Annotated in this window: 52 protein-coding genes, 1 tRNA gene and 1 pseudogene (2 of these 54 running past the window's edge); 26 read left to right on the plus strand and 28 right to left on the minus strand. The window is 72.0% G+C overall.

Going from position 1 to position 55510, the window contains the following annotated elements:
• The 13 genes from DLJ49_RS10700 to DLJ49_RS10760 form a co-directional block, all read right to left on the minus strand.
• Positions 1 to 648, minus strand: partial view of a cysteate racemase gene (locus DLJ49_RS10700; protein ID WP_199533350.1) — the 5' portion only. The gene continues 54 nt to the left of window position 1, outside the view; only the first 648 of its 702 coding nucleotides appear in the window; the start codon lies at positions 646 to 648; its stop codon lies off the left edge, out of view.
• Complete coding sequence (locus DLJ49_RS10705) at positions 648 to 1673, minus strand: D-cysteate sulfo-lyase (protein ID WP_115393547.1); 1026 nt, start codon at positions 1671 to 1673, stop codon at positions 648 to 650. The genes DLJ49_RS10700 and DLJ49_RS10705 overlap by 1 nt, the downstream gene beginning before the upstream one ends.
• 86 nt (positions 1674 to 1759) lie before the next feature.
• The gene (locus tag DLJ49_RS10710) at positions 1760 to 3394 is read right to left on the minus strand and encodes an ABC transporter ATP-binding protein (RefSeq protein WP_115393548.1); all 1635 of its coding nucleotides are present in this window, start codon (positions 3392 to 3394) and stop codon (positions 1760 to 1762) included.
• Between the two features lies 1 nt (position 3395).
• Positions 3396 to 4538 (minus strand): ABC transporter permease, encoded by a 1143-nt coding sequence (locus tag DLJ49_RS10715; RefSeq protein ID WP_115393549.1) that lies wholly within the window; start codon positions 4536 to 4538, stop codon positions 3396 to 3398.
• Positions 4531 to 5448: an ABC transporter permease subunit gene (locus tag DLJ49_RS10720; protein WP_115393550.1), complete on the minus strand. Its 918-nt coding sequence runs from the start codon at positions 5446 to 5448 to the stop codon at positions 4531 to 4533. Before DLJ49_RS10720 ends, DLJ49_RS10715 begins: the two co-directional genes overlap by 8 nt.
• Before the next feature lie 116 nt (positions 5449 to 5564).
• Positions 5565 to 7145, minus strand: coding sequence for a peptide ABC transporter substrate-binding protein (locus DLJ49_RS10725; protein ID WP_115393551.1), 1581 nt, complete (start codon positions 7143 to 7145; stop codon positions 5565 to 5567).
• A gap of 789 nt (positions 7146 to 7934) precedes the next feature.
• A tRNA-Glu gene (locus DLJ49_RS10730) sits at positions 7935 to 8009 on the minus strand.
• Positions 8010 to 8101: 92 nt separating this feature from the next.
• Entirely contained in the window at positions 8102 to 8662 is a 561-nt protein-coding gene (locus tag DLJ49_RS10735; RefSeq protein ID WP_115393552.1) for a P-loop nucleotide/nucleoside kinase family protein, read from the minus strand.
• Between the two features lie 3 nt (positions 8663 to 8665).
• Positions 8666 to 10450 carry a single-stranded-DNA-specific exonuclease RecJ gene (recJ, locus tag DLJ49_RS10740; protein WP_233488949.1) on the minus strand — a complete coding sequence of 595 codons (1785 nt, stop codon included), beginning with the start codon at positions 10448 to 10450 and terminating at the stop codon, positions 8666 to 8668.
• A 73-nt stretch (positions 10451 to 10523) separates the two neighbouring features.
• Complete coding sequence (locus DLJ49_RS10745) at positions 10524 to 11738, minus strand: cation:proton antiporter (RefSeq protein WP_115393554.1); 1215 nt, start codon at positions 11736 to 11738, stop codon at positions 10524 to 10526.
• Positions 11739 to 11750: 12 nt separating this feature from the next.
• Positions 11751 to 12533: a LamB/YcsF family protein gene (locus DLJ49_RS10750; protein WP_115393555.1), complete on the minus strand. Its 783-nt coding sequence runs from the start codon at positions 12531 to 12533 to the stop codon at positions 11751 to 11753.
• Entirely contained in the window at positions 12530 to 13630 is a 1101-nt protein-coding gene (locus DLJ49_RS10755; RefSeq protein ID WP_115393556.1) for a 5-oxoprolinase subunit C family protein, read from the minus strand. Before DLJ49_RS10755 ends, DLJ49_RS10750 begins: the two co-directional genes overlap by 4 nt.
• 115 nt (positions 13631 to 13745) lie before the next feature.
• The gene (locus tag DLJ49_RS10760; RefSeq protein WP_115393629.1) at positions 13746 to 14489 is read right to left on the minus strand and encodes a 5-oxoprolinase subunit B family protein; all 744 of its coding nucleotides are present in this window, start codon (positions 14487 to 14489) and stop codon (positions 13746 to 13748) included.
• A gap of 155 nt (positions 14490 to 14644) precedes the next feature.
• Between DLJ49_RS10760 and rpe the strand changes: the two genes are divergently transcribed.
• The 6 genes from rpe (at position 14645) to DLJ49_RS10790 (ending at position 20028) form a co-directional block, all read left to right on the plus strand.
• Entirely contained in the window at positions 14645 to 15334 is a 690-nt protein-coding gene (gene rpe / locus DLJ49_RS10765; RefSeq protein ID WP_115393557.1) for a ribulose-phosphate 3-epimerase, read from the plus strand.
• Positions 15331 to 16011, plus strand: a complete 681-nt coding sequence (gene gph / locus DLJ49_RS10770; protein ID WP_115393558.1) for a phosphoglycolate phosphatase — start codon at positions 15331 to 15333, stop codon at positions 16009 to 16011. The genes rpe and gph overlap by 4 nt, the downstream gene beginning before the upstream one ends.
• A gap of 130 nt (positions 16012 to 16141) precedes the next feature.
• Positions 16142 to 17461 carry an NAD(P)/FAD-dependent oxidoreductase gene (locus DLJ49_RS10775; protein ID WP_115393559.1) on the plus strand — a complete coding sequence of 440 codons (1320 nt, stop codon included), beginning with the start codon at positions 16142 to 16144 and terminating at the stop codon, positions 17459 to 17461.
• Between the two features lie 15 nt (positions 17462 to 17476).
• Complete coding sequence (locus DLJ49_RS10780; protein ID WP_115393560.1) at positions 17477 to 17845, plus strand: DUF5368 domain-containing protein; 369 nt, start codon at positions 17477 to 17479, stop codon at positions 17843 to 17845.
• A gap of 4 nt (positions 17846 to 17849) precedes the next feature.
• Positions 17850 to 18845 (plus strand): SLAC1 anion channel family protein, encoded by a 996-nt coding sequence (locus tag DLJ49_RS10785; protein ID WP_115393561.1) that lies wholly within the window; start codon positions 17850 to 17852, stop codon positions 18843 to 18845.
• Positions 18846 to 19278: 433 nt separating this feature from the next.
• Positions 19279 to 20028, plus strand: a complete 750-nt coding sequence (locus tag DLJ49_RS10790; protein ID WP_115393562.1) for a hydroxypyruvate isomerase family protein — start codon at positions 19279 to 19281, stop codon at positions 20026 to 20028.
• A gap of 171 nt (positions 20029 to 20199) precedes the next feature.
• Here DLJ49_RS10790 and DLJ49_RS10795 read toward each other — a convergent pair whose 3' ends face one another.
• On the minus strand, positions 20200 to 20865 hold the full coding sequence (locus DLJ49_RS10795) for an SOS response-associated peptidase (protein ID WP_115393563.1): 666 nt from the start codon (positions 20863 to 20865) through the stop codon (positions 20200 to 20202).
• A gap of 239 nt (positions 20866 to 21104) precedes the next feature.
• On the opposite strand from DLJ49_RS10795, the gene DLJ49_RS10800 reads away from it, so the two are divergent.
• From DLJ49_RS10800 to DLJ49_RS10825, 6 genes are all read left to right on the plus strand, one after another.
• Positions 21105 to 21500: a cytidine deaminase gene (locus tag DLJ49_RS10800; RefSeq protein ID WP_199533351.1), complete on the plus strand. Its 396-nt coding sequence runs from the start codon at positions 21105 to 21107 to the stop codon at positions 21498 to 21500.
• An 8-nt stretch (positions 21501 to 21508) separates the two neighbouring features.
• A complete protein-coding gene (locus tag DLJ49_RS10805; protein ID WP_115393565.1) occupies positions 21509 to 22819 on the plus strand; it encodes a thymidine phosphorylase in 1311 nt (436 codons plus the stop codon).
• Positions 22816 to 24030, plus strand: coding sequence for a phosphopentomutase (locus tag DLJ49_RS10810; protein WP_115393566.1), 1215 nt, complete (start codon positions 22816 to 22818; stop codon positions 24028 to 24030). The genes DLJ49_RS10805 and DLJ49_RS10810 overlap by 4 nt, the downstream gene beginning before the upstream one ends.
• Entirely contained in the window at positions 24027 to 25007 is a 981-nt protein-coding gene (locus tag DLJ49_RS10815; protein WP_115393567.1) for an adenosine deaminase, read from the plus strand. Before DLJ49_RS10810 ends, DLJ49_RS10815 begins: the two co-directional genes overlap by 4 nt.
• Complete coding sequence (gene upp, locus DLJ49_RS10820; RefSeq protein WP_115393568.1) at positions 25004 to 25645, plus strand: uracil phosphoribosyltransferase; 642 nt, start codon at positions 25004 to 25006, stop codon at positions 25643 to 25645. Before DLJ49_RS10815 ends, upp begins: the two co-directional genes overlap by 4 nt.
• Positions 25646 to 25724: 79 nt before the next feature.
• Positions 25725 to 26174, plus strand: a complete 450-nt coding sequence (locus tag DLJ49_RS10825) for a hypothetical protein (RefSeq protein WP_115393569.1) — start codon at positions 25725 to 25727, stop codon at positions 26172 to 26174.
• 31 nt (positions 26175 to 26205) lie between these two features.
• Here DLJ49_RS10825 and DLJ49_RS10830 read toward each other — a convergent pair whose 3' ends face one another.
• Together DLJ49_RS10830 and DLJ49_RS10835 are read right to left on the minus strand one after the other, a co-directional pair.
• Positions 26206 to 27234 carry a M48 family metalloprotease gene (locus DLJ49_RS10830; RefSeq protein ID WP_115393630.1) on the minus strand — a complete coding sequence of 343 codons (1029 nt, stop codon included), beginning with the start codon at positions 27232 to 27234 and terminating at the stop codon, positions 26206 to 26208.
• 235 nt (positions 27235 to 27469) lie between these two features.
• Positions 27470 to 29107, minus strand: coding sequence for an AMP-binding protein (locus DLJ49_RS10835; RefSeq protein WP_115393570.1), 1638 nt, complete (start codon positions 29105 to 29107; stop codon positions 27470 to 27472).
• Positions 29108 to 29187: 80 nt separating this feature from the next.
• Between DLJ49_RS10835 and DLJ49_RS10840 the strand changes: the two genes are divergently transcribed.
• The gene (locus tag DLJ49_RS10840) at positions 29188 to 29841 is read left to right on the plus strand and encodes a sulfotransferase family 2 domain-containing protein (RefSeq protein ID WP_115393571.1); all 654 of its coding nucleotides are present in this window, start codon (positions 29188 to 29190) and stop codon (positions 29839 to 29841) included.
• Between the two features lie 164 nt (positions 29842 to 30005).
• The gene (locus tag DLJ49_RS10845) at positions 30006 to 30620 is read left to right on the plus strand and encodes a Hint domain-containing protein (RefSeq protein ID WP_115393572.1); all 615 of its coding nucleotides are present in this window, start codon (positions 30006 to 30008) and stop codon (positions 30618 to 30620) included.
• A gap of 101 nt (positions 30621 to 30721) precedes the next feature.
• Here DLJ49_RS10845 and DLJ49_RS10850 read toward each other — a convergent pair whose 3' ends face one another.
• The 6 genes and pseudogenes from DLJ49_RS10850 to DLJ49_RS10875 form a co-directional block, all read right to left on the minus strand.
• Positions 30722 to 32920 (minus strand): 3-hydroxyacyl-CoA dehydrogenase NAD-binding domain-containing protein, encoded by a 2199-nt coding sequence (locus tag DLJ49_RS10850; RefSeq protein ID WP_115393573.1) that lies wholly within the window; start codon positions 32918 to 32920, stop codon positions 30722 to 30724.
• A gap of 11 nt (positions 32921 to 32931) precedes the next feature.
• On the minus strand, positions 32932 to 34143 hold the full coding sequence (locus DLJ49_RS10855) for an acetyl-CoA C-acetyltransferase (RefSeq protein ID WP_115393574.1): 1212 nt from the start codon (positions 34141 to 34143) through the stop codon (positions 32932 to 32934).
• Positions 34144 to 34247: 104 nt separating this feature from the next.
• A pseudogene (locus tag DLJ49_RS10860) lies at positions 34248 to 34883 on the minus strand (glutathione S-transferase family protein); the annotation flags it as partial.
• A gap of 380 nt (positions 34884 to 35263) precedes the next feature.
• Positions 35264 to 37042: an acyl-CoA dehydrogenase C-terminal domain-containing protein gene (locus tag DLJ49_RS10865; protein WP_115393576.1), complete on the minus strand. Its 1779-nt coding sequence runs from the start codon at positions 37040 to 37042 to the stop codon at positions 35264 to 35266.
• A 48-nt stretch (positions 37043 to 37090) separates the two neighbouring features.
• Positions 37091 to 37489: a MerR family transcriptional regulator gene (locus DLJ49_RS10870; RefSeq protein WP_115393577.1), complete on the minus strand. Its 399-nt coding sequence runs from the start codon at positions 37487 to 37489 to the stop codon at positions 37091 to 37093.
• A 217-nt stretch (positions 37490 to 37706) separates the two neighbouring features.
• On the minus strand, positions 37707 to 38075 hold the full coding sequence (locus DLJ49_RS10875; protein ID WP_115393578.1) for a MerR family transcriptional regulator: 369 nt from the start codon (positions 38073 to 38075) through the stop codon (positions 37707 to 37709).
• 137 nt (positions 38076 to 38212) lie between these two features.
• Between DLJ49_RS10875 and DLJ49_RS10880 the strand changes: the two genes are divergently transcribed.
• Genes DLJ49_RS10880 through DLJ49_RS10890 form a run of 3 tightly spaced genes read left to right on the plus strand, consistent with a single transcriptional unit; the run spans position 38213 to position 40547 of the window.
• Complete coding sequence (locus tag DLJ49_RS10880) at positions 38213 to 38662, plus strand: PaaI family thioesterase (RefSeq protein WP_115393579.1); 450 nt, start codon at positions 38213 to 38215, stop codon at positions 38660 to 38662.
• Positions 38659 to 39222 carry a PaaI family thioesterase gene (locus DLJ49_RS10885; protein WP_115393580.1) on the plus strand — a complete coding sequence of 188 codons (564 nt, stop codon included), beginning with the start codon at positions 38659 to 38661 and terminating at the stop codon, positions 39220 to 39222. The genes DLJ49_RS10880 and DLJ49_RS10885 overlap by 4 nt, the downstream gene beginning before the upstream one ends.
• A complete protein-coding gene (locus tag DLJ49_RS10890; RefSeq protein WP_115393581.1) occupies positions 39219 to 40547 on the plus strand; it encodes an MATE family efflux transporter in 1329 nt (442 codons plus the stop codon). Before DLJ49_RS10885 ends, DLJ49_RS10890 begins: the two co-directional genes overlap by 4 nt.
• Positions 40548 to 40551: 4 nt before the next feature.
• Here DLJ49_RS10890 and DLJ49_RS10895 read toward each other — a convergent pair whose 3' ends face one another.
• The 4 genes from DLJ49_RS10895 to DLJ49_RS21765 form a co-directional block, all read right to left on the minus strand.
• Positions 40552 to 41397, minus strand: coding sequence for a bestrophin-like domain (locus tag DLJ49_RS10895; RefSeq protein WP_115393582.1), 846 nt, complete (start codon positions 41395 to 41397; stop codon positions 40552 to 40554).
• 109 nt (positions 41398 to 41506) lie between these two features.
• On the minus strand, positions 41507 to 42880 hold the full coding sequence (locus DLJ49_RS10900; protein ID WP_115393583.1) for an L-serine ammonia-lyase: 1374 nt from the start codon (positions 42878 to 42880) through the stop codon (positions 41507 to 41509).
• Between the two features lie 129 nt (positions 42881 to 43009).
• Positions 43010 to 43372 carry a NirD/YgiW/YdeI family stress tolerance protein gene (locus DLJ49_RS10905; protein WP_115393584.1) on the minus strand — a complete coding sequence of 121 codons (363 nt, stop codon included), beginning with the start codon at positions 43370 to 43372 and terminating at the stop codon, positions 43010 to 43012.
• A gap of 10 nt (positions 43373 to 43382) precedes the next feature.
• Positions 43383 to 43559: a hypothetical protein gene (locus DLJ49_RS21765; RefSeq protein WP_158547447.1), complete on the minus strand. Its 177-nt coding sequence runs from the start codon at positions 43557 to 43559 to the stop codon at positions 43383 to 43385.
• Between the two features lie 206 nt (positions 43560 to 43765).
• Here DLJ49_RS21765 and rpiA point away from each other — a divergent pair, with 206 nt between their 5' ends.
• The 7 genes from rpiA (at position 43766) to DLJ49_RS10940 (ending at position 51167) form a co-directional block, all read left to right on the plus strand.
• Positions 43766 to 44536 (plus strand): ribose-5-phosphate isomerase RpiA, encoded by a 771-nt coding sequence (gene rpiA / locus DLJ49_RS10910; protein WP_115393585.1) that lies wholly within the window; start codon positions 43766 to 43768, stop codon positions 44534 to 44536.
• A 34-nt stretch (positions 44537 to 44570) separates the two neighbouring features.
• The gene (gorA, locus tag DLJ49_RS10915) at positions 44571 to 45935 is read left to right on the plus strand and encodes a glutathione-disulfide reductase (RefSeq protein ID WP_115393586.1); all 1365 of its coding nucleotides are present in this window, start codon (positions 44571 to 44573) and stop codon (positions 45933 to 45935) included.
• An 89-nt stretch (positions 45936 to 46024) separates the two neighbouring features.
• The gene (gene hflK, locus DLJ49_RS10920; protein WP_115393587.1) at positions 46025 to 47185 is read left to right on the plus strand and encodes an FtsH protease activity modulator HflK; all 1161 of its coding nucleotides are present in this window, start codon (positions 46025 to 46027) and stop codon (positions 47183 to 47185) included.
• Between the two features lie 17 nt (positions 47186 to 47202).
• Entirely contained in the window at positions 47203 to 48168 is a 966-nt protein-coding gene (hflC, locus tag DLJ49_RS10925) for a protease modulator HflC (RefSeq protein ID WP_115393588.1), read from the plus strand.
• Entirely contained in the window at positions 48165 to 48359 is a 195-nt protein-coding gene (locus tag DLJ49_RS10930) for a DUF2065 family protein (RefSeq protein ID WP_115393589.1), read from the plus strand. Before hflC ends, DLJ49_RS10930 begins: the two co-directional genes overlap by 4 nt.
• A gap of 123 nt (positions 48360 to 48482) precedes the next feature.
• Positions 48483 to 49076 (plus strand): NAD(P)H:quinone oxidoreductase, encoded by a 594-nt coding sequence (gene wrbA / locus DLJ49_RS10935; protein WP_115393590.1) that lies wholly within the window; start codon positions 48483 to 48485, stop codon positions 49074 to 49076.
• A gap of 624 nt (positions 49077 to 49700) precedes the next feature.
• A complete protein-coding gene (locus DLJ49_RS10940) occupies positions 49701 to 51167 on the plus strand; it encodes a DegQ family serine endoprotease (protein WP_115393591.1) in 1467 nt (488 codons plus the stop codon).
• 263 nt (positions 51168 to 51430) lie between these two features.
• Here the strand turns inward: DLJ49_RS10940 and DLJ49_RS10945 are convergent, their stop codons facing one another.
• Together DLJ49_RS10945 and xseA are read right to left on the minus strand one after the other, a co-directional pair.
• On the minus strand, positions 51431 to 51967 hold the full coding sequence (locus DLJ49_RS10945) for a peptidoglycan-binding protein (protein WP_115393592.1): 537 nt from the start codon (positions 51965 to 51967) through the stop codon (positions 51431 to 51433).
• A gap of 83 nt (positions 51968 to 52050) precedes the next feature.
• On the minus strand, positions 52051 to 53553 hold the full coding sequence (xseA, locus tag DLJ49_RS10950) for an exodeoxyribonuclease VII large subunit (RefSeq protein ID WP_115393593.1): 1503 nt from the start codon (positions 53551 to 53553) through the stop codon (positions 52051 to 52053).
• Between the two features lie 151 nt (positions 53554 to 53704).
• Between xseA and purD the strand changes: the two genes are divergently transcribed.
• Positions 53705 to 54988 (plus strand): phosphoribosylamine--glycine ligase, encoded by a 1284-nt coding sequence (gene purD / locus DLJ49_RS10955; RefSeq protein ID WP_115393594.1) that lies wholly within the window; start codon positions 53705 to 53707, stop codon positions 54986 to 54988.
• A 328-nt stretch (positions 54989 to 55316) separates the two neighbouring features.
• Positions 55317 to 55510: the 5' portion of a hypothetical protein gene (locus DLJ49_RS10960; protein ID WP_115393595.1), read on the plus strand. 226 nt of this gene lie beyond the right edge of the window; 194 of the gene's 420 nt are visible here — the first part of the coding sequence; its start codon is at positions 55317 to 55319; its stop codon lies off the right edge, out of view.

Raw genomic sequence — 55510 nt, forward strand, 5'->3', positions numbered from 1 at the left:
GAGCGCGTCGAGCGTGTCGCGCGCATCGACATTCCCGGGCAGCAGGTGCATCGCCAGCGAGAACTCGGTACAGGCGACGAGCTGGACCCGCGCACCCGCCTCGGCCAGCCGCTCGGAGGCCGCACGCAGCCCCGCGGCCGCGGCCTCGCTCGCGCCGCCGGCCTTTATCGCGCGGATCGAGGCGAGCACGCCCGCCTCGTCGTCGGGCCAGACCGCCTCGAGCCCATGCGCGGCGAAGGCCCGCTCGAACAGCGCGGTGCGGCGCACGGCAGGCGAGGCGAGCATGCCGATCCGTCCGCCCTCGGCGCCGGCGCAGGCGGCGGCCGACAGCGCCACCATGTCGAGGAAGGGGATGCGCGCCGCGCCCCGGATCGCGCCGGTGTAGTGATGGGCGGTGTTGCAGGGCATCGCCAGCGCCGTCGCGCCCATCGCCTCGAGCCGCGCGGCCATCGCGGCGAGCACGGGCGCGGGGCTCTCGCCCGTCCCCTCGATCAGGTGCGCGATGCGCGAGGGCACCTGCGGGTTCATGTCGATCATGAGCGGGAGGTGGTCGGCATCGTCGCGCGCCGGCACCGCCTCGATCAGCTTGCGTTGCAGCAGGATCGTCGCCTCGGGCCCCATCCCCCCGAGGATGCCGACAGGCCGCATCACCCCGCCGCGGCCGGCGCCGCGCTCTGCCCGCCCGAAAAGGCGAAGTCGTAGCCGAACAGGCCCGCCGCGCCCCCGGTGTGCAGGAACACGATCCGCTCGTCGCGGCCGATCTCGCCCTTGTGGATCAGGTCGATCATGCCGGCCGCGCCCTTGGCCGAATAGACCGGATCGAGCAGCAGGCCCTCGAGCTCGGCGAACATGCGGATCGCGGCGAGGCCCTCGGGTGTGGGCAGGCCATAGCCCTCGCCCACGTAGTCGGTATTCGCCACCACCATGTCGCGCGTCACGACGCCGGGGCAGCCCAGCCGCTCGGCCGTGCGCATGGCGAGGTCGAAGACCATCTGCTCCTGCTTCTCGCGCGGCGCGCGCGTGCCGATGCCCAGCACCGGGATCCCCGCGTGGATCGCGGCGAGCCCCGTGACCAGCCCCGCCTGGGTGCCAGACGAGCCGGTGGCATGCACGATCCGGTCGATGGCCAGCCCCGCGTCGTTGGCCTGCGCCACCAGTTCCATCGCGCAGTTGACGTAGCCGAGCGCGCCCGTGGGATTCGAGCCGCCGCCGGGGATGGTGTAGACGCGCAACCCCTCGTCGCGCCTCGCCTCGGCCACCCGCTCCATCGCGGCGGCCATGTCGGTGCCGCCGGGATGCACCTCTGTCGTGGCACCGTGCAGATGGTCGAGCAGCACGTTGCCGTTGGTGGTGTAGTTGGGCTCGGTGTAGCCCGTCCTGTCTTCCAAGAGGATATGGCAGCGCATGCCCAGCTTCGCGGCGAAGGCGGCGGTCTGTCGGGCGTGGTTCGACTGGGTCGCGCCCTGTGTCATCACGATGTCGGCGCCCATCGCCTCTGCCTCGGCCATCAGGAACTCGAGCTTGCGGGTCTTGTTTCCGCCTGTCGACAGGCCCGTGCAGTCGTCGCGCTTGATCCAGATCTCGCGGCGCAGCGCCCTCGACAGGCGGGGCAGTGGCTCGAGCGGCGTCGGCAGGTGCGCGGCGCGGAGGCGGGGGAAACGGGCGAGGTGCATGGGCGGTCTCCTTGGGGTCTGCCGGGTATGCGCCGCCACGCCCCCCGATGGCAAGCATCCCGCCGGGCGGGCTCAGGCACCCCCGGTCACGCCGCCTTGTCGGCCAGAAGGCCCCGCAGGTCGAAGGCGGCCCGCATCAATGCGCGCGTGTAGTCTGTCTCGGGCCGGTCGAAGAGCTCTCCGGTCGGCCCTTCCTCGACCACCGCGCCGTCCTTCATCACCATGACGTAATCCGACAGCGCCCGCACCACGGCGAGGTCGTGGGAGATGAAGATGTAGGTCAGGTCGTTCTCGCGCTGGAGGCGGCGCAGGAGCTCGATCACCTGCTTCTGCACCGAGCGGTCGAGCGCCGAGGTCGGCTCGTCGAGCACGATCAGCTTCGGCCGCAGGATCAGCGCGCGGGCGATGGCGATGCGCTGGCGCTGCCCTCCCGAGAACTCGTGCGGGAAGCGGTTGCGCATCGCCGGGTCGAGGCCGACGTCGGCCATCGCCTCCGACACCCGCTCCGTGCGCGCCTTGGAGTCGAGGCCCGGTTCGTGCACCAGCAGGCCCTCGGCCACGATCTCGCCGCAGGTCAGCCGGGGCGAGAGCGAGCCGTAGGGGTCCTGGAACACCATCTGGAGGCCCTTGCGATAGGGCCGCATCCCCTCGGTGCCAAGGCCCTCGATCCGGTCGCCCAGCCAGACGACCTGCCCCTCCGAAGGGATCATCTGCAACAGAGCCCGGCCCAGCGTCGACTTGCCCGAGCCGGATTCGCCCACGATGCCCAGCGTCTGGCCCTGGCGGAGCGTCACGTCGATGCCGCGCACCGCCTCGAGCCGCGTGTCGCGGCGGAACAGGCCCGGCCCGCGCCCGAACGTCACGCGCATCTCGCGCGCCTCCATCAGCGCGGGCGCGTTCGCGGGCAGGGGCGCCTTCGTCCCCTCGGGCTCGGCCGCGAGCAGCATTTTCGTGTAATCCGTGCGCGGCGCGGAAAACAGGCGGGCGGTCGGCCCCTCCTCCTCCACGCGGCCCTTGTTCATCACGTACGTACGGTCGGCGAACGCCTCGACGATGCCGAGATCGTGCGTGATGAACAGGATCGACATGCCGATCCGGCTCTGAAGCTCGGCGAGCAGTTGCAGGATCTCGGCCTGGATCGTGACGTCGAGCGCGGTGGTCGGCTCGTCGGCGATCAGCAGCTCGGGGTCGTTCGCCAGCGCCATCGCGATCATCACCCGCTGCCGCTGCCCGCCCGACAATTCGTGGGGGTAGGATCGCATCCGCTCGGCGGCGTTGGGGATCTGCACGAGGTTCAACAGCTCCAGTATGCGCGCCCGCGCCGCCTGCCGGCTCATCCCGCCATGCACGCGCAATGGCTCCGACAGCTGGTCCTCGATGGTGTAGAGCGGGTCGAGCGAGGTCATCGGCTCCTGGAAGATCATGGTGATCTTCCGCCCCCGCAGCCGGTTCAGCTCTGCCACCGACACGTTCAGGATGTCCCGCCCGCGATAGCGCACCGCCCCCGCGGCCCTGCCGTTGTTCGCCAGAAGGCCCATGGCCGCCATCATGATCTGGCTCTTGCCCGAGCCGCTCTCGCCCACCACCGCCACGGTCTCGCCCCGGCCGACATGCATCGACACGCCGCGCACCGCCTCGACCGCGCCGTCGGCCGTGTCGAAGGTCACGCGGATGTCGTCCACCTCGAAGATGCGCCCCGCCTTATCCGGATGCTCGGCCATGTCAGCGGTCCTTCGGGTCGAGGGCGTCGCGCAAGCCGTCGCCGAGGAAGTTGAGCGCGAAGAGCAGCACGGTCATCGTGGCCGCCGGCCAGAACAGCATGAAGGGCGCGTTGCGCATGTTCTTGGCCCCTTCCGCGATCAGCACGCCGAGCGAGGTCAGCGGCTCCTGCACCCCCAGCCCGAGGAACGACAGGAACGACTCGAGCAGGATCACCTTGGGAATCATCAGCGTCATGTAGATGATCACCGTGCCCAGCGTGTTCGGGATGATGTGGCGCCGCACGATGTCGCGCGAGCGCACCCCGAGCGACTCGGCCGCCTGCACGAACTCGCGCCGGCGGAGCGAGAGCGTCTGCCCCCGCACGATGCGCGCCATGTCGAGCCATTCCACCGCGCCCACGGCGATGAACATCAGCACCACGTTCCGCCCGAAGAACACCACGAGCAGAATCACGAAGAACACGAAGGGCAGCGAGTAGAGGATGTCGACCACCCGCATCATCACGTTGTCGAGCCGCCCGCCGACAAAGCCTGCGGTCGCGCCGTAGAGCACCCCGATGACCAGCGCCACGCCGGTGGCCAGCGCCCCGATCATCAGCGAGATGCGCAAGCTGATCAGGATGCGCGAGAACAGGTCGCGCCCGTTCGCATCGGTCCCCGCGATGAAGTAGAGCTCCCGCACGTCGGCCCGCATCGTGGCTGACAGACCATCGCCCGAAACCTCCACCATCTCGCTGCCCGAGAACACGTCGGAGCGGTCGAGGTAGCGGGTGATCCGCGGGTCGATCTCGCGGCTCTCGGACGTCACCATGATCGTCACGCCGCCGCCGCCCACCTCGATGCTCGCGATCTCGACCCGGGCGCGCGCCAGCGCCTCCTCGGCCGCCGGCACGATCTGGTCCTGCTGCGGGTAGGGGGCCAGGCTGGGCGGCACCTTCACGAACTCCGGGTACACCTCGGAATAGTCGTGCGGCGCGACCATCGGCCCGAAGATGCCCGCCAGCGCCATCAGGACCAGCACGACGAGCGAGGCCATGGCGGCGCGGTTGCGCCTGAGCCGCATCATCGCCACGGCCCAGAGCGAGCGGCCCGCCGTGCCCTCTCCGGCGGCGATCTCGGGGGCGGGGTTGGCGAGGTCAGTCATAGCGCACCCTCGGGTCGAGCAGGGCGTAGAGCAGATCGACGATCAGGTTGAACACCACCACGAAGACGGCGACGATCACCACCGTACCCATGACAAGCGTATAGTCGCGGTTGAGCGCGCCCTGCACGAAATAGCGCCCGATCCCCGGCAGGTTGAACACCTGTTCCACCACGATCGAGCCGGTCAGCAGCGCCGCCGCCGCGGGCCCGAGATAGGACACCGCCGGCAGGATCGCCGCGCGCAGCGCGTGCTTGAGCACCACCATCCGCGCCGGCAGGCCATAGGCCCGCGCCGTGCGCACATGGTCCGACCGGAGCGCCTCGATCATCGCGCCGCGCACCAGTCGCGCGACGATGGCCACCTGCGGCAGGGCCAGTGCGATCACGGGCAGCACCATCTGCCGCGCCTCGCCCCAGCCCTGCGCCGGCAGCCAGCTGAGCATCACGGCGAATACGAGCGAGAGCACCGGCGCCACCACGAAGTTCGGCACCGTGATCCCGAAGGTCGCCACCGCGATCACCGCGTAATCGGTCGACGAGTTCTGCCGCAGCGCGGCCAGCGTGCCCAGCAGCGCCCCGACCGCCAAGGCCAGCACCAGCGCCGTCAGCCCCAGCTGGACAGAGACGGGCAGCCCCTCGCCCAGGATCTCCTGCACGCGCATGTCGCGGTAGATGAACGAGGGCCCCATGTCGCCGCGCAGCAGGTTGCCCAGATACATCCCGTATTGCTGCCACAGCGGCCGGTCGAGCCCGAAGGTGGCGTTGAGATTCTCCATCACCGTGGCCTCGAGCGTCCGCTCCTGGTCGAACGGGCCGCCGGGCGCGATCCGCATCATGAAGAACGCGGCGGTGATGATGATGAAGATCGTCGGGATCGCGCCAAGCAGGCGGCGCAGGGCGTAGGAGAGCATCGCGGGGCTCCGGGGCGGCGGGGCGACTGGGCCCCCGGGGGCGCGTCCGTGAACGGCACATCGCGGCGCGGATCAAGCCCGCGCCGCGACGTCATGCATCGGTTACGCTGCGTTCCTCACGAGCCGGCGAGGCTGAGGAACCGCGAGGGGTGCACGTTCTGGATGTTGTCGTTCCAGCCCTGCAGGTCGGGCGACACCAGCGACCGCGAGGAATAGTAGAGCAGCGGGATGAACGGCAGATCCTCCATGAACATGGCCTCGGCCTGCTGCAGGATGTCGGCCCGCGCCTCGAGGTCGGTCGTCGCTGCCGCCTTGTCCATCAGCGCGTCGTACTCCGCGTTGTCGTAGTTGGCGTAGTTGAAGCCGTCGTTGTCGGACTCGACCATGAACAGGAAGTTCTGCGGGTCGGAATAGTCGCCGATCCAGCCCGCGCGAGCCACGTCGAAATCGCCCTTGTCGCGCAGATGCGCGTAATGGGCCGAGGCGTCGCGCACGTTGTATTCGACGCTCACCCCGAGGATCGACCACATGTCGGCGATGGCCGTCGCGGCGTTCTTGTGGTTTTCCGACGTGTTGTAGGCGAGCTCGAGCGTGACGGGGTTGTCGGGGCCGTAGCCCGCCTCCTCCATCAGGGCGATGGCCTCGTCCTCGCGGTCGAGCATCGAGGCGTCGAAATACGCGACCTCCGGCGAGCCGCCGTAATTGCCGATGCCCGGCGGCACGAAGCTTTCCGCCGGCACCATCGTGCCCTGGAAGATCTCGGAGGCGAGGAACTCGCGGTCGATCACCATCGACAGGGCCTGCCGCACGCGCGGGTCGCTCAGCACCTCGTCATCGTGGTTCAGCGCGTAATAGTAGGTGCCCAGATAGGGCGCGATGCGCACCGCCTCGCCGTGCTCGGCCTGCAGCCGCTCGATGTCTTCCGCCGGCAGGTCGGAGCAGGAATGCACCTCGCCCGCCTCCCAGGCGCGCACGCAGGTCGCACGATCCTCGAAGGGCAGGTAGTTGACCTGCGCGAGCGAGACGTTCGCCGCGTCGTGGAAATTCTCGTTCTTCCGCAGCACGATGCGGTCGTTGAGGATGTTCTCTTCCAGCGTGAAGGCGCCGTTCGACACCATGTTGCCGGGGCGCACGAAGTCGGACCCGTGTTCCTCGACCGAGGCGGGGTGCACCGGCAGGCCGGTCTGGTGGGTCAGCAACTCGAGAAAGTAGGGCGTGGGCTGGGCCAGCGTGATCTCGAGCGTGCGGTCGTCGACGGCGCGCACGCCCATCTCGGTGGGCTCCATCTCGCCCTTGTTGATCGCCTCGGCATTGGCGATCGGGTAGAGGATGTTGGCGTATTTGGCGCCCGTCTCGGGCGTCATGATGCGGCGGAACGAGTAGACGAAATCGCCCGCCGTCACCGGGTCGCCGTTCGACCAGCGCGCATCATCGCGCAGGGTGAACGTGTAGGTCGTGCCGTCCTCCGACACCTCCCAGCTTTCGGCGACGCCGGGGATCACCTCGGCATTGCGGTCGTAGACGACGAGCCCCTCGTAGAGGTCGCGCAGAATGTTGGCCTCGGCGACGGTCGAGGTCTTGTGCTGGTCGAGCGTCTCGGGGTTGGCATCGTTGCCGCGAAGATAGGTCTGCGCGGATGCGGACGTGGCTCCGAGGACAAGGGCCAGTGCCGTGGCGGTCAGCAGGTGGCGGGTCATGGACGGTCTCCCTCTTAGAGATCCCGAAGCCTACGGAGGCTCGACCTGGGGATGCAAGATGCGCGGGCGGGTCACATGACGTCACGCGCGCGACACCCTGCCGAAGCGCGGCCGCGCTTCGGCGGGCCCGCGCCCGGATGCCACCGGGCAGGGGTTTGCCTGCGGTCGTCGCGCAAGCCGCGCCCGGGCCAGGGGGGCACGTGCGGCTCGGCGCTGCGCCTGCCCCGGCCGGCGGCGCGCCCTTCGCACGCCGCTGCCGGGTCGACGGCGGCGCTGCGGGCGCCTCGCGCCAAGGTCGGGCCGCCCGGCCCGGCCGCTCGGGCGGCGCCTTGCCCTGTTTCCCTGCGCGATGAGCGACTGCAGGATGCTCGGGCGCAGGCGATGCGGGTATGGCTGTAAGGCTGGCTGCCTTGGATGGCTTCCCGTGCCGGGCCGCCCGCATCGCCGACCTCGCCCGCACGCGCGATCAACGGCCCATCGTGCTGGACGACGAGGTCGCCGTCGCGCTGCGGCCGAAGGTGACGCGACGCCGTGACCTCGTGCAGCACCAGACCTGTCGCCTGGCGTGCCTGCGCCGCGGCATCCACCGGGCACCCGCGGGCGCTCGACGTCACCTGAAAGGGGCCGATGACGCTGCTGGCGCGCCACGTCACGCCGTCCGAGATCCGGCGCCGCACTTCCGCTTCGGCGCCGAGGCTGCGCGCGCGGGCCGATCGTGGACCACGGTGCACGCCGCGTGGTCCATCTCAGGATGGAAAACCAACGAAATCAAGCCGAAGAGAGGCAATTTGGCAGCCCGTAGGGGAATCGAACCCCTCTTTCCAGGTTGAAAACCTGGCGTCCTAACCGATAGACGAACGGGCCACTTGCGCCGGTGCCGCGGTTCCTAGGAAAAACCGGATCGCAGGGCAAGGGGATTTTTTCGGCCTTTCCCGGGCCGCCCCCGCCTCGGTGCATCACGCGAGGCCGAGCGCGGCGCAGAGGGGAGCGAGGGCCGCGTCAGGGGGGCGACCGGCCGTGTCGAGGCGCGGGACGGGGCGTCGCCACGGCCGCCAGTCGCGCGCCTCGACCGCCGCCCAGTCGGGGCCCTCGCCGGCAGCGTGGCGCGCCTCGATGCGGGCCCGGTGCTCGGCGACGTCGGAGCAGGTGATCTCCAGCTCCGTCAGTCTCGCGCCCGTCGCGGGGGCGAGCGCCGCCCACTGATCGCGCGTGAGGGGCCAGGGGTTCACGCAGTCGGCGACCACCGAAACGCCGAGGGCGAGCGCGTCGCGCGCCACGCCCTGCGCCGCGAGGTAGCCCGCGTCCTCGGCCCGCGCGATTCGCAGCACGGAGGCCGCGAGGGCGTGCTCGATCGTGTCGATCCTGAGCCAGAGCGCAGGGCGGCCGGCGGCGAGCAACCGTTGCGCGAGGCCGCGCGCGAGCGTCGACTTGCCGCTGCCCGGCAAGCCGCTGAACACGACCAGGTCGGGGGTGGCGGCGGTGCCGGGACTGGGGCCGGGGCCTGCTGCGGGGGGCATCGCTCAGCCGGCGGGCGCTGCGTCCTCGAGGCGGAGTTGCGCACGCGTCCGCCCGTTCCAGACGTTGAGTTCGAGCGCCCCGGCGAGGTGGAAGCGGGCACCGTCGTGGCGCATCAGGGCGGCCCCCAGCGGCCCGTCCATCGCCCCGAAGGCGATGCAGTCCAGCCGGGCGCCCGCGCCGTCTCCGACGGTGAGCTTGAGGTGGCCGGAGCCGACCTCGCGGACATGGATCACCTGCATCGAGGCGAGCGCGAAGCGGGGGCTGGGCGCGGCGGCGCCGTAGGGGCCGGCGCGCTCGAGCATCTCCACCAGCTCCACCGTCGCGGCGCCCGGCATCAGCAGGCCCTCGAGCGACAGTGCCCGGGGGCCATCGGCGCCCGCCCCTTGCCGGGCAAGCAGCGCGCCGAGCCTCTCCATCGCCCCGTCGAGCCGGTCCGCCTCCACCGTCAGCCCGGCCGCCATCCTGTGGCCGCCCCCCTTGACGAGCCAGCCTTCGGCGGCAAGCCGGTGCACCGCGGCGCCGAGGTCGATGCCGGCCACCGAGCGGGCGGAGCCGGTTCCGGTGCCGCGGGCCGGATCGAGCCCGATCACCACGGCAGGGCGGCCTGTCGCCTCCTTCAGCCGCGCCGCGACGATGCCGACGATGCCGGGGTGCCAGCCTTCGCCCGCCGCCCAGGCGAGCGGGCCGCCGGATCCCCGTGCCTCGGCCTGCGCCAGCGCTTCCTCGACCACCGATTCCTGGATCTCGCGCCGCTCGCGGTTCAGCCGGTCGAGTTCGGCGGCGAGGTGCGCGGCCTCGCCCTCGTCGCGGGTCGAGAGCAGGCGCGCGCCGAGATCGGCTCGCCCGATCCGGCCGCCGGCATTGATCCGCGGGCCCAGCAGATAGCCCAGGTGATGCGCCCGGGGCGGCTCGGCCAGCCCCGCCGCGTCGGCCAGGGCGCGCAGGCCGGGCCGGGCGCGCCGCGCCATGACCCTGAGGCCGGTGGCGACGAAGGCGCGGTTGACGCCGGTGAGCGGCGCCACGTCGGCCACGGTGGCGAGTGCCACGAGGTCGGTTGCGCCCATGAGGTCGGGCGCCGGGCCGCCCCCGGCGCGGGCCTGCCGATTGGCTTCGACGAGCGTCAGGAACACCACGGCGGCGGCGCAGAGATGGCCCAGCTCGCCCGGCTCGTCGGGCCGGTTGGGGTTGACCACCGCGTCGGCGGGCGGCAGCGCCTCCTCGCCCATGTGGTGGTCGAGCACGATCACGCGGGCGCTGTCGGCCGCCGCGATGGCCTCGTGCGAAACGGTGCCGCAATCGACGCAGACGATCAGGTCGTGATCGGCGGCGAGCGCCGCCATCGCGGGGGCGTTGGGGCCGAAGCCCTCGTCGATCCTGTCGGGCACGTAGAGGGTGGGGCGCAGGCCACGGGCGCCCAGCCAGTCCGACAGGAGCGCGGCCGAGCACGCCCCGTCGACGTCGTAATCGGCGAAGACGGCGATGCGGGCGCGGGCGGCGGCGGCCTCGTTGAGGAGCGCCGCGGCGCGGCTGCAATCGGCGAGCCGTGCGGGATCGGGCAGCAGGTCGCGCAGGGTGGGGGCGAGGTAGGACTCGGCCGCCTCGGGCGCCACGCCCATCCGCGCGAGCACGCGGGCCAGCGGGTCGGGCAGGGCCGTGGCCTGCACCAGCGCCTCCGCCCTGCGCTCGGCCTCGAGCGTCGGCCCCTGCCAGCGCCGCCCCGTCAGCGACGCCGAGACACCGAGGAACGCGGCCCTGTCGGCGGAAGGCGGGCGCCCGTCCTCCGGCATGTCTGCCCCCATATGTTGTGGTTCTGCCTGCTCGCCACGCTACCGGACGGGGCGCCCACGGTCAATGCGCCGTTCACGGGCGGCTCGCCCCGTCGCCCTGCCGTGCATCGGCGCGGGCGAGCGCCGCCTGGGTGGCGAATGGCCCGGCGACCTCGAACAGCACGGTCGAGGCGACGGCCACCGCGAGCAGCGCCTCGGCTTGGTGGGGCAGTCGCTCGGCCGCGACCAGCGCCATCCCGATGGCCACCCCCGCCTGCGGCATCAGCGCGAGCCCGGTGAGCGCGCCCGTGCGCGCGCCGAGGCCCACGGCGAGCCCCGCCGCGACCCCGCCCACAAGGCGCCCCGCGGTTCGCAGGGCGACATATCCCGCGCCGAGCGCGCCGGCGGCGGCGAGCGCGTCGAGTTCGAGCGAGGCGCCCGCCATGACGAAGAAGAGCAGCATGAAGGGCCATTCGATACGCTCGATCTCGTGGAAGGGCCGCTCGTGGTGGCGGGCGCGGTTGGCGATCGTCACGCCGCAGGCCATGCCGGCCAGCAGGAAAGAGACCTCCAGCGCCATGGCGAAGCCCGCGGTCAGGAACACCACGCCGAGCGCCTCGACCAGCGTCGGCTCGCCGGGCTTGAGCCGGCCGGTGAGGCGTGCGGCCGGAAGGCCCACGGCGACGCCCAGGGCGAGCGCGCCGAGCACCTCCCACGCGCCGAGCGCCAGCGCCTCGACCGCCGGCATTCCGGTCAGCAGGCTCGCCGCCGCCATGACCATGGAAAAGGCGATCAGTCCCCATGCGTCGTCGACCGCGACGATCCCGAGCAGGCGGCGGGAGAACGGGCCATGCACGCCCGCCTCGCGCACCACGTCGGCCGTGGCGGCGGGGTCGGTCGCGCCGGCGAGGCCTCCGAAGGCCAGGGCAAGCGCCGCAGGAACGCCGGCGAGCCAGAGGCCGCCGCCCACGATCAGCACCGCCGCCGCGACGACCACCGCGGAGATCGCCATCAGCCGGATGCCCTCGTCGCGCAGGAGCGAACGGGTCAGACCGCCGCCGAGCAGGAAGGCGATCATCGTCAGCGCCACGTCGGCATAGGGGCCGTCCGCCCCGGCGAGCGGGGGCGGCAGCAGCCCCAGACCCGCCGGCCCCGTCGCCACGCCGAGCAGGATCAGGAGCGACACGCGCGGCACGTGGACCCGCCGACCCAGCGTGTCGAGCGCAAGACCTCCGAGAAACAGCGCCCCGATGGTGGCGACGAGCGCCGCGTAGCCCGGCAGGGCGACCTGGGCGAGGATCTCGGGCATGCGCCCCCTCCCTCAGTTCTCTGGCGCGGCGGCGGCCCGGGGCGCGGCCAGGCGGATGCCGGCCTCCTGCAGCGCGGCGCGCACGGCGCCGGCGATGGCCAGCGCCTGCGGCCCGTCGCCGTGCAGGCAGATCGTGTCGATCGCGGTCTCGATGGGCGCGCCCTCCTCGGGCAGGATCGCGCCGCGCCTGATCATCTCGATCATGCGGCGCGCGGCGATCGCGGGGTCGTGCACCATCGCGTGGGGCCGCGACCGGTCGACGAGCCGCGCGTCGGCCTCGTAGGCACGATCGGCGAAGATCTCGGCGGCGAAGGGGGCGCCGATCTGCTCCGCCGCGCCCTGCTGCGCGGTGCGCGCAATCACGAAGAGCGTCAGGTCGGGCTCGACCGCCAGCGCCGCCTCGTAGGCCGCGCGGGCGAGGCCGGTATCCTCGGCGGCCATGTTGGCCAGCGCGCCGTGGAGTTTCAGGTGCGCGAGCCGCACTCCCTCGGCCCGGGCGATGCCGGCGAGCGCGCCGACCTGGTACTGGACGAGGTGCGCGATCTCGCCGTGGGGCAGGGTCATCCGGCGACGGCCGAAGCCCTGAAGGTCGGAAAAGCCCGGATGCGCGCCGATCGAGACGCCGCGTGCGGCGGCCGCGGCAACGGTGCGCGCCATCACCTGCGGATCGCCGGCGTGAAGCCCGCAGGCGATGTTGGCCGAGGTGACGATGTCGAGCAGGGCCTCGTCGTCGCCCATCACCCAGGTGCCGAAGCTCTCGCCCATGTCTGCGTTGAGATCGATGCTGTGGGTCATGTCGGGCCTCCATCGTCTGGGTCTGGGTCTGGGTCTGGGTCTGGGTCCTGGTCCTGGTCGGGATCGGCGGCTGGGTCGGGGTCGTGGCCCGAGGTTACCCCGTCGATCAGCCGGTAGCCCAGAAGATCGGGGATGTCGGCGGGGTCGCGGACCAGCGGCCGAATCGCGCGGCTGAGCGCGCCGTGATCGCGGGCGGCGCGGCGGGCCGCGAGCGCCTCCGCCAGCGTGACGAAGCGCAGGCGAAAGGCGGCGCCGGGCGGAGCCTGCGCCACGCGCGGCAGGTCGGCCGAGATCACGGTGGCGATGCGCGGGTAGCCGCCCGTCGTCTGGCACTCGGCGAGCAGCACGAAGGGCTGGCCGTCTGCGCCGCCGCCCCCGCCGACGATCTGGATGTCGCCCGGCACGATCGCCTCCGAGGTGACCGAGAGCCCCCCTTCGGCGGCGAAGCCTGCGCCCTCCGGCACAAGCCGCGCGCCCTGCCGGTTGGCGCGGCGGTCTTTCGTGAAGGTCTCCGATTCGAGCCGGGCGATCTGCTCGCTCGGGAAGGCATCGGTCTGCGCCGAGGGGAGCAGGCGCAGCACGCCCCCCGAGAACCGGTCGTCTGCGTCGAGCGTCAGCCCCGCCTGCGCGCCGCGCCCCTCGCCCAGGGGCAGGCGGTCGCCCGCCGCGAGAGGGCCGCCGATGCCGGCGGCGAGATGGGCCGAGCGCGCACCGAGCAGCGGCTCGGCAGCGATGCCGCCGTCGAGCGCGAGGTATCCGTAAGTGCCGGCGGTGGCCGGGCCGACGGAGAGGGTCGCACCCTCGGGCAGGCGGTGGGTGCCGGGCCAGGCGAGGCGCGCGCCCGCGATCTCAGCCCGCATCGGCGCGCCGGTCAGCGCGACGACGGCTGCGCCCCCGTCGACGTGGAAGCGCCCGCCCTGCGCGGCCATCTCGATGGCCTCGGTCACCGGCTGACCCAGCAGCGCCGCGGCCTCGTCCAGCGCGAGCGGGTCGGCCGCCCCCCCCCGCGAGACTCCCGAGGCGAGCAGGCCCGGCCGGCCCCTGTCCTGCATCGTGACGCCCGCATGGGCCGCCGTCACGGCGAGCCAGCGTGTCATGCCGCCTCCGGAGCGCCGGGGCGGGGATGTCCGGGCCAGGGGTGTCCGGGCCAGGGGTGCCCGGGCCAGGTGTGTCCGGGCCGGGCAGGCGCTGGGCGGGGGAAGCGCGCCCGGCTCACGCGATGGCCTCGGATCGGGCCGCGAGCTCGCCCTCGCGCGCGCGGGCCTGCCAGCGGGCGAGCGCCTCGGCCGTGACCGGCTCGAAGGCGACCTCGTCTCCCACCGAGAGCGGAAAGGGGCGACCGGCCCCCGGCCGGAACCCCTCGAAGGCCGACAGGCCGATCTGCCGCCAGCCTGTCTGCGTCTCGACGGTGAAGAGCACGATCTGCCGGATCGCGGTCACCACCGCGCCCCTCGGCACGCGGGGTGTCAGCCCGCTCTGGCGGGGGATGTCCCACCGGTGGGGCAACCGGCCGAGATAGGGCTGGCCGGGTGCGAAGCCGATGGTCAGCACCCGCAGCCTGTGCGCGGCCAGTTCCTCGAGCAGCGCCGCCTCCGGCGCCCCGACGAGATCGGCCACCTCGGCCAGTTGCGGCCCCGCCGCGCCGCCGAAGGCCGCCGGGATATGCCAGAGCGTGCGCCCGGGCGGCAGCTCCGCCCCCTGCCAGTCGCGCGCGGCGAGCAGGTCGGAGAGCCGCGCCTCGATCTCGGCATGGGGCAGCCTGTCGGGGTCGAACCGCACCAGCGCCGACTTCAGCGTGACCGAGGTTTCGGCCACGCCGTCCCACGCCGCCGCCTCCACCGCCGCGCGGAAGGCGAGCGCGGCACGGTTGGCCGCGTCGGTCAGCGCGGGGGCGAACTCGACGATCACCGCCTCCTCTCCGAGGCGGCGCAGGCGGGGATGGCGCGGCGCGTCCATGCCTCTACCTTCGCCCTCCGTCAGGGCGATGAAAAGGGCGCGCAGCGCCATTCTGCCCGGTTCCCGTGTCGCGGGCCCGTTCCGCAGGTGCGCCCGCGCGAGCCTTTACCCCGCCATCGCGTCCGGCTATGGGCGCGGCGAACCGGAGGCGCCCCATGACACAGAGCCCGCTCATCGCTCCCTCGATCCTGTCGGCCGACTTTGCCGATTTCGGCGCCGAGATCCGCGCCGCCGAGGCGCAGGGCGCCGACTGGATCCATGTCGACGTGATGGACGGGCATTTCGTGCCCAATCTCACCTTCGGGCCCCCGCTGGTGAAGGCGATCCGCCGGCACGTGACCACGGTGATGGACGTGCACCTGATGATCGCGCCCGTCGACCCCTACATAGAGGCCTTCGCAGAGGCGGGCGCCGACATCCTCACCGCCCATGTCGAGGCGGGCCCGCACATCCACCGGACGCTGCAGGCGATCCGCGGCGCGGGCTGCAAGGCGGGGCTGGCGCTCAACCCCGGCACGCCGCCCGAGGCCGCCGCGCCGCTGCTCGACATGGTCGACCTGATCTGCGTGATGACGGTCAATCCCGGCTTCGGCGGCCAGAGCTTCATCCGCTCGCAGCTCGCCACGATCCGCCGGCTGCGCGAGATGGTGGGCGACCGACCCATCCGCCTCGAGATCGACGGCGGGGTGACACCCGAGACGGCGCCGCTCGCCGCGGCGGCCGGGGGCGACGTGCTGGTGGCGGGCTCGGCGGTCTTCAGGGGCGGCTCGGCCGAGGCGCCGGACGCCTACGGCGACAACATCCGCGCCCTGCGAGCCGCCGTCGCAGAGGCCGCGCCGGCGTGAGCGCGCACCCCTCGCCCGAAGCGCCCGCCATCGTCTTCGACCTCGACGGCACGCTCGTCGACAGCGCGCCCGACATCTGCGCCGTCGCCAACGCGGTGCTCGCGGGCGAGGGTGCCGCGCCGCTCACGCTGGCAGAGGCGCGCGGCTACGTCGGCTCGGGCGCCGACATGTTCGTGCGGCGCATGCGGGCCGCGCGGGGCCTGCCCGATGCCGAGCACGACCGCCTGCTCGCGGCGTTCCTCGATCGCTACGAGGGTGCGGTCGAGCACTCGGCCCTCTACCCCGGTGTGCTCGACGCGCTGGCGCTGCTGACAGCGCGGGGACACGCCCTCGGTGTGTGCACCAACAAGCCCATCGGACCGACGCGCACGGTGCTCGCCCATTTCGGCCTCGCCCACCGCTTTGCCGCGGTGCTTGGCGGCGACAGCCTCGCCGTGCGCAAGCCCGATCCCGCGCCGCTGCTCGCCGTCTTCGCCGAGCTCGGCGCGCCCGGCGGCCTGTATGTCGGCGACAGCGAGGTCGACGCCGAGACGGCCGACCGCGCCGGCGTGCCGTTCCTGCTGTTCACCGAGGGCTACCGCAAGGCGCCGGTCGAGACGTTGACCCACGCCGCCGCCTTCGCCCATTTCGACCGGCTGGCGCCGCTGGTCGAGGCGCGCGCCAGCCGCAGCGCCTGAGCGGGGCATCTCCCTTCGCTGCAAGGCTGAACCCTTGCTCGGAATTGCCCGTGTTGATCTGGGTCAATGTCTCGGTGTGCGAAAGTATTCAGAAAGCGGCATGGAACCGCGGCCGACCGGGAGAGACGCCATGCCGATCATCGACGACCTCACGCCCACGCGGCGCGGATTTCTGGGTCTGGCTGCCGGGGCGGGCGCGCTGGCCGCCGCCGGCTCGCAGGCCCCTGCGCAGGAGAAGGTATCGACCTCGGCGCGGATCGTCATCATCGGGGCGGGAGCGGCGGGCGCCGCCCTCGCGAACCGGCTCGACGAGCGGCTCGACGGCGCCGAGATCACCCTGATCGACGGGCGCGTGGAGCACTGGTACCAGCCCGGCTTCACCCTCATCGCGGCGGGCCTGCAACCGGCGAGCTACTCGGTCAGCCGCACGCCGAAGTGGCTGCCCCGCCGCGCCACCCTGATCGAGGACTGGGCCGCCGAGATCGACCCCGAGGCGAAGCGCGTCACAACCGTGGGCGGCGAGGTGGTCGAGTACGACTTCCTGATCGTCGCGTCGGGGCTGAAGCTCGACTGGGAGGCGATCGAGGGCTTCTCGCTCGACATGGTGGGCAAGGACGGCATCGGCGCCGTCTATGCCGGCCCCGACTATGCCGAGGCGACCTGGCGCGCGATGGACCGCTTCACCGACACGGGTGGGCAGGCGCTCTTCACCCGCCCCGCGACCGAGATGAAATGCGCGGGCGCCCCGCTCAAGTACACCTTCCTGACCGACGACTACGCGCGGCGGAAGGGCAATCGGGGCAAGGTCGAGATCACCTATGCCGCCCACAGCAAGAGCCTGTTCGGCGTGCCCATCGTCAACGAGAAGGTGCGCATGCTCTACGAGGATCGGGGCGTGAACGTCGTCCACGACCACGTGCTCAAGGCGATCGACCCGGGCGCGAAGCTCTGCACCTTCGCCACGCCCGAGGGCGACGTGGAGCTTCCCTACGACTTCACCAACGTGATCCCGCCGATGCGCGCGCCGGACGCCGTGCGCAACTCGCCGCTCCCCTGGGCCGACCGGTGGACCGACCAGGGCTGGGTCGAGGTCGACATGCATACCCTGCGCCATGCCCGCTATCCCGAGGTCTTCGCGGTGGGCGACGTGGCCGGCGTGCCGAAGGGCAAGACCGCGGCGAGCGTCAAGTGGCAGGTGCCCGTGGTCGAGGATCACCTCGTCGCGCAGATCGCCGGCCGCGAGGGCACCGAAAGCTACGACGGCTACACGTCGTGCCCGCTCATCACCCGGGTCGGCCGGGCGATGCTGATCGAGTTCGACTACGACAACAACCTCGTGCCCTCCTTCCCCGGCGTGATCGCGCCGCTGGAGGAGCTTTGGGTATCGTGGCTGATGAAGGAGGTCGCGCTGAAGGCGACCTACAACGCCATGCTGCGCGGGCAGGCCTGAGAGGAGGACGGACCCATGGAAGAACTGACATTCGGCACCCTGATCGCCGTCTTCGAGGAAATGTTCGGCTTCTGGCTGTTCTGGGCCATGGTCGTCGTCGCCGTGCTGATCACCCTCTCCTACCTCTACGTGCTGATCCGCGATCACCACCTGTCGATGCGCAAGTTCCTGCTTGCACAGCTCTCGATGCCCTTCGCCGGCGCCGCGGCCGTCTGGTTCGTGCTGTGGGTGACGAAATCGAACCTCGCCGACATGGGCGGCCCGATCGACGCGATCACCCTGATCGGCATCTTCGCCGTGGGCTCGATCGGCGGCGCGATCCTCGTCTACACGCTGCAGTCGCTGATCCGCGGCAAGCAGGACGACAGGGAACTGGAGGTCTGAGCGCATGGCCCAGGCGACCCATCCGGGGGCGGCCGAGGCCACGGCGGCCGAGCCGCGACTGGCGCATCTGCCGATCAGCTTTTTTGCCGCGGTGATGGGGCTTGCGGGGCTGACGCTGGCGCTGCACGCGAGCCAGAGCGCGCTGGGGCTGCCGGGCTGGCCCGCGCAGGCGGCGCTCTGGGCCACCCTCGCCGCCTTCGCCGGCATCGCCGTGCTCTACGGGCTGAAGGCGGCGCGTTACCCCCACGCCGTCGCCGCCGAGTGGCACCATCCGGTCAAGCTCGCCTTCTTTCCGGCGATTTCCATCTCGCTTCTCTTGATCGCCACGGCGCTCGCGCCCGACGCCGAGGGGGTGGCGCGGCTCGTCTGGCTCGCCGGCGTGGCGGGGCAGGGGGCGCTCACGGTCGCGGTCGTCTCGGGCTGGATCGGTCGGCGGCCCTTCCAGCCGATGCACGTCTCGCCCGCGTGGTTCATCCCCGCGGTGGGCAACGTGGTGGTGCCCATCGCGGGCGTGCCGCTGGGCTATGTCGAGGTGTCGTGGCTGTTCTTCTCGGCCGGGCTGATCTTCTGGCTGGTGCTGCTCACGCTCGTGGTCAACCGCCTGATCTTCCACGACCCGCTGCCGGGCCGCCTGCTGCCCACGCTGGTCATCCTGATCGCGCCGCCGGCAGTCGCCTTTCTCGCCTGGGCGCAGCTCTCGGGCGGCGGCGCCGATCCGTTCGGACGGATCCTGCTCAACGCCGCCTACGTCTTCGCCGCCATCGTGGCCGTGCAGGTGCCGAAGCTCTTCCGGTTGCCTTTCGCCCTGTCGTTCTGGGCGCTGAGCTTTCCGGTCGCGGCGCTCGGCATCGCCTCGATGCGCTTCGCCGCGCTCGCCGCCTCGCCCGCCCATCTCTGGATCGGGGCGGGGGTGCTGGCGCTGCTCGTCGTGATTGTGGTCGGCCTCATCGCACGGACGGGCCTGGCAATGGTGCGTGGCGAGATCTGCCTGCCGGAATGAGGCCGTGCGATCCGCCGCGGGTCGTGCGCAAGCACGGCGTCAGGCATCGGGTCATGCCGACCGTCCTTCGGGGGCCGACCCCCCCGCCGAGCACCCGACCTCACGGTCTCCCATAGCCCGCTCGGGCCGCGTTCCTCGGCCTCCGCCACCCGGCTCGACGGGTTGCGGTGCTGGCAGGGGCCTTTGTCGGCCCGCGCCCCTCTGCCGTTTCAGCCGGCGAAGCCGGGCGCCCGGCCGGCGACCTGCGGCGCAAGCGGCCATGAGACGGCCGTGCGCGCCACTCCTGGGGCGGCGTGCCCAGGGGGGCGCTTCCCGCGCCCGAGGTGCGGCGCGGAAGGCCGGGCTCGCCGGTTGCAGCTGTCCTCCGGCCGATCTCTCGCCGCGCGGGTCAGCTATCTTGCCGGGAGCGCGCGCGCCTGCCAAGCTGTCCGCCATGCAGGGATTTTCGGCCAATCTCGGGATGCTCTGGCGCGAGCTGCCTCTGGCAGAGGGGGTGGTGGCCGCCGGACGCGCCGGCTTCTCTGCGGTGGAGGTGCAATGGCCCTTCGACACCCCTGCGCAAGAGCTGGGCGCGGCCTGCGTCGCGGCGGGCGTCCCGCTTCTGTCGCTCAACACGCGACGGGGCGAGTCCTTCGGCACCGCGGCTCTGCCCGGGCGAGGCGCGGAGACGCGGGCAGCGGTGGACGAGGCGGTGGCCTATGCCGTGGAGGCGGGCGCGCGGCAGGTCCACGTGCTGGCGGGACAGGGCGAGACCTGCGAACAGACCTACCGCGAGAGCCTTGCCCATGCCTGCGCCGTGGCCGCGCCGCACGGGCTGCGCGTGGTGATCGAGGCGCTCAACGGGCACGACGTGCCGGGCTACCACCTGCGGTCCGTGGCGCAGGCGCTCGAGACGATCGCGGCGGTGGGGCGGCCCGAGTTGCGGCTGATGTTCGACTGCTACCACGTGCAGGTGGCCGAGGGCGACGTCACCCGCCGCCTCGCCGCCGCCCTGCCGCTGATCGCCCACATCCAGATCGCCGGCGCCCCGTCGCGCGGCCGCCCCGACGAGGGCGAACTCGACCTGGCGTTCGTGCTGGCAGAGGCGCGGCGGCTGGGCTGGCGGGGGTTCGTCGGGGCGGAGTATCACCCCGGCGGGCCGACGGAGGAGTCCCTGGGCTGGATGGCGGCGCTGGGCGGCTGACCGGGGAAACCACGCGGAGCGCCTCGCGGCGCCTGCTCCCGCCTCGCGCCGGTGCCGGGCGCGCACCTGCGGCGGGCGTGTCCACGGCAGGCGGGACGGGGGGCGATGGCCGGCCCATGGCGCCGTGGCCGTGCCATGCCCCGGGCGCGTGGCGCCGTGGCCTCGGGCGGCTCAGGCCGCCAGCGGCTCGATGAGGCCGGGGCCCTCGGCGCGGTTCGAGTTCACCCGCGGGTCGACGCGGTACCAGGCGAGGGTGCCGGGGGCGGGGGCGCGCATGAGCGTCGCGGCGCCGTGGCCTGCCTCGCCGAGCCAGAGCGCCCAGTCGGCCGGTTCGAGCACGACGGGGCAGCGATGGTGGAGCGTCGCCATGTCCTCGGCGGCCTCGGTCGTGACGATGGCGACGGTGCGGTGGGCACGGCCCTCCCTCTCCCAGTCCTGCCAGATGCCGGCGAAGGCGAGGGGGGCGCCGCCAGGTCGGGCGATGTACCAGGGCAGGCGGCGGCCTTCGTCGTCCTTCGTCCACTCGTAGAAGCCCGAGGCGGGGACGATGCAGCGCCGCTCGCGGCAGGCGGCGCGGAAGGCGGGCTTGGTCGCCACCGATTCGGCACGGGCGTTGATCAGGAGGGGGCCGTCGGTCTCGCTCTTGTACCAGTGGGGCAGGAAGCCCCAGCGCATCGGCGCGAGGAGCCGCGTGCCGCCCTCGCTGCGGATCGTGGCGACGGGCTGGGTGGGGCAGACGTTGTAGCGGGGCGTGTCGGGCAGGTCGTTGGCCGGCCGCGCCCCGAACAGGCGGGCCAGCGCCGCGTCTGGATGGGTGATGACGAACCGTCCGCACATGGCGCCCATCATAGCGCGGGCGGCGGCGCCCCGCACCCCCGGGCGCGGACCCGCGCGAAGTGGCCGCGGTGCAGGCTCTCGGGCCCCCGGGGCGAGATGGGGGCGCTGCCCCCGTCGGCCGGTCGGCCGACTCCCCCGGGATACTTGGCGCAAGAAGAAGGAAGGGTCAGGGGCAGGGTGCGGGCGCTTGCATCCGCCGCGGGCTTGGGCGCAGTCTGGCGCGAGAGGGGAGGATGCGCATGTCGGAAGATCTGATCGCCGCCGCGCGGCAGGTGCGCGAGAACGCCTATGCGCCACATTCGGGCTTTCGGGTCGGGGCGGCGCTGCGCACCGTGTCGGGCGTGGTCCATGTCGGCTGCAACGTCGAGAACGTGGCCTACCCGGAGGGCACCTGCGCCGAGGCGGGGGCCATCGCGGCGATGGTCGCTGCGGGAGAGCGCGAGATCGCCGAAATCGCGGTGATCGCCGACAGCCCCGCCCCGGTGCCCCCCTGCGGCGGCTGTCGGCAGAAGCTGGCGGAATTCGCGGGTGGCGAGGTGCCCGTGGTCATGGCCACGACGGGCGGCGCGCGGCTGGGAATGACGGTGGCCGAGCTCCTGCCCGGGGCCTTCACGGCCGGCCACATGGAGCGCTGAGGGCGAGGGTGGACGCGCGCACCGTCCTGTCCGCCTTGCGCCGCGGCGAGGCCCTGACGCCGGAGTCGGCCGGCTGGTTCGGGCGGGCGCTCGGCACGGGCGCGGTGACCGACGCGCAGGCGGGCGCCTTCGCCATGGGGGTGTGCCGGGCGCCGATGGACGCCCCGGCCCGCGTGGCGCTGACGGAAGCGATGCGCGATTCGGGGGATGTGCTGGTCTGGGATCTGCCCGGCCCGGTGGTCGACAAGCACTCCACAGGGGGCGTGGGAGACTGCGTCTCGCTGGTTCTGGCGCCAGCGCTCGCGGCCTGCGGCGTCTTCGTGCCGATGATCTCGGGCCGTGGTCTGGGACACACCGGCGGCACGCTCGACAAGCTCGAGGCGATCCCCGGCTACCGCGTCGACGTGGACGAGGCCCACTTTCGCGCGGTGACGGCGGAGGTGGGCTGCGCCATCGTCTCGGCGTCGGCCGCGCTCGCCCCGGCCGACCGGCGGCTCTACGCGATCCGCGACGTGACGGGGACGGTGGAGTCGATCGACCTGATCACCGCCTCGATCCTGTCGAAGAAGCTGGCGGCGGGGCTCGAGGGGCTTGTGCTCGACGTGAAGTGCGGCTCGGGCGCCTTCATGAAGAGCCGGCAGGGCGCGCGGGAGCTGGCCGAGAGCCTTGTCGGCACGGCAGCGGGCGCGGGGTGCCGGGCCGCCGCGCTGATCACGGCGATGGATCAGCCGCTGGCGACGGCCGCCGGCAACGCGCTGGAGGTGGCCGAGGCGATGGAGACGCTGACCATGGCCTACGTCACCTCCCCGCTTTGGGAGATCACGGTGGCGCTGGGCGGCGAGGCGCTGGCGCTGTGCGGGGCGGCGGAAGACGTCGCGGACGGGCGCGCACGCATCGACGGCGCATTGCGCTCGGGCGCCGCCGCGGAGCGGTTCGGCGCGATGGTGGCGGCGCAGGGCGGGCCGGCCGATTTTTTGCAGACATGGCGCGACCGGCTGCCGGGGACGCCGGTAAGACGGGTGGTCGCGCCGGAGCGGGCGGGCTTTGTCGCACGGGTGGAGACCGAGGCGCTGGGGATGTGCGTCGTGCGGCTCGGCGGGGGGCGGATGGTCGAGAGCGACCGGGTGGACCCGGCAGTCGGCCTGGCGCGGATCGCCGGGCTGGGCGAGGAGGTCGGGCCGGGCCGGCCGCTCGCCGAGGTTCACGCGGCGAGCGATGCCGACGCCGACATGGCCGAGGCCGCCGTTCGGGCCGCCTTCACCCTGGGGCACGAGGCGCAAGACCCTCCGCCGCTGGTGCTCGGCCGGGTGGGGCCATGAGCCGCGCCTTCCTCGTGGTGATGGATTCGGTCGGCGCGGGCGGCGCGCCGGACGCGGGCGACTTCTTCAACGGCGCTCGCCCGGATACCGGCGCCAACACGCTGGCCCACATCGCCCGGGCCTGCGCAGAGGGGAGGGCGGAGGAGGGGCGCTCCGGCCCGCTGCGAATGCCGGCTCTCGATGCGCTGGGGCTGTCGGCGGCCGTGCGGCTGGCGAGCGGGGCCTGCATGCCGGGGCCGGGCGTCGCGCCGCGGGGCCTGTGGGGCGCCGCGCAAGAGGTCTCGCCCGGGAAGGACACGCCCTCGGGCCACTGGGAGCTTGCCGGCGTGGCGGTGCCCTGGGAGTGGCACCATTTTCCCGACACCTTGCCTGCCTTTCCGGAGGAGCTGACGAAGGTGGTCTGCGAGGCGGCGGGCACGGAGGGCATTCTCGGCAATTGTCACGCCAGCGGAACAGAGATCGTCGCAAGGCTGGGAGAGACGCACCTGCGCACCGGCTGGCCGATCTGCTATACCTCGGCCGACAGCGTTTTCCAGATCGCGGCCCACGAGGAGGCGTTCGGGCTGGAGCGGCTGCTGACCCTCTGCAAGACGGTGGCACCGATCCTGCACGGGCTGCGTGTGGGGCGGGTGATCGCGCGGCCCTTCACCGGTGAGCCGGGCGCCTTTACCCGCACTGCCAACCGCCGCGACTTCGCCATCGCGCCACCCGCGCCCACGCTCTGCGACTGGGTGCAGGGGGCGGGGGGGCGCGTGCATGCCGTTGGCAAGATCGGCGACATCTTCTCGATGCAGGGGATCGACGACGTGGCCAAGGGCACCGATGCCGAGCTGATGGGCCATCTCGGCCGGCTGGTGGACGAGGCCGAAAACGGCAGCCTGACCTTCGCCAACTTCGTCGAGTTCGACAGCCTCTACGGCCACCGCCGCGATGTCTCGGGCTACGCCCGCGCGCTCGAATGGTTCGACGCCGCCATCGCCCCCGTTCTCGACCGCTTGCGCCCGGACGACCTGATGATACTGACCGCAGACCACGGCAACGACCCGACCTGGAGCGGCACCGACCACACGCGCGAGCGCGTTCCGGTGCTCGGAGCAGGGCAGGGAGCCGGCGAGCTGGGCCTCATGGCCTTCGCCGACGTTGCCGCGACGCTCGCCGCCCACCTGGGGCTGGCCGAGCGCGGACAGGGGCAGGACAGGAGACCCGCGTGAAGGATCTGCCGAAGATCGAGCTGCACCTGCATATCGAGGGGGCCGCCCCGCCGGCCCTCATCCGCGATCTGGCGGCCGAGAAGCATGTCGATCTCTCCGGCCTCTTCGACGAGCGCGGCGCCTACGCCTACGACGGCTTCGCCGAGTTCCTGAGCGTCTACGAGGCGGCGACGTCGGTCCTGACGACGCCCGACGACTACGGCCGCCTCGCGCGGACCGTCTGCGAGAGCCTCGCCGAGCACGGCGTGATCTACGCCGAGACGTTCCTGTCGCCCGATTTCTGCGGTGGCGGCGATGTCGAGGCGTGGCGCGACTACCTGACGGCGATCCGCGAGGCGGCCGAGGGGGTCGAGGCGCAGGGCGGGCCGGTGCTGAGAGGCATCGTCACCTGCATCCGCCATTTCGGCCCCGAGCGCGCGAAACCCGTGGCGATCTGCGCCGCCGAGACGGCGGGCCGCTTCCTCACCGGTTTCGGCATCGCGGGGGCCGAGACGGTGGGCGAGCCGCGCGACTTCCTCTGGGCGTTCGACTGCGCCCGCGAGGCGGGGCTCAGGCTGACCGCCCATGCCGGCGAGTGGCGCGGCCCCGAGAGCGTGGCCGCCGCGCTCGACGACCTGCGCGTCGAGCGGATCGGCCACGGTGTGCGCGCCATCGAAGACCCCGCGCTGGTGGAGCGGCTGGCCGAGGCGGGAATCACTCTCGAGGTCTGCCCCGGCTCGAACGTCGCGCTGCGCGTCTACCCCGAAACGCGCGCCCACCCGATCGAGCGGCTGCGCGCGGCCGGCGTGCCCGTCACCGTCTCCACCGACGATCCGCCCTTCTTCCACACCACGATGACGGCGGAGTACGAGGCGCTGAACGCGGCCTTCGGCTGGGACGAGGGCGATTTCCGCGAGATCGCCCGCACCGCCGCCCGCGCCGCCTTCTGCGATGCCGCCACCCGCGACCGCCTGCTCAAGCGACTGGACGAGACATGACCCTGGCCACAGACCACCTCACCATCGTCGATCACCCGCTGATCCAGCACAAGCTGACGATCATGCGCGAGAAGGATACCTCGACCGCCTCGTTCCGGCGGCTGCTGCGCGAGATAAGCCACCTGCTCGCCTACGAGGTCACCCGCGACCTGCCGCTCACGACCAAGGTGATCGAGACACCGCTGGCCGAGATCGAGGCGCCCACGCTCGCCGGCAAGAAGATGGCGCTGATCTCGATACTGCGGGCGGGCAACGGGCTGATGGAGGGCATCCTCGACCTGATCCCGGCCGCGCGGGTGGGCTTCGTCGGACTCTACCGCGACGAGGAGACGCTGCAGCCCGTGCAGTACTACTTCAAGGTGCCCGAAACGCTCGAGGATCGCCTCGTGATCGTCGTCGACCCGATGCTCGCCACCGGCAATTCCTCGGCCGCCGCGGTGGACCTGCTGAAGAAGGCCGGCGCGACCGACATCCGCTTCCTGTGCCTGCTGGCCGCGCCCGAGGGCGTCGAGCGCATGAAGGCGGCGCACCCCGACGTGCCCGTGGTGACGGCGGCGCTCGACGAGCGGCTGAACGAGCAGGGCTACATCGTGCCCGGCCTCGGAGACGCGGGCGACCGGATGTTCGGCACCAGGTGAGCGGCGCGCGGCCCGATCGGGCCGGCTTTACCCGCCCGCCCGGCCGCGCCATGCTGGCGGCACCCGACCGGAGAATGCCATGCCCCGCCCCCTCGCCTCGCGCCTCATCGCCGCACGCCTCGTTTCGGCGTTTGCCCTCGGTGCCGCCCTTGCCCTGACGCTAGCCCCCGGGGTTGCTGCCCAATCGTCGGGCCCGCCGCCGGGATTCGAGCCCGCGTTCACCGATGGCCGCGTCAACCCGCATCGCGCCAGCCGCTCCGCCCTCGGCGACGAGATGACCGACCGGGTCTGGACGCGCGACGTTCCCCGCCGCGTGTTGCCCCGGGCCGGGGCCTTGGTCCCGGTCGCCGGCGGCACCGTGTCCAGGGGCGTCGGCGGGCCGCCGCCGGGCTACGAATACGCCTTCGGCGACGGGCGGCTGAACCCCGAGCGCGGCGGGCGCAGCGCCGCCGGCGCCGCCCGCATGGGACAGGTCTGGACAGACGACGTCCCCCGTCGGGTGCGCCCCGGCGCCGATTGGGGGCACTGAGGCGCACCCGCACGCGCACCTGACCCCGTCGTCACGGTCCGCAGACGTTCTGCAGGGCCACCCAGTCGCCGTCCGACATCAGGGGCCGCGCGGCCGCCTTGCCCCGCATCGGGTCGCCCTCCACGAGAGGCAGCACGCTCTCGCCGGTCACGTCGCGGGCATAGGCGTAGGGGGTCGAGGTCAACTCCGCCGTGGCGAAGGCCGGCAGCAGCGCCTCGGCCGGGGGCGGCGCGGGCGGGTCGGTCAGCCGCGCCTCCGCGTAGCCGGCGAAGGCCGTCTCGGGCAGGTGGCCCGTCGTCAGCAGGCGCACGACCGCCCATGTGCCCGCCGCCTCGAGCAGGTCGGCGAGCGGCGGCTCTGCGCCCGCGCGCACCGCCTCGGCCAGCACGTAGCCCGCCAGCACCTCGGGCGTCTCGTGGTCCTCGACGAGCGCGCGCCCCGCCACGATCGTGCCCCCCGGCAGCGCCAGAGCCCGCTCCACCCCGTCCGGCACCACCACGACCGAGGCCACGCTCCCCGGCACCGCCGGCGCAAGGCGCGCGGCGACCGCGGTGAGCGCGCGGTCGGCCCGCGGCCCCCGGCAGGGCGGGCGCGAGACCCGCTCGATGGCCGCGAAAAGTCGGGTTCCCATCTCTGCCCGGCTCGGCTCGGGCAGCACGGAGACCGCGTGGCGCACCAGCGCCTCGGGCAGCCAGAAGACCGAGGCCGCCACGATCGACGCGAGGCTCGCCACGAGCGCCAGCGCGCGCACCCGGCCGCCCCGTGGCCGCGCCCGCGCCACCGCGCGCCGCACCGTCTCCACCGCCTCCACCATCGTGTCGTCGGCCACTTCCAGCAGCTCCGTCGCCTCCGCCGAGGGCGTGTAGAGCGCCGGCACCTCGCCGGGATTGATCCGCGCCACCGCGGCGAGCGACCAGTGCGACAGCGGGCGGCCCGCCAGGTCCGAGATCACCAGCGAGGCGTCGCCGAAGCCCACGACCACGTCGAGGCGCTGCGCGTCGGGCTCGGCACGCCAGATTCCCGGGCATTCCAGCCGGGCGTATCGCGTCAGGGCGGTCACGCGGAACTGCTCTCGGGCCTGTTCTGCCTCTTGGTTGGCGCGCAGCATACTCCAACGCCGGCCCCCCCACAACGCGCGGCATGGCTGCCCGCCCAACGGCGCGCCCCGAAAGGGGCGCCCCCTCCCATCATCTTGGTCCAAATACTCCGGGGGAGTCGGCCGGAACGGCCGACGGGGGCAGCGCCCCCTCCGATGCCGGCCGCCAAGGCACCGGCCGGGGGGACAGCGCGTCGCCTCAGGCGGCCGCCTGCTCCTTGAGCCGCCGGCGCAGCTCGAATTTCTGGATCTTGCCGGTCGAGGTCTTGGGCAACTCGTCGAAGATCACCGCCTTCGGCGTCTTGAAGCCCGCCAGCCGCTCGCGGCAGAAGGCGATCAGGTCCTGCTCGGTCGCGCTCGCCCCCGGCTTCAGCTCGACGAAGGCGCAGGGCACCTCGCCCCATTTTTCGTCCTCCCGAGCGACCACCGCGCAGAGGAGCACCGCCGGGTGGTGCATCAGCACCCCCTCCACCTCCACCGAGCTCACGTTCTCGCCGCCCGAGATGATGATGTCCTTCGCGCGGTCGGCGATCTGCACGTAGCCGTCGGGGTGCTGCACGGCGAGATCGCCGGAATGGAACCAGCCGCCGCGGAAGCTCTCCTTCGTCGCCTCGGGGTTCTTGTAGTAGCCCTTCATCACGCCGTTGCCGCGCATCATGATCTCGCCCTGCACCTGCCCGTCGCGGGGCACCGGCGCCATGCTCTCGGGCTCGGCCACGTATTGCCCGTCCATGAACGGCATCGGCACGCCCTGCCGGGCCTTCTTCGCCGTCTTGTCCTCGTCGGCCAGCCCGTCCCAGTCGGGGTTCCACGTGCTTTCGGTCGCGGGGCCGTAGGTCTCGGTCAGGCCATAGACCTGCGTGACGTGAAAGCCGAGCTTGCCGATCGCGTGCAGCGTGGCGGGCGCCGGCGGCGCGCCGGCGGTGAACACCTCCACCGTGTGGTCGAAGGGGCGGCGGATCTGCTCGTCGGCGTTGACCAGCATGTTCAGCACGATCGGTGCGCCGGCCAGGTGGGTGACGCCCTCGTAGGCGATGGCGTTGTAGATCGCCTCGGCATTGATGTCGCGGCAGCACACGGTGGTGCCCCCCAGCGCCGGGATCATCCAGGTGTGGCACCAGTTGTTGCAGTGGAACATCGGCACGATGGTGAGATACCGGGGGTAGAGCGTCATCCGCCAGCTGATCGGCTGGCCCATCGTGTTCAGGTAGGCGCCCCGGTGGTGGTAGACGACGCCCTTGGGCCGCCCCGTCGTGCCAGAGGTGTAGTTGAGGGCGATCGACTCCCACTCGTCTTCGGGCATGATCCAGTCGAAACCGGGATCGCCCCGGCGCATGACCTCCTCGTAGTCGGGGTAGCGCCCCGTGGCGGGAAAGCCCGCGGCGTGGTCGGAGCATTCGACGATCTCGGGGCCCGGGCCCTCCATCCGCTCCTTCGCGGCCTCGGCAAGCGGCAGGAACTGGGTGTCGCACAGGACCACCTTCGCGCCGCCATGGCCGAAGATGTAGGCCACCGTGTCGACGTCGAGGCGGATGTTGATGGCGTTGAGCACCGCGCCGCAGGCGGGCACGGCGAAATGCGCCTCGGCGTGCGCCGGCACGTTGGGCAGGAGGGTGGCCACCACGTCGCCCGGTCGCACCCCCATGGCGGCGAGCGACGCGGCAAGGCGGGTGACGCGCTCGGCATAGTCGGCGTAGGTGAGGCGATGGTTGTGATAGACGAGCGCCTCGTGCCCCGAGAATACCTCGGCCGCGCGCCTCAGATGCGACAGCGGCGTGAGCGGGGCGTAGTTCGCCGCGCACTTCTCAAGCCCGGTTTCGTCGGCCAGCCAGCCCATGGCGTCCTCCCTCGGTCCATTTTGTCGCAGTATCCACGGATCGGACCTTTGGGAAAAGAGCGGATGAGGGGGCGCGCGCGATGATCGTCAGCCGTGAACGGGGCTTCGTCTTCGTCCACATCCCCAAGACGGGGGGCACGGCGCTGGCGCAGGCGCTCGAGGCGGGGGCGCCCGAGAGCGACCTGCTCATCGGCGACACGCCCGAGGCGCGGCGGCGCAAGGGGGCGCTGCGGGGCCTGCGGGCGGCGGGCCGGCTCCGGAAGCACGCGCGACTCGCCGACCTGCGGGGCCTCGTGAGCGAGGAGGAGTTGCGCGCGCTCTTCGTCTTCACCCTCGTGCGCAACCCGTGGGACCGGGCAGTGAGCTATTACCACTGGCTGCGCGGGCAGCGTTTCGCCCATCCGGCAGTGGCGCTGGCGCAGCGCGTGGGCTTCGCCGACTTCCTGGCCCATCCGCAGACGCGGGCGGGCTTCCGCGCCGCGCCCTACGGCGCTCCCATGCGGCTGCCATCGGGGGAGGAGCGCTGCGACGCCTTCGTGCGACTGGAGGTCCTTGCAGCCGACATCGCTCCGGTCGAGCGGCACCTCGGCGTCTCGCTGCGGCTGCCGGAGCGCGTCAACGCCTCGCAGCGAGCGGCCGACTGGCGCGGCTATTATGATGCGCGCACGGCGGCGCTGGTGGCCGAGGATTGTGCCGAGGACATCGCGCGCTTCGGCTACGCCTTCGACGGGTGATCGCGGGCCGTGGCCAGTCGCCGCCTGGCCGTGGTGATCGTCATCCATCGAGAAACGGTGCCCCGATACTGCCCCATGCCGTCCGTCATTTCGGCCGATCCGTCGGCTGCCATGGTTAATGCGCGCTGAATGAATGGGCGCGCGGCAGGTGAGGGAGGCTGGCCATGCTGGACTGGATCGGGGAGCGTGTCGCGCCGCGCAAGGGGCGCGCGCAGAGTGCCGATGCGGCGGGTCTGGTCGGCACGACGCGCATCGCCACGCCAACTGGCTGGTGCCGGGCGGACGACCTCGGCGCGGGTGACCGCGTCGTGACATTCGATTCGGGGGTCCAGACGGTGCGGTCGGTCGCGCGACGGCTGGTGCCCGGGCCGCGCAGCGGGGCGGAGGCGCTTCTGCGTCTACCGGCGGGCCTGATCGGCAACGCTGCGCCGCTGCTCGTGGGCCCCGGACAGGGCGTGATGATCGAGAGCGACCTGGCGGAGGCCGCGTGGGGCGATCCCTTCGCGCTGGTGCCCGCCGCGTCGCTTGCCGGGCTGCCGGGCGTGGCCGAGGTGCTGCCCGAGGCGCCGCTGGTGGTCGTCTCGCTCGGCTTCGAGGCCGACGAGATGGTCTTCGCCGAGGGGCAGGCGCTGGTGCAGTGTGCCGGTGCGTGGAGCCAGCCCGCGACGCTGGACGATGCGGCGACCGCGTCGCCGCCCCGCTACGCCATGCTGGGGGCGGGCGAGGCGCGTATGCTCGCCGCATCGCTCGCGCCGTCGCCCGATCCCCGGATCGGCTGACCGGACGGACGGGGCGGGCGAACGCCCTTCCAAGGGCGTTCCGCGCTCGCGCGAGCGCGGTCAAGGCTCTTGCAAGAGCCTTGCGCCGGCGCTGCGCGCCGTCAGGCGGCGGTCGCCGCCGCGCCGTCGCCGAAGCGGCGGTAGAAGCTCTGACCCTTCTCGGCCATCTCGCGCAGCAGCCCCGGGCAGCCGAAGCGATCGCCGTGGGCGGCGGCGAGCTCGTCCGCCCGTTCGGCGGCATAGGGCGCGCCCAGCATGTCGAGCCACGAGAACGGGCCGCCCGACCACGGGGCGAAGCCCCAGCCGAGGATCGCGCCCACGTCGCCCTCGCGGATGTCGGTCAGCACGCCATCCTCGAAGGCGCGCACCGCCTCGAGCACCTGCGCGAAGAGCAGGCGGTGCTGCACCTCGAGCAGGTCGGGCTGCTCGGCGGCCGGCGGGTATTTGGCCACCAGCCCGTCCCAGAGGCCCGCGCGCCTGCCGCTTTCGTCGTAGGCGTAGAAGCCGGCCCCCGCCTTGCGCCCCAGACGGCCGTCGTCCGCCATCCAGAACAGCACCTCGTCGACCGCCTCGTCGGGATAGGCATCGCCCATCGCGGCCTTCGTCGCCCTTGCGATCTTCACGCCGAGATCGATCGATGTCTCGTCCACCAGCTGCAGCGGCCCGAGCGGCATGCCCACGAGCTTGGCCGCGTTCTCGATGAGCGGAGGCGCAACCCCCTCCTTCACCATCCTTATCCCCTCGTTGATGTAGGGGATGATGCAGCGGTTGGCGTAGAAGAAGCGGGCGTCGTTGACGACGATCGGCGTCTTGCGGATCTGGCGCACGTAGTCGAGCGCCTTGGCCACCGCGCGCTCGCCCGTCTCGCGGCCCTTGATGATCTCCACCAGCATCATCTTCTCGACCGGCGAGAAGAAGTGGATGCCGATGAAGTCAGCCGGCCGCGCGCTCGCCTTCGCCAGGTCGGTGATCGGCAGGGTGGAGGTGTTGGTGGCGAACACCGCCCCGGGCGCCGCCGCCTCGGCCTTCCGCGTCACCTCGGCCTTCACGCGCATGTCCTCGAACACCGCCTCCACGATCAGGTCGCAGTCCGCAAGGTCGGCGTAATCGTCGGTCGCGGCGATCCGGGCGAGCATCGCCTCGCCCTTCTCCGTCGTCGTCTTGCCGCGCTTGATGCCCTTCTCGACGTGATCGGCGGTGTGCGCGCGGCCCTTCTCGGCCGCCTCCCTCGACTGGTCGACCAGCACCACCTCGATGCCCGCCTGCGCCGAGACGAGCGCGATGCCGGCGCCCATCATGCCCGCGCCCAGCACGCCGACCTTGCGCACCGTCTGGTCCGCCACGTCGGGGCGGTTCGCCCCCTTCTCCAGCGCCTCCTTGTTGACGAAGAGCGAACGGATCATGGCCGACGACGACGGGTTCATCAGCACGTTGGTGAACCACCGCGCCTCGATCTTCAGCGCCGTGTCGAAGGGCACCAGCGCACCCTCGTAGACCGCCGAAAGCAGCGCCCGGGCGGCCGGGTACACCCCTTGCGTGCGCCCGTTCACCATCGCCGAGGCGCCGAGAAAGGTCATGAAGCCGTCGGGCGTGTAGGGCGCGCCGCCGGGCATCTTGTAGCCCTTCCTGTCCCACGGCTTCACGAGGTCGGCGTCGCTCGCCTGCAGCACCCACGCCTTCGCCGCCGCCACCGGGTCGTCGGCCACCTCGTCGATCAGGCCGGCCGATTTCGCCTTCTTCGGGTCCGAAAGCTTGCCCTCGAGCAGGAAGGGCGAGGCGCCCATCGCGCCCATCTTGCGCACCAGCCGCGTCGTGCCACCCGCGCCGGGAAAGATGCCCACCATGATCTCCGGCAGGCCGATCCTGGCCTTCGGATTGTCCGCCGCGAAGATGCGGTGGCAGGCGAGCGGGATTTCCAGCCCGATCCCGAGCGCCGTGCCGGGAAGGGCGGCGGCGATCGGCTTGCCACCCTTGAGCGTCCTGGGGTCCATCCCCGCGCGCTCGATCTTCCGCAGGATGGCGTGGATCTGCATGATCCCCTCGAAGAGCCCGCGCGCCGGCTCGTCCCCCGCCTCGTCGCGCATCTTCGCGATGATGTTGAGGTCCATCCCCCCGGCAAAGCTGTCCTTGCCCGAGGTGATGACGACGCCCTTCACCGCGTCGTCGGCCAGCGCGGTGTCGACATGGGCGTCGAGCTCGGCAAAGCCCTCGCGGCTCATCACGTTCATCGAGCGGCCGGGCACGTCCCAGGTGATGACGGCGACGCCGTCCCCGTTGACGGAATAGTGGAAATCGGTCATCGTCTCCGTCCTCACACGCGTTCCAGGATCGTCGCGGCACCCATGCCCGAGGCGACACAGAGCGTGGCGAGCCCCGTCGCCTTGTCCTGCCGCTCCATCTCGTCGAGCAGCGTGCCGAGGATCATCGCCCCCGTCGCACCGAGCGGATGGCCCATGGCGATGGCCCCGCCATTGACGTTCACCCGGGAGGGATCTGCGCCGAAGGCCTGCAGGAAGCGCAGCACGACCGAGGAGAACGCCTCGTTCACCTCGATCAGGTCGAGATCGCCCACCTCCATGCCGGCCGCGCGCAGCACCTTCTCGGTCGCGGGCACCGGGCCGGTCAGCATGATGGTCGGATCTGTGCCGACCTTGACGTTCGCCCGGATCTTCGCCCGCGGCCTGAGCCCGTGTGCCTCGCCGAACGCGCGGTCGCCAACGAGAACCGCCGCCGCGCCGTCGACGATGCCGCTCGAGTTGCCGGCATGGTGGACATGCTCGATCCGCTCCAGATGCGGGTATTTCATGAGCGCGATCCTGTCGAAGCCCGGCATCTGCTCGCCCATCGCCCGGAACGACGGCTCGAGGGCGCCCAGCGACTGCATGTCTGTGCCCGGCCGCATGTGCTCGTCGCGGTCGAGGATCGGCAGCCCGTTCTGGTCGCGGACGGTGATGACGGACGTGCCGAAACGGTTCTCTTCCCAGGCTCGCGCCGCGCGGCGCTGGCTTTCGACGGCGTAGGAATCCACGTCGTCGCGGGTGAAGCCGTATTCGGTGGCGATGATGTCGGCCGCGATGCCCTGGGGCACGAAGTAATGCTCCATGGCCACGGTGGGGTCGACCGCCACCGCCGCCCCGTCGGAGCCCATGGGCACCCGCCCCATCATTTCGACGCCGCCCGCGATGTAGGCGCGGCCCGCGCCCGCGCGCAACTGGTTGGCGGCGAGGTTGACCGCCTCGAGCCCCGACGCGCAGAAGCGGTTGATGGCGAGGCCGGGGATGCTCTCGTCGAGCTCGGAGGCCAGCACGGCCGTGCGCGCCAGGCAGCCGCCCTGCTCGCCGACCTGGGTGACGTTGCCCCAGATGACATCCTCCACTGCATTGCCCTCGAGGCCGTTGCGCGCGGTCAGCGCGTTCAGCACCTGGGCCGAGAGGCGGACGGCGGTGACCTCATGCAGCGCGCCGTCCTTGCGGCCCTTGCCACGCGGCGTGCGCACGGCGTCGTAGATATAGGCGTCGGTCATCTGAACCTCGTGGTCTGTCGTGGGTCAGGCGGACCCGGCCGGTGATCGGGCCGGTGATCGGGCCGGTGATCGGGCCGGTGATCGGGCCGGTGATCGGGCCGGTGATCGGCCGCCGGGCCGGGCAGGGCCCGCTCCATCAGGTCATAGGGGTGGCGCCAGCCCCGGAGCGCCGCGATCCGGTCGAGCCAGGCGTCGATGGCGGGGTGCGCCGCACGATCGAAGCCGAAGGGCTCGGGGTAGAACAGGTAGCCGCAGCAGGAGAGATCGGCGTTGGTCGGGCCCTCGCCCACGATCCAGTCACGGCCCGCAAGATGCGCGTCGAGCACTGCAAGGCTCGACGCGAGCCGCCCGCCCAGCCAGTCGATCACCTGTGCGGGCCGCTTTTCCTCGGGCGCGAAGTTCATCAGGAACCGGCGCGGCCCGGCGAGGCCGGACATCTTCGAGTTGTCCCACAGCACCCAGCGCAGCACCTCCCGCCGCTCCGCTTCCGAGTCGCCGCCAAAGCGGCCGCTGCGCGCGGCGATCCAGTCCTGGATCGCCCCCGACTGGGTGATCACGGTATCGCCCTCGACCAGCGCCGGCACCTCGCCCATCGGATTGATCGCGCGATATTCCGGCGTGCGCGCGCCTCCGCGGAAGAAGTCCACATGGACGGGCCGCCATGCAAGGCCGGCAAGCGCAAGCGGCAGCGCCGCCTTGTAGGCGTTCCCGCTCTCGCCGAAACAGTAGAGTTCGATCATGCCGTCGGGCCTCCTTGCGCGGGCGGAAGCGGGGGTTTCACACCCCCGCACCCCCGTGGGATATTGCGGGCAAGAAGAAGATCGGGCCGGGGTAATCCGGCGTTAACGTCAATCGCGGCAGGCTGGTGCCACGGTACAGGCGGGGACGCCGATGACCGTGCAAGGAGAAGTCGCCCCGGCCATCGCGCGCGGTCGCGTTTCGAGAGCGCGGTCCCTTTGGTCGGGGCGCATCCCGCGCCTTCTTCTTGCTCAAAATATCCCCGCCGGAGGCGCGCGGCCGCGGGCCGCGCTCCCGCCGCCGGGGGCGGGCGCGGGCGGCGGGGGGGCGGTGCGGACGGTCTGGGCGGCATGACGTGCCTCGGCTCGCTCGACGACGCGGCTCAGAATCGCGCCGCGTCGAGGGCCATGACAGGCTCGGCGCCCGACTCGATGCGGGCGAGATGTGTCTTCGTCGCCGGCAGCTCGCGTGCCATGTGGTAGCGCCCCGTGGCGATCTTGGCGCGCAGGAACTCGGGGTCGCCCTCGCCGCGCGCCAGCATGTCGGCCGCCGCCTTGGCCATGCGTGCCCACATCAGGCCGAGGCAGACATGGCCGAAGAGGTGCATGAAGTCGTAGGAGCCGGCGAGGGCATGGGCGGGATTCCTCGCACCGTTCTGCAGGAAGAACAGGCCGGCAGCCTGCAGATCCTTCGACGCCGACTTGAGCGGCTCGAGAAAGCCGTCCTGCAGGGTCGCGTTGCCCGCGTTGTCCTTGCAGAAGGCCTTCACGAGCTCGAGGAACGCCATCATCGCCTTGCCGCCGTCCCTCGGCAGCTTGCGGCCGACGAGGTCGAGCGACTGGATGCCGTTGGTGCCCTCGTAGACCATCGTGATGCGCGCGTCGCGCACGAACTGCTCGAGCCCCCATTCGCGGGTGAAGCCCGAGCCGCCGAGCGTCTGCTGGGCGAGCACGGTCGTCTCGAAACCCTTGTCGGTCAGGAAGCCCTTGATGACCGGCGTGAGCAACGAGATCAGCGCCTCGGCCTCGGCATCGCCCGCCCGGTGCGACCGGTCGACCAATTCGGCGCCCCACAGCGCGAAGGCGCGCGCGCCCTCCACGAAGCTCTTCTGCGCCATCAGGTTCCGCCGCACGTCGGGGTGGACGATGATCGGGTCGGCCGGCCCGTCGGGGTTGGCGGGGCCGGTTACGTCGCGGCCCTGCAGCCGCTCCTGCGCGAAGGCGGCCGCGTTCTGGTAGGCGACGGCCCCCATCGCGTAGCCCTGCAGGCCGACGCCGATCCGCGCCTCGTTCATCATCGTGAACATCGCCCGCATCCCCTTGTGCGGCTCGCCCACGAGGTAGCCCACGGCGCCGTCGTAATTCATCACGCAGGTGGCGTTGCCATGGATGCCCATCTTGCTCTCCAGGCCGCCGCAGGTGACCGCGTTGCGCGCGCCGAGCGCGCCGTCGTCGCCTACGAGGACCTTGGGCACGATGAAGAGCGAGATGCCCTTCGTGCCCTCCGGCGCGCCGGGTATCCGCGCAAGCACCAGGTGGACGATGTTCTCGGTCAGGTCGTGCTCGCCGGCCGAGATCCAGATCTTCTGTCCCGTGATGCGGTAGCTGCCGTCATCGGCCGGCTCAGCCCTGGTGCGGATCAGGCCGAGATCGGTGCCGCACTGCGGCTCGGTGAGGTTCATCGTGCCGCCCCAGCGGCCCGAGATCATGTTGGGCAGCCAGGCGCGCTTCTGCTCCTCGCTGCCATGCGCCATGATCGCCGAATAGGCGCCGTGCGTCAGGCCCCAGAACATGTTGAGCGCCATGTTGGCCGAGACGAACATCTCGCCCACGGCGGTCGACAAGAGGTAGGGCATGCCCTGTCCGCCGTACTCCGGGTCGGCGTCGAGCCCGATCCAGCCGCCCTCGGCGATCTGGTCGTAGGCTTCCTTGAAGCCGTCCGGGGTGCGGACCACCCCGTTCTCCAGCACGCACCCCTGGCGGTCGCCCACCACGTTGAGCGGCTGCAGGACCTGCTCGGAGATCTTGGCGGCCTCCTGCAGGACGGCGCTCGTCAACTCGCGCTCGAGCTCCGCGTAGCCGGGAACGTCCTGCTTCTCGGCTTCGAGGACATCGTGCAGCACGAACGCGATGTCCGGCACGGGCGCGGTGTAGTGGGGCATCGAGGCGTCTCCTGTTCGGTCAGGCTCGGGCGTCGCGCCGCCCTGCCGTCATTGGGCGGCGTGGTCCGATGTCAGCTCGCCGAGGCGTGTCTCGACCCACTCGAGCTGTTCCTTCATGTCGGCGATGGCCTCGTCGAGCGCAGCACGCTGGCGCTCCATGTCGGCAAGGTGCTGGCGGCCGAGTTCGTGGGTCTTGGTCAGCTGGGTCACCTGCTGGTCGCCCACATGGTAGAGGTCGAGCAGTTGCCGGATCTCTTCCAGCGAGAAGCCGAAGCGCTTGCCGCGCAGGATCAGCTTGAGCCGCGCCCGGTCGCGCCGGGTGAACAGCCGCTTGGTCCCCTGGCGGATCGGCGCGAGCAACTCCTTCTGCTCGTAGAACCGCAGGGTGCGCGGCGTGACCTCGAAGGCGTCGCACATCTCGCGGATTGTCATCAGTTGCTCCGTCATGAGTGTCATCTCCACGTTACGTTTTCGCGGCGGGAGATGCCTATCCGGGCGAGACCATACAAGAAGCGGTGACGCCCGCGTAAACGAAACGTCGCGTCACACCGCGACCTGCGGATGGGCCCCGGGAGGCGTCCGCTGCGATATTCACTTTTCCGTTCACGAACAATCACTTGTCTGTTCGCTACCGTACGGAGGCGCGGTGCGCTGTGCGACTGGGTCAGTTCAGGCGCGACGCTGCGTCGTCTCTCAGTCGGCGCAGGTCGAGAATCGCCTCCTCTATCTCGGTCCGGCGCCGCTCCAGCTCGGCGAGCTGGTCGTCGGCCTGGGCGACGAAGGCGCGCTGCTGCGCCGTGGTGCCCTGCTTTTCGTAGAGGTCCAGCCATTGCCGGATCTCCTCGAGCGAGAAGCCGAAGCGACGGCCGCGCAGGATCAGCGTCATGCGCGCCACCTCGCGCGGGCCGTAGAAGCGGGCCCGCCCGTCGCGGTCGGGGGAGAGAAGCTCGAGATACTCGTAATAGCGCAAGGTCCGGGGCGTTACCTCGAACCGTGCGCACATCTCCTTGAAGCTGAGCCGTGTCTCCGTCATCGCCCCTCCTGTGTGCCGAGACGTAAGGCCCACGTCCTGCCGGGGCAATGGGCGGGGGGGTGCGGCAGGCGCATTCCGGCCACCCCTTGCAGAGGGGCAGGGGCGGGCCGATAAGCGTCGGCGAGAGGAGGCGGCTCATGAGCGACGCAGACAGCGCACGCCCCGACAAGGCGAAGATCGCCGCGCAATTCATCGGGGCGATCCCCTTCTCGCAGGCCCTCGGGATGGAGCTCGAGGAAATCGGCGACGGCTGGGCGCGCATCTCGATGCCGTGGTCCGAGGCGCTGGTGGGCGAGCCGCGCACCGGCGTCATCCACGGCGGCGCGGTCTCGGCGCTGATGGATACCTGCGGCGGCGCGGCGGTGATGGCGCACCCGCAGGGCGCGGTCTCGACCGCCACGATCGACCTGCGGATCGACTACATGCGCGCGGCCACGCCGGGCCAGCGGGTGACGGCCGAGGCGACCTGCCACCACGTGACGCGGCACGTCGCCTTCGTCCGCGCCGTGGCGCGCGACGAGGAAGCGGGCACGCCGGTGGCGACCGCCACGGGCGCCTTCACCTTCCAGAGGGCGGAGGGAGCATGAGCCGCGAGAGGCCCGAGCCGGTGCAGGTCGTCAAGGAGCGGCGCGACCGGGCGCTCGCCCGGCTGATCTCGTCGGTGCCCTACGTCCGCCTGGTCGGGATCGGGTTCGACCGTCACGGCGACGAGCTGACCGCGATCCTGCGCTTCGGCGACCACCTGATCGGAAACCCGCTGTTGCCGGCGCTGCACGGCGGGGTGACCGCCTCGTTCCTCGAGGTGACGGCGACGCTGCACCTGTCGTGGATCTGGCTGTGGGACGAGATGGAGGCCGGCCGTCTAGACGCCGAGCATCTCGAGTTGCCGCGCCTGCCCAAGACCATCGACTTCACGGTGGATTACCTGCGCGCCGGCCTGCCGCGCGACGCCTATGCCCGTGCCCGGGTCAACCGGCTGGGGCGGCGCTACGCCTCGGTTCATGTCGAGGCGTGGCAGGATCACCGCGAGCGACTCTTCGCCGCCGCGACCGGCCATTTCCTGATGCCCCAGTCGGAGCCCGCCCCCCAGTCGGAGCCCGCCCTCCAGTCGGACCCCGCCCCCCGGTCGGAGTCCTCCCCCACGTGACCGCCCGCCTCGAGGAGGCGCCGATCACCAACCGGCGCGTGCTGGCGATCGCCCTGCCCATCGTGCTGTCGAACGCCACCGTCCCGATCCTCGGCGCGGTCGATACCGGCGTGGTCGGCCAGATGGGCGAGGCCGCGCCCATAGGCGCGGTCGGGATCGGCGCGGTGATCCTCTCGGCCGTCTACTGGGTCTTCGGCTTCCTGCGGATGGGCACGACCGGCCTCGTCGGCCAGGCGGCCGGGCGGGGCGACGACGCCGAGGTCTCTGCGCTGCTCACCCGTGCCCTGATGATCGCGGCGGCGGGGGGCCTTGCGCTCATCGCGCTGCAGGTCTGGATCTTCGCCGGCGCCTTCCGGATCGCCCCTGCCTCTGACGAGGTGGAGGCGCTGGCGCGCGACTATCTCGCCATCCGCATCTGGTCGGCGCCCTTCGCCATCTCGGTCTACGGCATCACCGGGTGGCTCATCGCGCAGGAGCGGACGCGGGCGGTGCTGGTCATTCAGGTGGCGATGAACGGCGTCAACATCCTGCTCGACCTGTGGTTCGTGCTCGGGCTGGGCTGGGGCGTTCCGGGCGTCGCCGTCGCCACCGTCATCGCCGAGGTCTCGGGCGCCGCGCTCGGCCTGTGGTTCTGCCGCGACGCCTTCCGGCTGCCGGCCTGGCGCGACTGGCCGCGCGTGTTCGACAGGGCACGGCTGGTCACCATGGCGAGCGTCAACGGCGATATCCTGATCCGCTCGCTGCTCCTGCAGGGCGTCTTCGTGTCGTTCCTGTTCCTCGCGTCCGATTTCGGCGACGTGCGGCTCGCCGCGACGCAGGTGCTGATGCAGTTCCTCCAGATCACCGCCTACGCGCTCGACGGCTTCGCCTTCGCCGCCGAGGCGCTGGTGGCGCGCGCCTTCGGCGCCGGGCGGCTCGACCGGCTGCGCCGCGGGGCGCTCCTGACGAGCGGCTGGGGGATGGGCGCGGCCCTCGCGCTCGCGCTGGCCTTTGCGCTGGCAGGCGGCGCGATCATCGACCTGATGACCACGGCCGAGGAGGTGCGTGCCGCCGCCCGCGCCTACCTGCCGTGGATGGTGGCCGCGCCCCTCGTCGGCCTCGCGCCCTGGATGCTCGACGGAATCTTCATCGGCGCGACGCGGGCGCGCGACATGCGCAACATGATGGTGCTGTCGGCCGCGATCTACGCCGTCGCCGTCGCCGTGCTGGTGCCGGCCTTCGAGGCGCACGGCCTCTGGGCGGCGCTGATCGTCTCCTTCGTGGCCCGCGGCGTCACGCTCGCCGCCCGCTACCCCGCGCTCGAGCGGGCGGCGAGCATCGGCTGACGGCTCAGCGGGCCTCCGCCCCGCCGCCCCGCCGCATGTCGATGACCGTCGCCTCCAGCAGGCTGTAATCCACCCGGATGGCACCCTCGAGCGGGCGCTGCAGGTCGACGATGGTCGACATCACGACCCAGAGGAAGCCCGCGAAGATGAAGGTGCGCCACGTCAGCGGCCGCCCCTGGAGCGCGGAACGGTTGCCGACGAGGAACAGCCCCGTGAGCGCCGCGGACACGACCATCAGGCCGGTGATCTCGGCTGCCGGGCGGTTGAGCGCGGCCATCCGCTCGGCATGGGCGTCGATCACCTCGTTCACCGCGCCGGCGACGAAGCTCTGCGTGGCGGCGGGCACCGGCGCGGCGGTCGCCTCGAGCGTCGCGGGCCAGAGCCGGCCCTGTGCCTCCATCGTCGCGGCGAGAAAGGCCCGCGCGCCACCGACCGTGGCGAAGTCGGCGCGGTCGGGCATGCGCGTCTCGGCATAGGCGAGCAGCGCCTCCTGCAGCGCGTCCCGCCGCGGCTCGGGCAGAAGGCCGGCGCGCAGGTAGGCGGTGCCGAGGGCGTTGGCCTCCTGCAGCACCGCCTGCTTGCCGTCCTCCGCCCAGCCGAGCGAGTTGCCGAAGAGAAACGCCACGAGGAGTCCGAGCAGCGCCAGGATCGCCCCCACGGTCGTCTCGCCGAAGCGCGAAAGCACCTCGCGCTCGCCAGGGGCGGCCCGGGCGATGCGTGCGGCGCCCACGCGGTGGCCCGCCAGCGCCGCCGCGGGCAGCGCGACGAGCAGGGCGAGGGTGAGCAACCAGAGCGGCAGGATGGGCAGCGAGACGTCGGCATAGGCCTCGATCAGCGATGTCTCGTCCATGGCATGCCCCCGCTCCCCCGACCCTGCCTCCTGCCTTACGCGATGCGGGGCGGAGGCGGGAAGGGCGGCCGGTGCGGGCGCGCGCCGCCTGTGGGCGCAGGGTGACGCCTCAGCAATTCGGCACGTTGACGGCGAGGCCGCCGAGCGAGGTCTCCTTGTACTTTTCCGACATGTCGCGCCCGGTCTGGCGCAGCGTCTCGATGCAGGCGTCGAGCGGCACGAGGTGCGTGCCGTCGCCCCTGAGCGACAGCGAGGCGGCCGAGACCGCCTTGATCGCGCCCAGCCCGTTGCGCTCGATGCAGGGCACCTGCACCAGCCCGCGCACCGGGTCGCAGGTCATGCCGAGGTGATGCTCGAGCGCGATCTCGGCGGCATTCTCGACCTGGGCGGGGCTGCCGCCCATCACGGCGCAGAGGCCGGCCGCCGCCATGGCCGAGGCCGAGCCGACCTCGGCCTGGCAACCGGCCTCGGCGCCCGAGATCGAGGCGTTGGTCTTGATGATGCCCCCGATCGCCGCCGCCGTCAGGAAGAAGTCGGGCAGGCGGTCGCGGTGCGCGCCAGGCACATGGCCCAGCCAGTAGCGGATGACCGCCGGCACCACGCCGGCCGCGCCGTTGGTGGGCGCCGTCACCACCTGGCCGCCGGCGGCGTTCTCCTCGTTGACCGCCATGGCGTAGACGCCGATCCAGTCGTTGACCTGGTGGGGCGGCGAGAGGTTCATGCCGCTCTCCGCCTCCAGCGCGGCGTGAATCGCAGGTGCGCGCCGCTTCACGTTCAGTCCGCCGGGCAGGGTGCCCTCGCGGGCCAGGCCGCGGTCGATGCAGTCGTCCATCACCTGCCAGAGACGGCCGAGGCCGGACTCGAGCTCGGCCGCGCCGCGCCGGGCCAGCTCGTTGGCGCGCTTCATCTCGGCGATGCTCTTGCCGGTGTCCTGCGCCATGGCCAGCATCCCGGCCGCCGTGGCGAAGGGGTAGGGCACGGCCGGGCCGGTTTCGGCCACGGCCCCGCCCTCCAGCTCGGCCGCCGTCAGCACGAAGCCGCCGCCGACCGAGTAGTAGGTCTCGGCCACCAGCGCGTCGCCCTGCGCATCGGTCGCCTCCAGGACCATTCCGTTGGGATGGCCGGGGAGCGGCGGCCCGTAGTCGAAGACGAGGTCGGCGGCGGGGTCGAAGGCGAGCGGGGGCAGGCCCTCGGGCGTCACCTCGCGCGCTTCGCGGATGCGCGCGAGCGCCGCCTCGGCGGCATCGGCGTCGTAATCGTCGGGGCGGAAGCCGGCGAGGCCCAGGATCACGGCCCGGTCGGTGGCGTGGCCGACCCCGGTGAAGGCGAGCGAGCCGTGCAGCCGCGCCCGCAGCCCCCACGGCCGGAACGGCCCCGCGCGCAACAGGTCGAGAAAGCGCGCCGCCGCCACCATCGGCCCCATCGTGTGCGACGACGACGGGCCGATGCCCACCTTGAAGATGTCGAAGACGGACAGGAACATCGCGCAGGCCTCCGGTTGCGTCTCCCCATGCCCCATAAGGTGGGGCCGAGAACGCCCGAATGCGACCATCGGCGCAGGGTGCGCGCCGTGGAAGGGCCGCGGCGCGCAGATCGACGGGGGGCGTCCGCCTCAGTAGCGGTGGGGCAGGGAGACGCGGGTGCCGTCGGCGCGCACCATCTCGGTCGCGTAGACCTCGACGGGGCGGTCGTCGTCGACATGACCGATCACGGTGACGGCCTCGCCCGGCCCGGCGGGCACACGATTGGGCCCGACATAGACACGGATCGTGCCGGTCGCGTCGCGCAGCACGAATTCGTCCTCGTCGGTGATCCGGTCGACGGTGCCCGCGAGCGTCACGCTCATGTTGCGCTGAACGTCGGCGATGGTGGTGGCCGGCGGGCCAGCGAGGGCGGGCGCACCGGCGACAAGCGCCGCGAGCGCGCCGCCCGACAGCGTGGCCGCGAAACGAGCGGGGGTAAAACGGCTGACCATCCGCGTCTCCTCAGTCCAGCGCGACGGCGATCAGGACGAGGGCTGCGAGCCCGGCGGCGGCGAACGCCCAGCGCGGCATCGCAAGGGTGACCTCGCCCCCGAGCCAGTCCAGCGAAAGGGGGCGCATCGCCCGGGGCGAGGCTGCGGGGTCAGGCGCGTCGGGCGCGCGGTCGGTACCGGTCGTCATGGCGAACTCCTCTGTCTGGGCCTTGCCGGGAAAATGGGGGGCGACCTCATAGGTTAAAGTCAGAGGAGCGGAGAATGGCGATAGGTTTTTGCTATGATCGCGGCCTCCTGGCTCTTGCGGGGCCACCGTTCCGGGCGCGGCAAAAGCCCGCTCGCAGGCCGGTGCGCTTTGCGCTACGAGGCGGGCCACGCTACGAGGAGCCGCCCATGACCTCAGACCTCTCTCCTGTCGACCGCGCCAAGTTCGTCGCCGCGCGCCGGGCCGTGCGTCTGGTCGAGACCGGCATGCGCGTGGGGCTGGGCACCGGGTCGACGGCGGCGTGGATGGTGCGCCTGCTGGCCGAGCGGGTGCGGGACGAGGGGCTCGACATCGTTGGCGTGCCCACCTCGACGCGCACCGCGGATCTCGCGCGCGATCTGGGGCTGCGGGTCGTCTCGCTCGACGAGGCGCAATGGCTCGACCTGACGATCGACGGCGCCGACGAGTTCGACGGCCGGCTCGACCTCATCAAGGGCGGGGGCGGGGCGCTCCTGCAGGAAAAGATCGTCGCCTGCGCGTCCGACGAGATGGTGGTGATCGCCGACGCGGCCAAGGAGGTCGAGACGCTCGGCGCCTTCCCGCTCCCGGTCGAGACGGTGCCGTTCGGCTGGCGCACCACGCAGGCGCTGGTGGAGGAGGCGCTCGTCAGCCTCGACGTGGCGGGGGGCGACACCACGATGCGGATGAACGGCGAGGTGCCCTACATTACCGACGAGGGAAACTACATCCTCGACCTGCACTGCAAGCGGATCGGCAACGCGCGTCAGCTGGCGATGGTGCTCAACCAGATCCCCGGCGTGGTCGAGAACGGTCTTTTCGTCGACATCTGCGACCTCGTGATCGTCGGCCACGAGGACGGCTCGGTGACCGAGCGGCGCGCGGGCGAGCCGCGCGAGCCTGACATGCTCGAGGGCAATCTCTTCGCCGACCCCGACTGAGCGCCTGCCCGGCGCGGCAATACAGGGACTGGGAATGGACTTCGACTACGACCTTTTCGTGATCGGCGGCGGCTCGGGCGGCGTGCGCGCGGCGCGCGTCGCGGCCGGAGAATACGGGGCGAAGGTGGGCCTCGCCGAGGAGAGCCGCATGGGCGGCACCTGCGTCATCCGCGGCTGCGTGCCGAAGAAGCTGATGGTGTACGCCTCCGAGTTCCGGCAGGCGGTGCACGAGGCCAACGAGTATGGCTGGCAGTTCCCCGAGCCGGAAAACTTCGACTGGCCCCGCTTCCGCGCCCGGCTCGAGGGAGAGCTCGACCGCCTCGAGGGCGTCTATCGCAACCTCCTCGACGGCTCGAAGGTCGAGGTGCACGACACCCGCGCCACCGTGGCCGACCCGCATACCGTGGCCCTGGGCGACGGGCGCACGGTGACGGCCAAGCACATCCTGATCGCCACCGGCGGCTGGCCCGAGGTGCCGCCCCTGCAGGGCGCCGACGGCATCGGGATCACGTCGAACGAGGTGTTCCACCTCGACGAGCTTCCCAAGCGCCTGCTGATCGTCGGCGGCGGATACATCGCCTGCGAGATGGCCTGCATCTTCAACGGGCTCGGCACGCAGGTGACGCAATACTACCGCGGCGCGCAGATCCTGCGCGGGTTCGACGGCGAGGCGCGCGGCCACATCGCCGAGCACATGGAGCGCCACGGCATCGACATCCACACCGGCACCAACGTGCTTGACATCAAGCGCACCGAGAGCGGCATCCGGGTCAAGTCGACCACCGGGCGGGAGGAGACCTTCGACCAGGTGCTGTTCGCCACCGGCCGCCGCCCCAACACCGCCGGCATGGGGCTGGAGGAGGCGGGCGTGAAGCTGGGCCGCCGCGGCGAGATCGCGGTCGACGCCTACAGCCAGACCGCGGTGCCCTCGATCCACGCCATCGGCGACGTGACCGACCGGCTGCAGCTGACGCCCGTGGCGATCCGCGAGGGAATGGCCTTCGCGCGCACCGTCTTCGGCGGCGAGCCGACCGAGCCCGATCACGTTCTCGTGCCCTCGGCCGTCTTCACCCAGCCCGAATACGGCACCGTGGGCCTGTCGGAAGAGCAGGCCCGCGAGATGGAGCCGATCGACGTCTACTGCACCAGTTTCCGGCCGATGCGCACGGCCTTCATCGGGCACGACGATCGTGTCATGATGAAGCTCGTCGTCAGCCAGGAAACGCGGCGCGTGCTCGGCGTGCATATCGTGGCCGACGGGGCGGGCGAGATGATCCAGCTCGCCGGCGTCGCGGTGAAGATGGGCGCCACCAAGGAGGACTTCGATCGCACGGTCGCCGTTCACCCTACGATCTCGGAAGAGATCGTGACCATGAAATCGCCCGTGCGGAGCGGATGACGCACCCCTTCGCGCTTGAAATGAGGGGGTGTTCCCCCACCTAATCGCTCAAGATTCCGAACGACGCGAACCGAGAGGAAGAGAACCCGATGGCAGGCAACAGCGGCGGTCCCTGGGGCGGCGGAGGCTCCGGCGGCGGCTCCGGCAACAACGGCAACGGCGGCGGGGGCCGCGGCGGCCCCGGCGGGCCGCGACGGCCCGGCGACGGCGACGGCCCGCAGATCCCCGAGATCGACGAGATCGTGCGCAAGGGTCAGGAACAGCTGCGCGTCCTGATGGGCGGAAAGGGCTCGGGCGGCGGCGACGGGGGGGGCGGCTTCAGGCTCACCCGCGGCACCGTCTTCATCGGCCTGGGCGCGGCGGTGATCCTCTGGGGGCTGGCCAGCTTCTACACCGTGCGGCCGGAGGAGCAGTCGGTCGAGCTGTTTCTCGGCGACTATCACGCCACCGGCAATCCGGGCCTGAACTTTGCGCCGTGGCCCCTGATCACCGCCGAGGTGCTGCCCGTGACCCGCGAGCAGACCGAACAGCTCGCGACGCGGCAGGGCGGGGCCGACGACGGCCTGATGCTGACCACCGACGAGAACATCATCGACGTCGACTTCGAAGTGGTCTGGAACATCAGCGATCCGGCCCTCTTCCTGTTCAATCTCGCCGAGCCGGCCGAGACCATTCGCGCCGTGTCGGAAGCGGCGATGCGCGAGGTGGTGGCCCGGCGCGAGCTTGCGCCGCTGCTCAACCGCGACCGCGACGTGGTGGCGACGCAGGTGCAGGAACTGATCCAGACGACGCTCGACCAGTACGACAGCGGCGTGAACATCATCCGCGTCAACCTCGACAAGGCCGACCCGCCGAACGAGGTGATCGACGCCTTCCGCGAGGTGCAGGCGGCCGAGCAGGAGCGTGACCGCCTCGAGCGGCAGGCCGATGCCTACGCCAACCGCGTGCTCGCCGGCGCCCGAGGCGAGGCCGCCCAGATCCTCGAGGAGGCCGAGGGCTACCGCGCCCGGGTGGTCAACGAGGCGCAGGGTCAGGCGTCGCGCTTCACCGCCGTTCTTGAGGAATACGCCAAGGCGCCCGAAGTGACGCGCAAGCGCCTCTACATCGAGACGATGGAGCGCGTGCTCGGCGACGTCGAGAAGGTGATCCTCGACGAGAGCCAGACCGGGGCCGGCGGACAGGGCGTGGTGCCCTACCTGCCGCTCAACGAGCTGCGCCGGTCGACGACCGCGCAGGCCGACGGCAACTGAGGCGAGGAGAGAGACAGATGAAGAAACTCGGTTTCCTGATACCCATCCTGGTCGTGGCGATCGTGGGCTTCCTGTCGTCGATCTTCGTGGTCGACGAGCGCGAGAAGGCGCTGGTGCTCCAGTTCGGACAGATCAAGCGCGTCAAGGAAGATCCCGGCCTCGCCTTCAAGCTGCCGGTCATCCAGGAGGTGGTGCGTTACGACGACCGCATCCTGTCGCTCGACACGCAGCCGACCGAGGTCACGCCGTCCGACGACCGCCGTCTCGTGGTCGACGCCTTCGCCCGCTACCGCATCAACGACGTGGTGCAGTTCCGCCAGGCCGTCGGCGTGGGTGGCCTGCGCGCCGCCGAGCAGCGCCTCGAGGGCATCATCAACCCGCAGATCCGCGCGGTGCTCGGTAACGAGGGCGTCACGTCGAACACGATTCTTTCGGCCGAGCGCAGCCGCCTGATGCAGGAGATCACCGATCAGGTGCGCTCCCGTGCCCTGCCGCTCGGGCTGGAGGTGGTCGATGTTCGCCTGAAGCGCACCAACCTGCCCAGCCAGAACCTCGACGCCACCTTCGCCCGGATGCGGGCCGAGCGCGAGCGCGAGGCGGCCGACGAGATCGCCCGCGGCGAAGAAGCGGCACAGCGTGTCCGCGCCCAGGCCGACCGGACCGTGGTGGAGCTGACCTCGGATGCCGAGCGCGAGGCCGAGGTGATCCGCGGTGAGGCCGACGCCGAGCGCAACGCCATCTTCGCCCAGGCCTTCGGCGCCGACCCCGAGTTCTTCGAGTTCTACCGCTCGCTCTCGGCCTACGAACGCGCGATCCAGGGCTCGAACTCGACCATGGTGATCTCGCCCGACAGCGAGTTCTTCAACTATCTCGACAGTTCGGGCGTGCGCCTGGGCGGCGGGGCCGGCGCCGCGCCCGGCGTGACCGGCGGCCCGCTCGGCCAGGTCGAGACGCCGCAGGCCGGCGAGACGCGGCAGGAATGACGACGTTCCTGCTCGCGCTCGGGCTGGTGTTCCTTCTGGAGGGGCTGGTGCTCGCACTGGCCCCTTCGCGTCTGGAGGAGGCGCTGCGCCTGCTCGCCACCCTCCCGCCGGAGACGGTGCGCCTGATCGGGCTGCTCGCCATGACGGGCGGGGCGATCTTCGTCTGGCTGGCGGGGTGGCTCGGCGGCTGAGGCCGGGCGCCCCGCCGTCTCCGTTGGCGCACACGGTCTGTGCCGCGTCGTGGAGTTCCGTCGGCGGCGGGAACATTTAGCTCTCTCGCGCAGGTTCACCCGCGTGCAAGAGGAGCACCCGACATGTCCGACGTCAGACTGGCGATCGTCTTCTACTCGACCTACGGAACCAATCACGCCATGGCGCAGATCGCGGCCGAGGCCGCCCGCGAGGCGGGGGCCGAGGTGCGCCTCCTGCGGGTCGCCGAGACCGCGCCGCAGGAGGTCGTCGAGGGGCAGGAGGGCTGGAAGGCCCAGGCCGACAAGATGGCCGACATCCCCGTGGCCACGCCCGACGACCTCGTCTGGGCCAACGCCTATCTCTTCTCCGCGCCGACCCGCTATGGCGTGGTGGCGAGCCAGTTGCGCGCCTTCATCGACACGCTCGGCCCCGTCTGGCAGGAAGGCAAGCTGGCCGACAAGCCGGTCTCGGCGATGTCGTCGGCGATGAACGCCCATGGCGGGCAGGAGGCGACGATCCTGTCGCTCTACACGACATTCATGCATTGGGGGGCGGTGATCGTGGCGCCCGGCTATACCGACGCCTCGATCTTCGCCTCTGGCGGCAACCCCTATGGCTATACCCAGACCGCGGGGGAGATCGGCGACGAGGGGCGCGCCGCCATCGCCCACCAGGCCCGCCGGGTCGTGGACTACGCCCGTCGCATCGCCGCCTGAGGCCGCGACGGCGGCGGGCGCTGCACAGGACGACCGGCGACGGCGAGTGCCGGGACGCCCAATGCCAAAGGCGCGCAACCCGCGGCGCTATCCCGGCGCCGCGGCTTTGCCAGACGGAAACGCCCGGCCGCAGGCCGAGCGGCACCTGCCCTTGCACCGACGCGAGCCCGTGGGTCGCACCGTGCCCGGACCCTCCGGCATGTGTGGCATTGGTGCCCCGCCTATCGGGCGCCGGGCGTCCCGTGCGGCCGTCCCGGGGCGAGGGACATGGCCGCTCGCCGGAGGGTGCCGAGGCCGGCGGCGGGCCTGTTGCGGTCGGTGGGCGCGGCGTCCTGCGCCAGACCCGCCTCGCGCCACCGACCCGCGATCCCGCCGTCACCCCGGCCTGCGCTCTCTCTTCGCCCCGCCTGACGGTGCCCGGGCGGGAGCGCATGGCGGCGTCACGCGCACGTGACGCGTCGAGAGGGGCTTTGAGTTGCCGGCGCCGCCTCCTAGATATTCTATGCACTGCGCCCGTCGCCGCCATGGACGGCGCGACTGCCCTCGGGTCGGGAGAGACCCAGCGGCGGCAGGGCCGGCCCGGCCGGCCAGAGATCGAATGACGACCGACACAAGGAGACCTCCGTGACGCTCCAGGCCCCACGCTTCTTCCCGCAGCCCGGCGCGGCCGTGCGCACTGCCGCCGCCGCGCTCGTCGGCCTGTCTCTCGTCCTCGGCGCGCCGCAGGGCGCAGAGGCGCAGAGCCGGCCGGACAGCTTCGCCAGTCTGGCCGAGCAGGTGAGCCCCTCGGTTGTCAACATCACGACCGCGACCATGGTCGAAACCTCGACCGGCCCCGGCCCGATGGTGCCCGAGGGCTCGCCGTTCGAGGATTTCTTCCGCGACTTCCTCGACCGGAACGGTCCCGACGGGCGCCCGCCGCGCCGCTCCTCTGCGCTGGGCTCTGGCTTCGTCATCTCCGAAGACGGCTTCATCGTGACGAACAACCACGTCATCGAACAGGCCGACGAGATCACGATCGAGTTCTTCTCGGGCGAGGAACTGGAAGCCGAGGTCATCGGGACTGACCCGAACACCGACCTCGCGCTGCTGAAGGTCGAGGCCGACGAGCCGCTGCCCTTCGTGCCGTGGGGCGACAGCGACGCCGCCCGCGTGGGCGACTGGGTGATGGCGATGGGCAACCCGCTCGGGCAGGGCTTCTCCGTGTCGGCGGGTATCGTCTCGGCCCGCGGCCGGGCGCTGTCGGGAAGCTACGATGACTACATCCAGACCGACGCCGCCATCAATCGCGGCAACTCGGGCGGCCCGCTCTTCAACATGGACGGCGAGGTGATCGGCGTGAACACCGCGATCCTGTCGCCCAACGGCGGCTCGATCGGCATCGGCTTCGCGATGTCGAGCCGCGTGGCGCAGAACGTCATCGACCAGCTCCAGCGCTACGGCGAGACGCGCCGCGGCTGGCTTGGCGTGCGCATTCAGGATGTTACCGACGACCTTGCAGAGGGTCTCGGCCTCGAAGAGGCGCGTGGCGCGCTGGTGACCGACGTGCCCGAAGGCCCCGCGATGGAGGCCGGGATCGAATCGGGCGACGTGATCCTCAATTTCGACGGGCGGGACGTGGAGGATACCCGCAGCCTCGTGCGGCAGGTGGGCAACACCGACGTGGGCAAGACCGTGCGCGTCATCGTCTTCCGCAACGGGGAGACGGAGACGCTGCGCGTGACGCTCGGCCGCCGTGAGGAGGCCGAGGCGATGCCGGCCGCCGCGCCCGCCACGGAGCCGGAGGCGCCCGCGCAGAGCGAGGTGCTCGGCATGACGCTCTCGGCGGTCACACCCGATCTCGCGGAAGACCTGGGCGTGCCGGAGGATGCCGCGGGGATCGTCGTGGCCGAGGTCGATCCGGCGAGCGAGGCCTACGAAAAGGGCCTGCGCGTGGGCGACCTGATCACCGAGGCCGGCCAGCAGACCGTCGCGACGGTCGCCGAGTTCGAGGATCGAATGGAGGAAGCGCGCGAAGCCGGTCGCAAGTCGCTCCTCCTGTTGGTGCGCCGCAACGGCGAGCCGCGCTTCGTGGCGCTGTCGCTGGAGTGACGCAGGACTTCCGATCGCGACCGCGCTCGCGAGGGGAGAGGCGCCCTGCCGGGGGCGCCTCTTTTCGTGCGCCGGTTGCTGCAGGAGAAGCGGCTTCGAAGCCGCTTCTCCCGGCGCGCTTCCGTCGAGGTCGCGCGCCGATCGACGCCCTGCAGGAGCGGCACCCGTGAGGGCCAGATGCGCAGGGCCTGTGCCTGTTCCCGCCCTGGCAAGCGGCGGCAAGCGGCTTCGAAGCCGCTTGGCCGGGTGGCCGCCGATGCGCCTCACTCCCCGGCGGGCGCAGCCACGGTGACGAGGCCCATCTGCCGGGCGGCGGCGCGCGAGAGAGTGCCGCTGTCGAGCCCGCGGGGGGTCTGATACGCGCGCACCGCTTCCCGGGTCGCCTGATCGAGCCGGCCCGTCACCGGCCCGTCATGGAGATCGCGCGCCGCGAGCGCCCGCTGGAGCGCGGCGATCCGTGCCTCGCCCAGTTCCCCGGGGCAGAGCGCGTCGAACCAGAGCTCTGCGGCCGGCCGAACCACTGTCTCGCGCCGCTCGATGCGGGTGATCGGCGCCTCACGCAGCGTGCCGTCAGGCGCGAGACCCGGCGGCTCCACGGTCATCTCCGCAAGCTCGACGGCCACCGTGGCGTCGCGTGTCTCCTGCGCCCAGCAGGCATCCGCTGGCGCATCCTCAGGGCGCGCGGGGAGGGTCTCGATGCGCTCGGCCGGGCGCGGCGCCGCCGCCTGCGGCGGGGCGCGGTCCCCGCTCGCGAGGCAGGCGGCGAGGGGCCAGCAGGTCAGCAGGATGCGCAGGTGCATGCTCAGGCCCTCCTGGGCCCGCATCGGGCGGCGGACCTCGCGGGAATGCTGGCCGCAGGCGGCTCCGCGGCCAATCGCGGGGCTCAGAACAGGCTTCCCTGGTCCGGCGGCTCGGGCCGCGCCCTGGGGCGCGGTGCCGGACCGGGCGAGGCGCCGCCGATCCTCAGGCGCCCGTCGGCGAACTCGATCTCGAGCGCGCCCGCCGCCCTTGCCTCGGCCCGGCCAGTCACGACCTGGCCGGCGGAGTCGCGCACCACGGCATAGCCGCGCGCGAGCGTTCCCTTGTAGCTGAGCGAGCCGAGCAGGCGGCCGAAGCCCGCGACCCGCTCGGCCCGTAGTTCCAAGAGGCCGGACGCTGCCGCATCGAGCCGTCGGCCCTGCGCGGCCACCTCGCGCCGTCGGGCGGCGATCCCGCGGGCCACGAGATCGGGCCGCAGCCGCTCCGCGAGGCGGTCGAGCCGCGCCGCCTCGCCCCTGAGCCGCGCCCGCAGCCCCTGAGCACGCAGACCCGCGCCGGCTTGCGCCAGCGTCAGTCGCCGCCCCTGCACCGCCCCGCGCAGGGCGGCGGGCAGGCGCATCGCGGCGTAGTCGAGCCGCTGGCGCGGCCCCTCCAGGAGCTGCGAGAGGCGGGGCAGGGCGCGCGACAGGTCGCGCAGGCGCTCGCGTCGCCGGTCGAGGCCCCGTGCCATCGCGCCCGTCGCGCGCGATTCGAGCCCCGAGACCGCCGACAGGCAGTCGAGCCGCACCGGCACCGCCATCTCGGCCGCGGCGGTGGGCGTGGGGGCCCGGCAATCGGAGACGTGGTCGATCAGCGTCGTGTCGGTCTCGTGCCCCACGGCCGAGATCAGCGGGATCCGCGAGGCGGCGGCGGCGCGCGCCACGACCTCTTCGTTGAAGCCCCAGAGATCCTCGATCGAGCCGCCGCCGCGTGCCACGATCAGCAGGTCGGGCCGGGGGATCGGCCCGCCGGGCGAAAGCGCGTTGAACCCCTCTATGGCACGCGCGACCTGCGGCGCGCAGGCCGGCCCCTGCACCGCCACGGGCCAGACGATCACGTGGCGCGGAAAGCGTTCCGACAGGCGGTGCAGGATGTCGCGGATCACCGCGCCCGAGGGCGATGTGACGACGCCGATCACGCGCGGCAGGCGCGGCAGGGGCCGCTTGCGCGCCGCGTCGAACAGCCCCTCGGCGGCGAGCGCGCGCTTGCGCTTCTCGAGCATCGCCATCAGCGCGCCTTCACCCGCGGCTTCCACCTGGTCGACTGTCAGCTGGTACTTCGACTGGCCGCCGAAGATCGTCAGGCGGCCGGTGGCGACGACCTCCATCCCCTCCTCGGGGCGTTGCTGCAGGCGCCCGACCTGCCCTTTCCAGCAGACCGAAGCGAGCACGTTCCGTTCGTCCTTGATGTCGAAATAGAGATGGCCGGAGCGCGCCACGAACACGCGCCCCACCTCGCCCCGTACCCGCACCCGGCCGAAGGCGCCCTCGAGCGTCCTTTTCACCGCGCCCGAGATTTCGGCGACGGTATATTCGGGGGTGTTGCCGGGGCTCGGGCCCTCGCGGCTATCCTCGATCAGGTCGTCCATGCGCCTCTCCTCGCCCGCCATCCTAGGGCGCGCGCGGGGCGGGACCAAGGGCGCAGTCGCGCGCCGGGCGGCCTGCCAGGCGCGTGCGCCGGCGCTTGCTCCTGATGCGCGCCGACCCTAGACACCGCGGGGGACACGCGGAGGCGGCGCCATGAACATCCTGATCCTCGGCGGCGGCGGCCGCGAGCACGCGCTGGCCTGGGCCGTCCTGCAGAATCCGCGCTGCGACCGCCTGATCGTCGCGCCGGGCAATGCCGGGATCGCAGGCATCGCCGATTGCGCCGATCTCGACATCACCGATCCGGGCGCCGTCGTCACCTTCGCCGAGGAGGAGAGCGTCGATTTCGTCATCATCGGCCCGGAGGCGCCGCTGGCCGCCGGCGTGGCCGACCGGCTGGCCGAGGCGGGCATCCTCGTCTTCGGCCCCTCGGCCGAAGCGGCGCGGCTCGAGGCGTCGAAGGCTTTCGCCAAGGAGGTCTGCAATGCCTGCGGGGCCCCCACGGCCCCTTATGCGCGGTTCACCGATGCCGAAGCCGCGAAGGCCCACGTGGCCGCACGGGGCGCGCCGATCGTGGTCAAGGCCGACGGGCTCGCCGCCGGCAAGGGCGTCGTGGTGGCCGAGAGCGTGGCCGAGGCCGAGGCCGCCATCGACGCGATGCTGGGCGGCGCCTTCGGGCAGGCGGGCGCCGAGGTGGTGATCGAGGCGTTCATGGCGGGCGAGGAGGCGTCGTTCTTCGTGCTCTGCGACGGCGCGCATGTCCTGCCCGTCGGCACCGCGCAGGACCACAAGCGCATCGGCGAGGGCGATACCGGCCCGAACACGGGGGGCATGGGCGCCTATTCCCCCGCGCCAGTGATGACGCCGGAGGTGGAGGCGCGGGCGCTCGACGAGATCGTGCGGCCCACCGTGGCCGAGCTGGCGCGCCGCGGCACGCCCTATCGCGGGGTGCTTTATGCCGGGCTGATGATCGAGAACGGGCGGCCGCGGCTGGTGGAATACAATGTCCGCTTCGGCGATCCCGAATGCCAGGCGCTGATGATGCGGCTCGGGGGGCAGGCGCTCGACCTGATGCTGGCCGCGGCCGAGGGGCGCCTCGACCGCGCCCGCGTCCATTGGGCCGACGACCACGCCGTGACGGTGGTGATCGCCGCGCAGGGCTACCCCGGCGCGGTGGAGAAGGGGGCGCCCATAGGCGGGCTCGACGGGCTGCCCGAGGACAGCTTTCACATGATGTTCCACGGGGGCACGGCTTTTGCCGAGGGGCGGATCGTGGCGGCAGGCGGTCGTGTGCTGAACGCCACCGCACGCGGCGCCACGCTCGCGGAGGCGCGCGACCGGGCCTACGCGCTGGCCGGCGCGGTCGAGCTCCCCGGGGGCCTCATGCGCCGCGATATCGGCTGGCGGGCGCTCGGAAAGCCCTCGCACGAGGGCTGAGCCGTCCAACAAGAGGCCGGGGCATTTTTTTCGCGCCTCGCGCAGCGTGATCTCGTGTGAGCGCGGGGCGCAAGCGCGCCCCGGTCCTGAAACGAACGTGGCCGGCATCCCGTCGCATGCCCTGATTTTGCTCGGGCATCCGCAAGCGGACGCCGGCAAGTCCACGCGCATCTTCGTGATGTGCAAATTTGCACCGAGGGCACGTCCACCGTGGGCGTTTCAAGGATCTGCGCAGGGCACCAGGTGCCCCTCATCGAGAGCGGGACACGCCGCAGGCACCCGCCCCGAAGCGACAGAAATCGATACACGCAACCCAAGGAGACCGATCATGACCCGCACCCTGACCCTCGCCGCCGCCGCCCTCGCCCTTGCAGCGCCGGCCTTCGCCCAGAGTGTCGCCTCGCCGGCCGACATCGTCGCCCGCCACGCCGCCGAGACCGGCCAGCAGCAGACCGTCCGCTTCATCGAGCGGGGTGGGTTCGACGGCAGCTACACGACCTTCGGCGAAGGCTCGGCACGCAT

This window comes from Rhodovulum sp. 12E13, from assembly GCF_003340565.1.
Lineage (GTDB): Bacteria > Pseudomonadota > Alphaproteobacteria > Rhodobacterales > Rhodobacteraceae > HLUCCA09.

Coding starts and splice junctions, on each gene's coding strand:
- DLJ49_RS10840 (WP_115393571.1), top strand. CDS start 29,188: ATGATCGTCAGCCGTGAACGGGGCTTCGTCTTCGTCCACATCCCCAAG.
- DLJ49_RS10895 (WP_115393582.1), bottom strand. CDS start 41,397: ATGGACGAGACATCGCTGATCGAGGCCTATGCCGACGTCTCGCTGCCC.
- rpiA (WP_115393585.1), top strand. CDS start 43,766: ATGACCTCAGACCTCTCTCCTGTCGACCGCGCCAAGTTCGTCGCCGCG.
- upp (WP_115393568.1), top strand. CDS start 25,004: ATGACCCTGGCCACAGACCACCTCACCATCGTCGATCACCCGCTGATC.
- DLJ49_RS21765 (WP_158547447.1), bottom strand. CDS start 43,559: ATGACGACCGGTACCGACCGCGCGCCCGACGCGCCTGACCCCGCAGCC.
- DLJ49_RS10870 (WP_115393577.1), bottom strand. CDS start 37,489: ATGACGGAGCAACTGATGACAATCCGCGAGATGTGCGACGCCTTCGAG.
- DLJ49_RS10865 (WP_115393576.1), bottom strand. CDS start 37,042: ATGCCCCACTACACCGCGCCCGTGCCGGACATCGCGTTCGTGCTGCAC.
- DLJ49_RS10710 (WP_115393548.1), bottom strand. CDS start 3,394: ATGGCCGAGCATCCGGATAAGGCGGGGCGCATCTTCGAGGTGGACGAC.
- DLJ49_RS10790 (WP_115393562.1), top strand. CDS start 19,279: ATGCAGGGATTTTCGGCCAATCTCGGGATGCTCTGGCGCGAGCTGCCT.
- DLJ49_RS10745 (WP_115393554.1), bottom strand. CDS start 11,738: ATGCCCGAGATCCTCGCCCAGGTCGCCCTGCCGGGCTACGCGGCGCTC.
- DLJ49_RS10705 (WP_115393547.1), bottom strand. CDS start 1,673: ATGCACCTCGCCCGTTTCCCCCGCCTCCGCGCCGCGCACCTGCCGACG.
- recJ (WP_233488949.1), bottom strand. CDS start 10,450: ATGCCGGAGGACGGGCGCCCGCCTTCCGCCGACAGGGCCGCGTTCCTC.
- DLJ49_RS10735 (WP_115393552.1), bottom strand. CDS start 8,662: ATGCCCCCCGCAGCAGGCCCCGGCCCCAGTCCCGGCACCGCCGCCACC.
- DLJ49_RS10930 (WP_115393589.1), top strand. CDS start 48,165: ATGACGACGTTCCTGCTCGCGCTCGGGCTGGTGTTCCTTCTGGAGGGG.
- DLJ49_RS10850 (WP_115393573.1), bottom strand. CDS start 32,920: ATGACCGATTTCCACTATTCCGTCAACGGGGACGGCGTCGCCGTCATC.
- DLJ49_RS10900 (WP_115393583.1), bottom strand. CDS start 42,880: ATGTTCCTGTCCGTCTTCGACATCTTCAAGGTGGGCATCGGCCCGTCG.
- DLJ49_RS10945 (WP_115393592.1), bottom strand. CDS start 51,967: ATGCACCTGCGCATCCTGCTGACCTGCTGGCCCCTCGCCGCCTGCCTC.
- hflC (WP_115393588.1), top strand. CDS start 47,203: ATGAAGAAACTCGGTTTCCTGATACCCATCCTGGTCGTGGCGATCGTG.
- DLJ49_RS10845 (WP_115393572.1), top strand. CDS start 30,006: ATGCTGGACTGGATCGGGGAGCGTGTCGCGCCGCGCAAGGGGCGCGCG.
- DLJ49_RS10760 (WP_115393629.1), bottom strand. CDS start 14,489: ATGGACGCGCCGCGCCATCCCCGCCTGCGCCGCCTCGGAGAGGAGGCG.
- gorA (WP_115393586.1), top strand. CDS start 44,571: ATGGACTTCGACTACGACCTTTTCGTGATCGGCGGCGGCTCGGGCGGC.
- DLJ49_RS10810 (WP_115393566.1), top strand. CDS start 22,816: ATGAGCCGCGCCTTCCTCGTGGTGATGGATTCGGTCGGCGCGGGCGGC.
- DLJ49_RS10855 (WP_115393574.1), bottom strand. CDS start 34,143: ATGACCGACGCCTATATCTACGACGCCGTGCGCACGCCGCGTGGCAAG.
- DLJ49_RS10755 (WP_115393556.1), bottom strand. CDS start 13,630: ATGACACGCTGGCTCGCCGTGACGGCGGCCCATGCGGGCGTCACGATG.
- DLJ49_RS10835 (WP_115393570.1), bottom strand. CDS start 29,107: ATGGGCTGGCTGGCCGACGAAACCGGGCTTGAGAAGTGCGCGGCGAAC.
- purD (WP_115393594.1), top strand. CDS start 53,705: ATGAACATCCTGATCCTCGGCGGCGGCGGCCGCGAGCACGCGCTGGCC.
- hflK (WP_115393587.1), top strand. CDS start 46,025: ATGGCAGGCAACAGCGGCGGTCCCTGGGGCGGCGGAGGCTCCGGCGGC.
- DLJ49_RS10750 (WP_115393555.1), bottom strand. CDS start 12,533: ATGACCCACAGCATCGATCTCAACGCAGACATGGGCGAGAGCTTCGGC.
- DLJ49_RS10775 (WP_115393559.1), top strand. CDS start 16,142: ATGCCGATCATCGACGACCTCACGCCCACGCGGCGCGGATTTCTGGGT.
- wrbA (WP_115393590.1), top strand. CDS start 48,483: ATGTCCGACGTCAGACTGGCGATCGTCTTCTACTCGACCTACGGAACC.
- DLJ49_RS10875 (WP_115393578.1), bottom strand. CDS start 38,075: ATGACGGAGACACGGCTCAGCTTCAAGGAGATGTGCGCACGGTTCGAG.
- DLJ49_RS10720 (WP_115393550.1), bottom strand. CDS start 5,448: ATGCTCTCCTACGCCCTGCGCCGCCTGCTTGGCGCGATCCCGACGATC.
- DLJ49_RS10780 (WP_115393560.1), top strand. CDS start 17,477: ATGGAAGAACTGACATTCGGCACCCTGATCGCCGTCTTCGAGGAAATG.
- DLJ49_RS10825 (WP_115393569.1), top strand. CDS start 25,725: ATGCCCCGCCCCCTCGCCTCGCGCCTCATCGCCGCACGCCTCGTTTCG.
- DLJ49_RS10905 (WP_115393584.1), bottom strand. CDS start 43,372: ATGGTCAGCCGTTTTACCCCCGCTCGTTTCGCGGCCACGCTGTCGGGC.
- DLJ49_RS10715 (WP_115393549.1), bottom strand. CDS start 4,538: ATGACTGACCTCGCCAACCCCGCCCCCGAGATCGCCGCCGGAGAGGGC.
- xseA (WP_115393593.1), bottom strand. CDS start 53,553: ATGGACGACCTGATCGAGGATAGCCGCGAGGGCCCGAGCCCCGGCAAC.
- DLJ49_RS10725 (WP_115393551.1), bottom strand. CDS start 7,145: ATGACCCGCCACCTGCTGACCGCCACGGCACTGGCCCTTGTCCTCGGA.
- DLJ49_RS10785 (WP_115393561.1), top strand. CDS start 17,850: ATGGCCCAGGCGACCCATCCGGGGGCGGCCGAGGCCACGGCGGCCGAG.
- DLJ49_RS10880 (WP_115393579.1), top strand. CDS start 38,213: ATGAGCGACGCAGACAGCGCACGCCCCGACAAGGCGAAGATCGCCGCG.
- DLJ49_RS10795 (WP_115393563.1), bottom strand. CDS start 20,865: ATGTGCGGACGGTTCGTCATCACCCATCCAGACGCGGCGCTGGCCCGC.
- rpe (WP_115393557.1), top strand. CDS start 14,645: ATGACACAGAGCCCGCTCATCGCTCCCTCGATCCTGTCGGCCGACTTT.
- DLJ49_RS10800 (WP_199533351.1), top strand. CDS start 21,105: ATGTCGGAAGATCTGATCGCCGCCGCGCGGCAGGTGCGCGAGAACGCC.
- DLJ49_RS10885 (WP_115393580.1), top strand. CDS start 38,659: ATGAGCCGCGAGAGGCCCGAGCCGGTGCAGGTCGTCAAGGAGCGGCGC.